Here is a 56,237-nt window from a genome sequence, read left to right on the forward strand (position 1 = left end):
ATCGCGGCCTCGCCGGAGCCATTCAGCCAGATGGCGTCGGTCAGATCGGGTGCTCCGAGCTCGCGATTGCCCTTGGCATCTGCGCCATGGCAGGCCGCGCAGTTGTCCGCGAAGATGACCGCACCCTGCGCAATATTGCTTTGGTCGGCAGCCGTGCCGGTGAGGCTGGCGACGTAGCTGCTGACTTCTTGAATCTGTTTCCGGTCAAGGACATCCGCGAAGGCGGGCATCACGGAATCGCGCGTCTGGCTGTCACCGGCAAAGCGGATGCCATGGTTGATCGTTTGCTGGATCGCGTCCGCCTTGCCTCCCCATAACCAGTCATCGTCGTTCAGGTTCGGATATCCGGACGAGCCTTGGGCACCCGATCCATGGCATTGGACGCAGTTCACCTTGAACGCCGCGCCTCCCGCCGAGACTGCGATCGAGCGCAGTGTGTCATCGGCGAGGATGTCGTTGATCGTCTTGCCCTTGATCACCTCCACATAGCTGCTCCTTAAGGCGTCCGCGGCGGCCATGTCCTGGACGACCTCTGCGCGGCTCGAATAACCGAAGAGACCTTTGGTTGAGGAGGTAAGAAGGGGCCATGCGGGATAGACGATGGTATAGGCGAGTCCCCAGAAAATGGTCGCATAGAACGTCCAAACCCACCACCGCGGCATTGGATTGTTCAGCTCGCGTATTCCATCCCACTCGTGTCCGGTGGTCGAAACGCCGGAAATCTTGTCGATATGTTTGTCGCTCATGTCAGTCATCCTTCAGGGGGATGCGGGCAGCTTCCTCGCTCAGCACCTTGCTGCCGGGACGGAAGGCGAAGATCGAGGCGCCGATGAAAAACAGCAGCATTGCGAGAAGCCCCCAGCTATCCGCAAATGTCCGCATGATGTGATAGTCCATTGCGGCCCCCTACCGGTCAGCACCGGTTTCAACGTAGGTCTTGAAATCGACGAGCGTGCCGAGCATCTGGAGATAGGCGATCAGGGCGTCCATCTCGGTAAGCTGCTGCGGGTCGCCGTCGAAATCGCCGACCTTGGCCTTCGGGTACCGGGCTTCGAGCCCGGACGTATCGGCGTTCGGATCGGCCTGTGCCCTGAGGTCCGCCCCGGCATTGTCGATCATCTCCTGCGTGTAAGGCACGGCGACGGCTGCATTCGCCTTGAGATGCGAGGCCATATTCCCGACATCGAGCGGCGTCGTTTTCAGAAACGCGTAGCTCGGCATGATCGACTCCGGCACCACGGCGCGCGGCTCGATCAGGTGCTGGGCATGCCATTCGTTGGAATACCGGTCGCCGACACGCGCAAGGTCCGGCCCGGTTCGCTTGGAACCCCACTGGAACGGATGATCGTACATGGATTCCGCTGCCAGGCTGTAATGTCCGTAGCGCTCCACTTCGTCGCGGAAGGGCCGGATCATCTGGCTATGGCAGACATAGCAACCCTCGCGGACGTAGATGTTGCGGCCGGCGAGCTCCAGCGGCGAATAGGGCCGCATGCCTTCGGCTTTCTCGATCGTGTTCTGGAGGTAGAACAGCGGAGCAATCTCGACGATACCGCCGATCGTCACGACCAGAAGAGAACCGACGAGAAGCAGGGTTGCGTTGCGTTCGATAATCGCGTGTTTGTCCAACAATGACATGGAAGTCCCCCTATTCTGCAGGCTGCATGGCGGGAATCGCGCCGCCGATGGGCTCTTCATCGCGTTGATAACCGAGGATCGTCATTGCGACGTTCCATGCCATGATCAGCGCTCCCGCCAGGTAAAGCCCGCCGCCGAGCGCCCGGATCAGATAGTAGGGATGCAGCGCTGCAACGCTTTCGACGAAGGAGTAGACGAGGAAGCCTTGCTCATCATGCTCGCGCCACATCAATCCCTGCTGGATGCCAGCGACCCACATCACCGCCGCATAGATGACGATGCCGAGCGTTGCACACCAGAAATGCCAGCTTACCATCCGCATCGAATAGAGCCTTTCGCGGTTCCACAGCTTCGGCACCATGTAGTAAAGTGCCGCAAAGGCGATCAGGCCGTTCCAGCCGAGCGCGCCGGAATGGACGTGGCCGATGGTCCAGTCTGTGTAGTGAGACAGGGAGTTGACCGTTTTGATCGACATCATCGGCCCTTCGAAGGTCGACATGCCGTAGAAGGCGATTGCTGCGACCATCATACGGATGATCGGGTCGGTTCGCAGCTTGTCCCAGGCGCCCGACAGCGTCATCAGTCCGTTGATCATTCCGCCCCAGGACGGCATCCACAACATGATCGAGAACACCATGCCGAGCGTCTGCGCCCAGTCGGGAAGCGCGGTAAAATGCAGATGGTGCGGCCCCGCCCAGATATAGAGGAAGATCAACGCCCAGAAATGGATGATGGACAGGCGATAGGAATAGACAGGGCGGTTGGCCTGCTTGGGCACGAAATAATACATCATGCCGAGGAAGCCAGCCGTCAGGAAGAAGCCGACCGCGTTGTGACCATACCACCACTGCGTCAACGCATCCTGTACGCCCGAGAAGGCCGAGTAGCTTTTGGTGCCGAGAAGAGAGACCGGCATCGACAGGTTGTTGACGACGTGCAGCATTGCGACGGTGACGATGAAGGAAAGGTAGAACCAGTTCGCCACATAAATGTGTGGCTCCTCACGCTTCAGAATGGTGCCGAGAAAGACCACCAGATAGGCAACCCAGACAATGGTAAGCCAAAGGTCGACATACCATTCCGGCTCCGCATATTCCCGGCCCTCGGTTATCCCGAGCAGATAGCCGGTCGCCGCCATAACGATGAACAGCTGGTAGCCCCAGAAAACGAACCAGACGAGATCGCCGCCGAACAGGCGTGCCCTGGACGTCCGCTGCACCACATAGAAAGAGGTCGCCAGCAGTGCGTTGCCGCAGAAGGCGAAAATCACCCCCGAAGTGTGCAGCGGCCGCATCCGGCCGAAATTGAACCATGGTTCGATATTGAGTTCTGGATAGGCGAGTTGCAACGCAACAATGACGCCGACCAGCAAACCGACGACGGCCCATAACATTGTGGCGATGACGCCATAGCGAATCGGCTCATCCATGTAGGCGGACCGGTTGATGACCAGTGCCGGTTCGAAGGTCGTGCGGCGCAAAAGCACGACCACCGATATCAGCAATACGAAAAACAGAACCCACATGTGACTGGCAAAGGCCGCGTCATATGCAAATCCGGCAGCGAGCAGCACCAGGAATGTGGCGACGCCCAGCCCGATGATGGCGGAACCGTGCTTCATTGAATTTTCCCCAAAAGCATGTCTGGGGTCACATGTCTCGCATCCGAGAGGAAAATGCTTTGATCTATGTCAAGGTTGGTACCGCGGATGTCGGCCAATGCTTCTCAGGCGTCAAAGCGGGAGAGGCAAATGTCGATGAGAGGCGGGCGATACAGTCCTGGATGGCGGCAATACCGCGCACCTTTCCAGCCGCTTGGAAACGATCGGGCAATGTTCGGGCCCCTCCAGGAGATGCTCTTGATGCATGAGCGAAAGCTCACTTTGTGCAGCACGCTGGAGGACATCGCCGATTCGCTGCCGGAACAGGTCGAAAGGCTCACTTGCTTGACGGTCGCCAGCGCGCTCCTGCCGCTCCTCCACCATGCTCACCATCTGGAAGAAACGATCATTTTCCCCGCATATGATGCCTTGCCTGACGCCACCAAGGCTGCGGGAACCACGCAGCGCTTGCGGATCGAGCATGTCGAGGATGAGTGCTTTGCAGATGAACTGACCGAGATTCTGTTCAAGATCGGGCGCGAGGGTGAAGTTGCGAATGCCGAAATGTTCGGTTTCATGCTGCGCGGCTTTTTCGAAGGCACGCGCCGGCATATTGCTTTCGAGAGGGAGCATATAGCGCCGATCGTTCGGGCGGCGTTTGCTAAATCCCCGCACGAAATCTGAGGCGCTCGATATCTTCGACGGTTATACGCCGATTGTTCTCGATCTCGATGACCTTGTCCGCTTTGAGCTTCGTCAACTGCCGGCTGACAGTTTCAATGGTCAGACCGAGGAAATCCGCTATCTCAGCCCGGGTCAGGGGCAAATCAAAGACGGCCGAACCTGAGCGCGGGTCGAACTCCGGATCGATATAGGTAGCGATCAATATCAGGAAGCTTGCGACTTTTTCGCCGGCAGTCTTGCGGCCGAGCGTCACCATCCAGTCGCGCGCCTCATCCAGCTCCCGCAACGTCTGCTCGAGCAACCGGTGTTCGAGACCGGGCGACCTCTTCAGCATGCCCTCTATCGTGGCGCGCGGGAACGAGCAAAGCGAAACGTCGGTCGCCGCCTGGGCTGTCAGCGCGCTCTCCTCTCTGAAGGGACGGCCCACAAAATCGGGGGCGAATTGCAAGCCGACAATCTGTTCACGTCCATCCGAAAGCGTTTTCGTCAGCTTGACGACGCCGGAAAGGATGTTGGAGAAACCATCCACCGTTTCCGTGTCGCCGATCAATTCCGCACCGCTCGTCACATGATGCCTTGACGAGGTTTTGGAAAGAGCGACCAGTTGGTCCGGGTCAAGCGCACCGCAAACGCCCCGGTGCCTTGCCTCACAGGCCCGGCAGAGGACTGGAATGCCTGCGCTGTGGATATCAAGTCGTTCGATCATCAAATCACCATGTGAACCCTGATTGGGATTTGAGCGCAACGAAAGCGAAATACAATCGGCCAAAGTGTCGCTGCAGTTTGAGCGCTATGACAGTGTGGCGTCCTCCCGCGCCAGTAGTTCATGAAGTGTCACGGGAGGGTTTCCTGATTTGTCTAACCGGGCCTGCGAGGTTTTAGGGCAACTCGAGCCGCTTTCGGATCATTGACAAGAAAGCCGCTAATGCCGGCGTCAAGATAACTGCGCAGGCTACTCGCGTCGAACTCTCCGACCTCCCGGCCTGTCCCCCATCCCCCGAAGTCATCCACAACTCACAACCTCGGTCTCGCAGGGTCCTCGTACGCCTTTCTGTGATCATGCTTTCCCACAGTCGAAGAATGTTTCCGCCAAGGTCAAAGAACACCTCATCCTCAGTCTCTTCGCCATTCAAGAGTCCGAGGATTTCAGCGTCACCTAGACCACGAAGGATTCCAACCGCTTCCAGACTATGAAGGCCAAAGATCAGCCGGTGCTTGGAGAATAGATGCCTGTATTTATGAAGTTCCAGCAAGGCAAAATGGCTCTCATCCTTTACGTCGAACAGTATGGCGGTCGCTGGTGATATAACGGAAAACGCCTCCTCAAGGCTCGGTGCTGCGGGATATCCTCCTGCCAAGAACGCCGAAATCTCCGCAAAGGTCATATGCCGGATCAAACCAGAATATCCGGCGATCCGGAGATCAGGATCATGGCAGCAAACGAAAACGCCATCCGCTGACCGCCTGATATCGATCTCGATGATATCCGCGTCCGCTTCGATGGCACCCTGCCACGCCGCTGGGGAATTCTCACGATAAGCGGCCGAACAGCCGCGGTGTGCTATGATTGCTGCTGGCAAGGGTCACCCTGGTTAACCGTAAACGGAAGCTTGTCAAACCTGCATCATGCTAGCCATGCTTACCGACTCGATCGCCCCCTGCAGACACATCCGACCGCAATCTGGAGCCCCGCATGAAGTATAGGGTGATTTCTGTGAGTTCCGCTGGTCTCAAAACGGCGAAGAAACCATTCTGGCCCTAGTGCAGCGACAAAACGAAATGCTTGCGACACCCCAAGAGGCCCGGGTTGACGAAGCCCGACCGCAAGACTGCCACGACATTTCACCCGCGCTTCCCGCAAGTTTGCAACGTCATGGCAGGGATAGGTTCTAGTTTTTTGGAAGGTATTGCTCAACCGCACCCGGGAGCTTGCTCCACTCGGCATACCAGGTATCGAAGAGCCGAAGTTGGGCTTCGACATAGCCGCGCTGGCTGTCGGAGAGCGCGTCGGTCTGGTTGAAGTGGAGCGTGTATTCCTTGTCGCCCTTCAGCACCATCATGTGCTTGAAGTAGAGAACGAGATCCGGGCCCTCGTCAAAAGAGGAGAGGACGGCAAGCGCCGATTCCAGCTCCAGCGCGCGCCGGCGGGCATCCGGATCACCGGCGGCAGCGGCCTGCGACAGGTTGCACATGTGGATGACTTCCCTGGGCAGCACGCAGCCAATCCCGGTGATCGCGCCTGTTGCACCGCAATTTACAAAACCGTGGAAGACGGCAGTGTCGACGCCGATCATCAGCGTCACGTCATCGTCGCGGCTGGTGATGTTTTCAGCGGCATAGCGCATGTCGGCCGCGCCGCCGAACTCCTTGAAGCCGACGAGGTTCGGATGCTCTGCGCGCAGCGCAAAGAACAGGTCGGCGCGGGTGGCAAAGCCGTAGTACGGGCTGTTGTAGATCACCGCCGGCAGGTTGGGTGCCGCCGACAGGATCGCCTTGAAATGCGCCTTCTGCGCGGAGATCACCGAACCACGCGACAAGACGCGCGGGATCACCATGAGGCCCTGTGCCCCGACCTGCTGAGCGTGCGCGGCGTGCGCGACGGCGGAGGCAGTGTTGATGGCGCCGGTGCCAACGATGACCGGAATGCCGGCCTTGACCAGGCGTTCTACGCCCTCCATCCGCTGTTCGTCTTTCAAGAGCGGCCAGTCACCCATCGAGCCGCAATAGACAACGGCAGACATGCCGGTGGCAATCAACTCGCGACCCTTGCGTACAAGCGCGTCGAAATCTGGAGTGCGGTCTTGCCTGCAGGGCGTCATCAGCGCGGGAATGACTCCGGAGAAAATCTTAGCTTTCACGTCAGCCTCCTTTCGGGCCTGGGCAGGAGGCGGAGTAACGAAAACGGCCTCCCATGAGGGAAGTCTATATCATCTTGCATATTACTTGTCGACAAGAAAAATATATTTTCGTCACAGTGTCATGTCGAACGGGTCCTTGCGACTGAAAAGTCTAACGATCTGCGAGACGATCTGCTCCGCATGAATCCTGCTCAGACGGTCAGCACGATCGCTGTCACGTGCTTCGATCGCGGCGATAATTTCCGCATGTTCCTCGACGAAACGCTGCGGGAACTCGTCCTCGTAGGACTTGTAATACAGGCTGAGAATGCGCCGGCCGTCGTCGAGCAAACGGCGAAACAAGTTTGTAAAATACGGGTTGCGCCCCGCCTCTGCGATCGCCGCGTGGAACGCTGCATTCGTGGCTATCATTGCCAATGTGTCTCTGGTCTTCACCGCTTCGGCATAATCTTCGTGAAACCCGCGAATGATCGCAAGGTCCTGCGGTTGACGCTTCTGTGCCGCCAGCCTCGTGGTCGCGCGGTACATCAAAACAAGCGCATCGAAGAATGGGTTAAGATTGAGAAAGTCGATGTTGGACACGATGGTCGATCGGTTTGGCAATGTCTCGACGAGGCCTTCGCCGGCAAGTCGCACCAACGCTTCGCGTATCGGCGTACGAGACATCTTGAAGCGCTCTGCGAGTTGCACCTCGTCGATCATGCTGCCGGGAGCGAGCTTCAAGTCAAGAATCTCGTCACGCAGCAGATCGTAAACCATCTTTACACCAGAACCGCGCTTGCGTTCGGGTGCCGGAACTGGATCTGTATCGCTCATTCTTAAATAACCCCTGTGTCGACTTGTTGAATATATACCCAGATTGGATCCTTCAACTGGTCGTGCCTACCGAGGCAAACTGGCCGCTTTTCAACCAAGGCACGCGCGTACGCACATCTTCAGCCTCGGAGAAGATCAGTGCTGCCGGCCCCAGCCCGGGTAGGATCATGTCAACAGGACGAGGGAACATTTCGGCGCCTTCATGATGGCGGCGTGCAGGTGCTGCCCGATCTTTGCTGGTGCTCGATCTGCGAGCGGGTCTTTCCGACCCGCACCCGGGCCGTGATGACGAACTCGGGCAAGTATGCGCGCTGTGGGCCAGATGGTCGCGCGTTTTGGCAGTCTTGCCGATCGCTGGAGGCTTCCATCAACGGGCGGGTTGCCGCCCGAACGCCTCTGTGGCTCTCATCATATGTGAAAGGAAAGAGCTTTGGGCGTCGCTGACCGGCGCCAAACGGGTGCTCTGTCGGCTCGCACGCTGGCGCCGGTCACCCGTGAGATGCACGGAAGAACCCGCCACCCCAAAGGGTGACGGGTGCGAGTGATCGAGAAAAACGCAGAACAGATAAATTCCTCGAGGTAGGTCAAAAACGCACTAGCTTTAAGAACCGGGCCTGCCCCAAAGGCTCCGGACAAATCTAAATTAGCCAAAACTCATCAATAGTCGATCGCTAATCTTGGCGAGTTGACGTGTTGTCGATTGGGTGGATGACCGCCGGTTATACTCCGGCTGTGGGCCCTTGCGAAATGGAGCCCGCGTGGCTGTCGTCTATTGCGCCGAAAACACGCTGCCGCGCCCCGGAACGCATGCTTAAGGTTGTGTGACGCGCCTGCTCTGTCCCATAAACAGACGAAGGTTAAGCCTTTCGGCTGAGTGCGTTTGAGCGGTTTCGCATGAATTAGGAGGCGTCGACAAACAGCAAAACAGTGAGAAAATGGCCGGCGTTGATACTTCCCCAGTGGTTTCGCTAAGCGCAGGCAGCGGCAATGCACGGCCGCGGCGACTCCAGGCCTTTTGAAGACTTGCCGCATTGCAAGGAGAACGAGATGGCCGATCTCAGTGGAACGAAGAGCCAATTGACGATGCAGGCAATCAGCCAGCACGTTGCAGATCTGACAGCGATTGAGTGGCTCTCGCTTATTGCGCCGATCAACGACACGATCATGGGCACGCAGAGCAACGACGCTCTCAGCGCAGAGGCGGAAGGTGACGTTGTCTTCGGGCTTGATGGCGATGATGCCCTAAGCAGCGCGTTCAACCGAACGGCGCTAATTGGCGGCCGCGGTAATGACACCCTGACGACCAATGTCATCGTTCCTATGCAAGGTAGCGAACCTGTCCATGGGCTTGCTATCCAGCTCGGTGGCAAAGGCAACGATAGTCTGGATGCGACCGTAACCCTTCAGGGCGGAGTCGTAACGGTTCAGGACAGGGAATTAAGCGCAGAGATTCTACTTGATGGCGGCTGCGGGAACGACGTTATCAAAGCCGTGGCCAACGTGGCGCTGCCGATATTTGGAAAAGTAACGGCGACTACGAACATTCGCGGCGGTTCCGGTGATGACATCATTGACGCCGTCGCGGATACGCGCGGTGCCCTGGACCGCAACTTCGCCAAGAATTCCGTCCAGGGGGGCGGCGGCGACGACCATATCACCGCTCGCGCCGAAACGGAGTTCAGCGGATCTTTAGCCACAGCCATCAATGTTCTGAGCGGCGGGGACGGTGACGATGTTCTCGATGCCACAGCGAAAGGGGTGTCCAATTCCACCGAGTTGGTCTCGAATACCCTCAGGGGCGGACAAGGCGATGATCTCCTGCGCGCCTTGAATGTCACGGATTCCAACTCGCGAGCCCCGGTTGGCGTCAATGAACTGTGGGGCGGCACGGGCAATGACGTGCTGGAGGCAACCCATTCCACCGATGGCGAGAACACCGTGACGGATGTCACCAACATTTTGAACGGTGGCAACGGATGTGACCGCCTCGAAGCGCAATCCACCGCCCTTGGCGGCTTTGTGCAAGCCCTCAACCAGTTGACGGGAGGCAATGAAAGGGATGTGCTGACGGCACGTATCGAGGCCGATGCCCATGGCGGACCTAGTTTTCTCGGGCTCAGCTTGTACGATATTGCCAACGTCTTGAATGGCGGAGCCGGCAACGATTTTCTAAAGGCCTTCCTGACGGTAACGGCCCTCCCCTTTACGGAAGACGATTCGCGAGCGGAGAACCATCTGGCCGGTGGTTCCGGCAATGACAAGCTGCTCGCGACCGTGGCCAGCGGCTCGGTCGGAACAAGTTTTCTGAACGGCGGCGCGGGGAATGATCAGCTCACGGTCGTCGGCGGAACGGGAAATATTCTCAATGGCGGAATCGGAGCTGATACGCTGATTGCCGGCACCGGCGACGACCACTTGATTGGAGGACAGGGTGCTGATCGCTACGTCTTTGCTCCGCAGACGGGGCACGACACCATCGATTTCGAGAGTGGCCTGGACATCATCGACCTGACGGCCTTCGCCGCGGAAAACATTCACGGTTTTGATCAACTGGATATCGAGGTGAGCGGCGGAAACAGCATCGTCCACTTTAGTGCTGAAGACGATCTCACGGTCGTCGGCGTGAACGATCTGCGCGCAAGCGATTTCTGGTTCGCGTGACCTTGAATGCAGGTCGCCGTGGTTCTGGGAAAACGACATGCATTGGAACAGCAGCCTAACCCGCATCGCATCAACCGTTTTGACGCGATGCGCGTCAGCGCGAAGCCAGGTGTGGCTTGTCCGCGTCGTGTTCGTAGAGCTGGTCCATGCTCAACGAGGCGACGGCGGCAAACGGCGCCTGGTTCGTCACGCGGCCGTCACCAAGGATGACGACTTCGTCGCAGAATGAAATCGTGCTGCGGTGGTGGCTGATCACGATCGTGGTTCGACGGCCGGCCCTCGACTTCAACGTGTCGACGATCGCCGCCTCCGACAGGCCATCCATGGCATTTGTCGCTTCATCGAGAATTAGGATCTCGGGATCCCGCACCAGGGCTCTTGCCAGTGCTATCCGCTGGCGCTGCCCGGCTGACAGGCTTGCACCTCTATAGCCGACGACAGTTTCATAACCATGGGGTAGTTTTTCAATAAATTCGTGCGCTTCGGCAAGCCTTGCGGCACGCTCCGCATCCGCTATCGAAGAATTTTGGCCATAGGTGATATTGTCCAGAATGGTGCCATCCACCAGCTCGAGATCCTGGCTGGCCAGGGCGATCTGGCTGCGCCATTGGGTGGGATCGATTCTGTCGAGCGGCGTGCCGTCCACCAGAATGTGACCCTGATCGGGCTCTACAAATCGACACAGAAGATTGACGATCGTCGTCTTTCCGGTGCCCGACCGGCCGATGATTGCCGTCGAGCAACCACGACGGATTTCAAAGGTCGCAGCGTGTAGGACCATGGGCCGTTCGTCGGAACCCGGGTATTTAAACGTTACCCGATCAAACTTGATCTGCTGGCGCAAACCGCGGGCCGGCTCGTCGCCTGTCGGTGGTGGCGGCTTGTCGGAAGAGTCCAACAGCCATCGCACCTCCTCCAGAGAGCCGCTCCACCCCTGTAATTGGCTCCATGCCAACTGCAGGGCGCGCATGTGCGGTTGCAACCGATAGAGCAGGACGACGAAGGCTACAATGACGGGAAAAGTTACTCCCAAGAGCCATGCACTGACGACCGCTGCGAGAAAGAGCGCCGAGTGCAGCACTTCGGTCAGCGGCGGCAGCACCCCTTGGCGGGTCTGGAGGACAAAGCCGGCCTTGCGAACTGCGTCCGAGGCGGATTCAAAGACTGCCTGTTCGCGCTGCTCCTGTCCGAACACGCGGATGAGCCGCCCGGCATGCACGAGGTGAAGCATCCTGGCGGCAAGTTCGCTGTTGAGGGAAGTGACATTGCGGCTCGGGGCTTTAAGGCTGGCCGACAAAATGGCGTGTGCCAACTGGACGAGCACGAGGCCAAGCGCGACGCACAGCGTCATCTGCCATGACAGGAGCAGGAGAAAGATGAGCAGGATAACTGCGGCCGATGCGTTCACAGTTGCCGCGAGCACAGTTTGCATCGCATCCGACGCCCGCCAGGATTCATTGGAAATGATGTTCAGCAACCGGCCGGGGCTCTGTTGCAGGAAGAATGGATATCCAATCCTCAGAAGCTGATCGGCAAGCGCGCTTCGTATGGCATGACTGGCTTTGCCATAGATGAGATTTGTCAGAACGGTGTTCGCAAAGGCCAGAACGTTCTTCAGCGTGATCAATGCAAGGACGGCTACGGAGATCACCATCAATCGCTGGCCATCGTCCAGCCCCGACCCCACCCGCTCGAAGATGGCAGGAAGTCCGCCCACGCCACCGTCACCCTTTTGCCCGGCAATGATGCTCAGCATCGGGATAATCAGACCAATGCCCGTGCCTTCGAGTATGGCGCTGCCCAGGCCGAGCACGACAACAACTGCAAGCAGGTGCCACTGCCGACCCAGTGTATGGCGCACGACCTGCAAACCCGGCAGGAGGAATGTCAACATGATCGATACCTCAGCGAATGAGCTGCCTGTTTGATTGCGTTAATTCGGGGTCGTGCGGCCGTCTGGTGATTGCAAGGCGTGCGAACTTGATGGCGCCAAGCAGATTCATGAACACGATCGGCCAATGCGATAGCGAAACCTCCGGATCGAACCGCGGGCCGCCCAGCAGTTCGTGGCACGCTGACCTCGTGGTCCAGAAAAAATGGCGAAGCAGCCACGGAGCCTTGACCAGGTGCTTCAGGCACAGCGCTCCGTTCCCCAGACTATAATCGCGGTGAAGCCTTTCGATTGCCTCGCGCGTATCTCGACCATGATGGTGAAGGACGGCCATGTCGGGGACATATTCGATCGGAATGCCAAGCTGAAAGGCGCGCACCAGGTAGTCCGTGTCCTCGGCCGACTTCAGTGGGCTGCCGGCCCCCAGCCGCTCGTCGAAATGACCGATTCGAAGCGCAACCTGACGATGCATAGTCATATTGCACCCCAATATAAAACCGCCCGGGTGGACATCTCGGGTAAAGCGCGCCCGCGTCCGCGCCCGCTTGATCGTGAACGGCAGGTCACGAGGGCAACCAAGCTCGACACGCCCACCGCGGATAATGCACCGTTCTCCGGCGGCGTAATGCCGCTCCAGATCCTGCAGGTAACCACGGTCGACTTCGCAATCGTCATCGACGAAAATCAGGATTTGGCCGCGTGACCGTTCTATTCCGACATTGCGGGCCGCGGCCAGGCCGGGGCGCGGTTCCATCACAAGCGTCATGGCAATACTCGCCGTTGCGGCGATACGCGCCAATCGTTGGGCAGTGTCGTCCGTCGAGGCGTTGTTGACCACCACAAGTTCGCTCGTCACAGCCGGCAGCGACTGACAGGCTGCCTCAATCGACCGGATGCAGGCCTCGAGTGCATCAGCCCGGTTGCGCGTACAGACTATGAAGCTTGCCCGCGGCCCACGGTTTTCGGCCGCCATGGTCTGGCTCGCAATCGCGCCGCCACGCTCTCCTACGGTTCCGACAGACTGTGCGACCATGCTATGCAACACCATTGTTCAGCAATACCATCTTGGCTGGAACGGACTGCATGTACCGCGCCAGCGCGTCCAATCGCCTGGTAACCCCCATTGAAAGGTGACCGCACCATGGCGCGTACGCGCCGGCGCGCAGGCCGTATCGCTCGCGCCGCCGAATGGACTGCCATTTGCCTGTCCGTGTCAGAAATTCGTGCGTCAGCCGCGGTTGCTCCTCATCGTTGATGAGTTGATAGAGGAAATAGAAAAAGCACAACATGCCATCCTCGTAGCTTGGGGACATCGCCGCCGGCAGCGCTTCGATTTTTCTTTGGAGGGACAGGATGAATTCGGCCGCGCGCCGAACAGTGTCCGGCGTCACGGCAACGCCGAGATCGTCAAGGACGTTCGGATCATCCATGAGAGCGTTCCGTTCGAGGTTCTCGGTGACGATTCTCAAATGGGTTCGGCGCATCAGCCGTTTGTGCTTGTTCGTGACGCTGCCTTCATGAATGCGGTATGCCACCAGGCTGTCATCGATCATGGCGGCGGGGAAGCGGGCGGTAATCCGTCGGAACAGATCGAAGTCTTCCGCGTGGACATAGCTTGCGTCGTACGCCAGCATGTCCTGCGGTATGACGTTCCTGTTATACATCACGGTCGAATGCATGAAGACGGTGAAGAACATCGACAATATGCCCCACTGCCCGGACTGATAGATCGGATTTGGCGTACCGCGGACCATTCGCGTACCGATCAGTCTGTCGATGCCAGTGCCGCTGATGGCGAGATCAGGCTGTTTGGTGAACAGGGAGACCTGACGCGAAAAGCGCGTTGGATAGGATATGTCATCGGCGTCCATCCTGGCGATGAGATTGCCCTTCGCCATGGCCAACCCTTCGTTCAAAGTCGCGATCAGACCGCGGTTCTCACGCGACACGATCGCGATACGATCGTCGGCGCTTTGGTAGCGGCGCAGGATCTCCAGAGAACTGTCGGTCGAGCCATCGTCGATTGCTATGACCTCGAGGCGGTCATGGTCCTGACGCAGGATGCTCTCCAGCGCCGCAGCGAGATAAGGTTCGCCGTTGTAGACGGGCAGCAGGACGGAGACCAATGGAACGGACATGCTTCAGCTCGCGTGTTATTGAAGATCGGAGGTCTGGAAAGCTTTGCCGCGATCGGCGGATTTGCATGCGGGCATCACAGACCGGGGGGCCATTCTGTCGCCACTCCACTCAACCGTATTGCCTGCATGCAGGAATGATCCAGCGCGGCTGTGGTCTGCTGTAGCGACGTAAGGGAAGTGCCGTTTGAGTCGATTGAGACGCGTTTCGAAAAGCGACCACGAAAGCGAGGCAAGAATCAGCGTGGCTGCGCCTGCAACCACGAAACGTCCGGGGCCTTGCTCCGAGACATTGACGGGAATCCAAGCTTGCGCCTTGACCACCAAGGAGAGCACGATTGGGTGGAAGAGGTAGACGCCATAGCTTATGCGCCCAAGGGCCGTAAGTGGGGTGAATTCCGCCGCGCGGCCGAAATATCCCCGAATACCCGCCGAACAACATCCCACCAGCATTGTAAGCGGCAGAAGAGGAAGAACCTCCGTGCCGATCCAGGCTGCCCAGTCGAGTGCGGGCGTCATCGTCGGTCTTGGCCACGCCAGGATGACAACGGCAGCAATAGAGGGCATCCAGCTTAGCTTCATCCATCTCGGCCACGACGCGCTTCTGGCTCGATAGGCAGCAAGGAGCGCGCCCGATGCGAGGGCGTCCATCGACGCTGTAGGCAGCAGGTCGCGCATGAGCGTCGGCGCGCCGGTCACGGGCCAACAGAGGCGATATGCCAACGAGCATGCTATGACGGCGATGCAAATCCGCTCAATCAACTGGCGGGGGGCGAGCAGGATCACCAGTGGCCAGAGAACATAGAACTGTTCCTCGATGCTCAGGCTCCAGGTGTGACAGAGAACCCATGGGCTCCACTCGTTCTCAATCGCATACCAGAAATTCGACAGATAGAGCGCGTGCCATGCAAGATTAGCTCGGGCACCCTCGAGATTGACGACCCAGATGAAGCCCAACATGGCGAAATACGGAGGGAATATCCGCAGAGCTCGCCGGATATAAAACGATTTCAATGCTGTCGACGGCTCGTAGCGTTCAGTGTCGCGCGCATCCAGAAGGAGCCGCGTTATCAGGAACCCACTGAGCACGAAGAACAGACGCACGCCGAGGTGACCCCACAGGTCCCCATTCTCGGCGAAAAAGTGCGCATACAGTACCATCGTGACGGCAATCGCTCTCAGCCCGTCCAACTGCCGGTCGCGTGTATTCGACATAGACACCCCTAGGCGATCAGCCTTTGTCTGCCACTTCTCCTTGGCGGCGTCCGCTCCCATTCCGTTTTTTGCCGCCGACAATGCAAACCGTCGCTGGCGTCCCTGTGGACACGACGTGTTAAGGCGGAGCCCGGACTGTAAGGGCAAATCCGGCCAAACTTTGACAGTGACAGCTTGTTTAGCAGATTGCCCGCGGGCAATGCCGCACGATGCGACGGACAACCGGCGCACAAGAGAACGCGGCCGTTGTTAAAGCGGTGGCGATCTACAATCTGTGAGCGCAGCTCCAAGCTGTCCAAGCGCCTGAAAACTCAAGGGGGAACAATTTCGATGGCTGCGTGTTCCGGAACATAGGGTACCTGAAAAGGAGGAAGCCATGAAAGTTCGCGAAGCTATGACGCGTGATGTTCGCATTGCAACCCCCGACCAGACAATCCAGGAGGCAGCGGCAATCATGGCCGAGATCGACGCCGGCATTGTTCCCGTTCGTGAAAACGATCGGCTGGTGGGCATGATCACCGATCGTGACATTGCCGTGCGCGCGGTGGCCAAGGGCTTGGGTCCGCAATCCAGAATCGCCGACGTAATGTCCCGCGAAGTCAAATACTGCTATGAGGACGACGATACGCACGACGTGCTGGAAAATCTTGGCGATCAGCAACTGCGGCGTCTTCCCGTGATCAATCGGGACAAACGGCTGGTCGGCATATTGTCGCTTGGCGATCTGGCAACTTCGGGCGCAAACGGGGCGACCGGAGAAGCTTTGGCAGGGATTTCCCAGCCTGGCGGCAGTCATTCGCAGACCGCGAGCGTCGGTGGATAATGGTCGTCCAAGGGTTGGGCGGCGCAAACCGATAGAAGGCCGGACGCGGGCGATTTCCGCTCGCGCCCGAAATGTGACCTTAGCTGGAGCTTAGAATATAACGCCGATTGGTGACAAGCGCCGGCCGGGCATTCATAGAGTAGAGTGCAGTGAACTTCTTGATATCGGCGGGGTCCACCTCGACGGGGTTCTTCGCCACCATCCAGTCAACAATTTCGCTGCACGGCGGTGTCGTCAGCGATCCCTCATAGGCCCAATAGCTGAGAGCCGACGGGAGCAACGCGCTCGGATCCACCCCCTCCAAGCCGGCTTCTTCACCGGCTTTTTGCGGGAAAGCGGCCGCCAGGCTTGCAAAGGTCTTATTGGCAACTCCGGGGACGAGGAAAACGCCAAATACACCAAGGGCGCCCGTTTCTGCGTGCTTGTGGACGAAATGCACCTCCATAGGGAAGGACTTTCCTTCGACCAGGTGTTCGCTTGGAGCGTGGAAATGATACTGCACGAGATCGTAGGTCCGGTCACCGCGGCGCAGCGTGCCGCCGGGCGCCGCTTTCACCTGGATCGTATGCCCATTGTTGAGGATCGTGCCGCCGCCCTTCCAGTCGATTGCAAGGTCTGGAATATCGGCCTTGACCGCGTCTCTGATGTCGAGCGGCGATTGCTGCGAACCGGCTGCGCAAGCGCTGTTGTCTTTGCTCAAGGAGCCCCAATGCTCGGGGCCCGCTTCGCCTTCGTAGCTCCAATGCACCCCTTCTGCGGCGTATGCGGTTTTGACGCAGAGCGGACATGCGGCAAGCAAGGCTAGGCCCCTGAGGAAGTCACGCCTTTCCATATGTATTCCCTTTCGATTGAACGGCGAGCATGAAGCGCTCGTAACGCCGGCATCTTTGGCATGGGCATCCCCTCTGTCAATTTGACCTAAAGCCCGAAGCGAGAAGATTGCGCGAACTGGATAGTCCGGTGCGCCTCGCGGGCCCCTTGGGGGCCTTTTTTATTTCGGTGCTGAAGTCCGGCGGCATGCTTCGCGCCGGCGGAGCAACCGGCCGATGGACATTAAACAATGCGGCCGCGGGCGACGACGGGCCAGACGGCTGAAATCTCGCCGTGCTCCACGACATTCACCGCGTCGACCATATTGGTGACCACGCAGGCATGATTGGGCACGATGCGGAGCTTGTCGCCGACCTCCAGATTGATCGGCCCGTCGCTGACGAGCCGGCCATGTTCTTCAGAGAGTTGGTCGATAGAAATGTCGTCGCGACCGAGTACGTGACCGTAACCCGAAAGGCCCAGAAGGTCGGAGGTTAGCGTCTTCGAGCCAGCATCGATGATGGCGCGGTTTTCGGCCGGCACCGACACGACAGTCGCGAGCACGGTCAGCGCGCAATCCTCCCACCCGCAGACACCGCGCGAGACGAGGGAACGGTCGTTGTAGACATAGGTGCCTGGGCGATATTCGGTCGTGACCGGAGCCTCGGCGGCCTGCATCATCGACGGTGTTCCGCCCGATGTGACAACAGGTACCTTCATGCCAGCCGCCTCGATGAAGGCTTTCGCGCGGGTCATGAAGGACTCGACTGCGGCTGCAGCACCGGTCGGGGGATAGGTCATCAGGCCGCCGAAGACGAGACCAGGGGCATTGGCGATCCGTCGCGCGAGTGCCGCCGCCGCCTCGGGAGTTGGCACGCCACAACGGTCCGCGCCGGTGTTGCACTCCACCAGGACAGCAAGCGGCGTCGGCTGGGAAGCGAACGCATGGGAGAGGCCGTCGATGACGGTTTCATTGTCAGCAACGACGCTGAGCGTCACCTTGCGGGCAAGCGATGCCAGATGCTCGAGCTTCTCGGTGCCAAGGATATTGTAGGTGATCAGCACGTCGCGAATTTCAGGGCTGCCGGCAACCATGGCTTCGGCTTCCGACACCTTCTGACAGGTGATGCCCACGGCCCCCGCCCTCAATTGCATCTCGGCCACGGCAGGCAGTTTATGCGTCTTGATATGCGGGCGAACCTTCAGCCCATGGGCGTCCGCATAGATCTGGAACCGCTCGATGTTGCGGCGGGCGGTGTCGAGATCGACAAGGACGGCCGGTGTGTTCACGGTCTGAAGCGTCGCGGCGGCCATGGTCATGGGGACCCTCTCAAGAAAATTTCCGATGAAAATTCAGGCGGAGGAAACCGCCGCATTGCCTGTTTGCGCAGATTCCTACCCGCCCAAGTCTTGACAATTTATGCATCCTGTCGCTGAATACGTCAATCCAGTAAAACAGACATATGTCCACAATACTGGACATCAGAAAATGACCGTTCATCAGGGGAACATCATGATCATCTCGCTCCGCGCCGGCGCGCTTTCGCTGGCTACCGCCTTCCTTCTTTCCGCAATGCCCGCCGCCGCGCAGCAGGCGACCAGCAAACTCGATGAGGTTCTGGCTCGCGGCCATCTTGTCCTCGGCACCGGCAGCACAAACGCGCCGTGGCACTTCAAGAGCGCCGAAGACAAGCTCCAGGGTTTCGACGTCGACATAGGCCGCATCGTCGCCAAGGCACTGTTCGGCGATCCCGACAAGATCGAATACGTCAACCAATCGTCCGACGCCCGAATTCCGAACATCACCACCGACAAGGTGGACCTGACCTGCCAGTTCATGACGGTGACCGGCGAACGTGCCCAGCAGATCGCCTTCACCATTCCCTACTACCGGGAAGGTGTCGGCCTGATGCTCAAGGCTGACGGCAAATATGCCGACTATGCGGCGCTGAAGGCTGCAGGGTCTTCCGTGACCATTTCGGTTCTGCAGAACGTCTATGCCGAGGACATGGTGCATGCGGCGCTGCCGGAGGCGACCGTCGACCAGTATGAATCCGTCGATCTGATCTATCAGGCGCTGGAATCCGGCCGTGCCGATGCGGCGGCCACCGACCAGTCCTCGCTTGCCTGGTACATGACCCAGAACCAGGGCCGCTACAAGGATGCCGGCTACGGCTGGAACCCGCAGACCTATGCCTGCGGCGTCAAGCGCGGCGACCAGGACTGGCTGAACTTCGTCAACACCGCGTTGCACGAGGCGATGACCGGCGTCGAGTTCGATTTCTATGCCAAATCCTTCAAAACCTGGTTTGGCAAAGATCTGGCACCGCCGCAGATCGGCTTCCCGGTCGAGTACAAATAAGGCCGAACGGCAGTCGTTGGGACGAAGGGTATTCGCCCTTCGTCCTTCCCCCACCCTCTACGGCAGGATGCCGCCATGGGTTATACGCTCAATTTCGCCGCCGTCTGGCGCAGCTTCGACCAGCTTCTCGAAGGCTTGCTGCTGAGCCTTGGTCTGGCTTTCGTTTCCATCCTGATCGGCGCCGCCATCGGCTTGCTGGTCGCCTTCGCGCTCATTGCCAAAAGCGGCTGGCTTCAGCAGCCGGCGGCAACCTACGTGACGATCATCCGCAACCTGCCGATTCTTGTGCTGGTGCTCTTTGCCTATTTTGCCCTGCCACAAATGGGCGTGCGGCTGGGCAAGATCGAGAGTTTCGTCGCCGTGCTGTCGATCTATTCCGGCGCGTATCTGGCCGAGGTGTTCCGCGCGGGTCTCATCTCCATTCCCAGAGGACTGACGGAGGCCGGCCTCGCCATCGGGCTGACGCCGATGCAGATTCGCGTGTCGATCATCGTGCCGCTTATGCTGCGCAACATCCTGCCTTCATTGTCCTCGACGGTGATTTCGCTGTTCAAGGATACGTCGCTGGCAGCGGCCATCGCGGTGCCGGAACTCACGTTCGAGGCGCGCAAGATCAATGTCGAGACCTTCCGGGTCATCGAGACGTGGATCGTCGCTTCGGGCCTCTACGTCGCCACCTGTTCCGTGCTTGCGGCGCTGATGCGCATGGTCGAGCGCCGGCTTGCCGTTCCGAGGTGATGACAATGACGGAAATCTCCGCCTTCTTCGATCAACTCTGGATCGCCCGCTTCGTTGTCCTCAAAGGGCTGGGCGTCACCGTATCGATCTCGCTTCTCTCGATCATTGCCGGGTCGCTGCTCGGTGTTCTTGTCGGCCTGTCTCTTGTCTACGGCAACCGGCTGCTGCGGCTCGTGGTCCGGGCCTATACCGACTTCATCCGCGGCACGCCGGTGCTCGTGCTGGTTCTCGCCAGCTACTATGTGCTCTCCACGATCGGTATCGAACTGGGGCCGTTCCAGGCCGGAATCCTGGCGTTGGCGATCTTCTGCTCGTCGCATGTCGGTGAGATCGTCCGCGGCGGGCTGCAGGCTATTCCCAAGGGGCAGACCGAAGCTGCCAAGGCGATCGGGCTGACGTTCCGCCAGACATTCGCCTATGTTCTCTGGCCGCAGGCGCTGCGGCAATTCCTGCCCGCCTGGGTGAATACGGCCGCCGAGATGGTCAAGGCTTCGACCCTGCTCTCCGTCATTGGCGTCGCCGAACTGCTCTTGCGCACGCAGGAAATCATCTCGCGCAACTTCCTGAGCCTGCAGTTCTATTTCTTCGCCGGGCTTCTCTACTTCACCATCAATTACGGCATCGAGCGGTTCGGCAAATATGTCGAGCGCAAGACCGCCGTCCCGTCCTGAGGGCTCCCACGACATGAGCAAGGTACTTCTGGAAATACAGGGGCTGCGCAAGCAGTACGGCACCGTCGAGGTGCTGAAGGGCGTGGATTGCACCATGCAGGAAGGCGAAGTGATCTCAATCATCGGCTCATCAGGTTCCGGCAAGACGACGATGCTGCGCTGCATCAACATGCTGGAGGAATTCCAGGGCGGACGCATCCTGCTCGAGGGCGAAGACATCGGCTATGAACAGACCGGCACTCTCCGCAAGCGCAAAAGCGAGAAGGACATCGCCCGGCAGCGCGCGCTGACCGGCATGGCCTTTCAGCAGTTCAACCTCTTCCCGCATATGACCGCAGCGCATAACGTGATGCTCGGTCTCGTCAAGGTGAAAAAGCTTTCGCGCGACGAAGCGCGGGCCATCGCCGAAAAATGGCTGGACCGCGTTGGCCTTGCCTCCCGCGCCGATCACTATCCGGGCCAGCTTTCCGGCGGCCAGCAGCAACGCGTGGCGATCGCCCGGGCGATCGCAATGAACCCGCGGCTGATGCTGTTCGATGAGGTCACCTCGGCGCTGGACCCGGAGCTGGTGGGCGAAGTGCTCCAGGTCATCAAGGGATTGGCGGCGGACGGCATGAGCATGCTGCTCGTCACCCACGAGATGCGCTTTGCCTATGAAGTCTCCTCGCGGGTGATCTTCATGAATCAGGGCGTGATCTGCGAGGAAGGCGACCCGAAGGAGATGTTCCTGAGGCCGAAGACCGAGCGGCTCGCCGATTTCCTCAAGACATCCAGTTTCAACTGAACGGGATGAGAAAGGTGTGAAGTGGTTTTCCGCTCACATCCCGTTCCATCTCAAACAAAGACAAAGAGAGAATCCTCATGACTATTAAGCGTTATGGCGCCGGCGAAACGGGTGCCGGTGGTCAGCCCCTGCCCTTTGCCCGTGCGGTGGAAGCAAACGGTTGGCTGCATGTGTCTGGCCAGGTGCCGATGGAAAATGGCGAGATCGTGCCCGGCGGCATTGTAGCCGAGAGCCGGAGGGCCATTGAGAACCTGATCGCCATCCTGCATGAGGCGGGCTACGGCATCGAGGACGTTGTCCGCGTCGGCGTCTGGCTGGACGATCCGCGGGATTTCTGGAGCTTCAACGGCGTCTACGCCGAATATTTCGGCGTCAATCCTCCGGCCCGTGCCTGCGTGCAGTCGCGCATGATGGTCGATTGCAAGGTGGAAGTCGATTGCATCGCCTATCGGGCGGACAGGGCTTGAAATGCAGGGCGCGGCTTGCAAATGTCGCGCCCGTGAACTTTGAAGAGGACGGATCGAATGGCTGATGGCGCAGAAGACATCGTATCGCGGCGCACGCGGGGTCTTGATCGTGCCTTCGAGATTCTTGAATTCCTGCGCACGAAACGCCAGCCGATGCGGCCGAACGAGATTGCCGTCGAGATCGGCGCACCGCGTTCGTCCGTCTACGAACTGATCAACCTTCTCTTGCGCCACGGCATGCTGGACTATCAGGGCGGCGACGGTCGGGTGTTTCTGGGTCGCAAGCTCTATTTCCTGGGCACGGCCTATGCCGACCAGTTCGACCTGATGCGCGAATCCGAGGACACGCTCGTCCGGCTGGCGGAGGAAACGCGTGAGACCGCGCAGATGTGCCTGCTGGAAGGCAACAAATATACGGTTGCCATGATGCGCGAAGGTGTGCGCGCATTCCGCATTTCCTCCAATATCGGCGAGTTGGTGCCGATCCCGTGGACCGCTTCCGGCCGCCTGTTGGTGGCACATCTCACCGACGCGGAGATTATCGATCTCATTCCCACCAGCGACTTCATTCTGCCGAACGGCAAGCGGCTGGATCCGGCACAGTTCATCGCGGAAGTCCGGCAAGCTGCCCTCGACGGCTTTTTCACCTTCAACAGCGCGGTGGAGACCTTCACGCACTGCTTTGCGGTACCGGTGTATCAGGCCGATGGCCAATGCGTCGCCACGCTCTGCCTCGTGACCCCGAAGGAAGACGGGCTGCGCAATCGCCAGAGCTATCTCGACAGCCTTCTTGCCGCCGCGCATGAATTGTCCGAGCAACTCGGTTATGCCGCAGGCCGCAAGCGCGCCGGGTAGAGGCTACTCAAGCGCCTCGGGTCACCTCTCAATCCAACGCCAGGAGAAACGCCTCGAGCTCCGCCGGATCAATACCCACCAGATGCGCTTCGCCCGGATAGGCACCGGATTTGACGTCGGCGACATATTCGCAGAAGGCGGCGATGCGTTCCTGGTGCAGACGATCATATTCTGCCGCGAAGTTGCGGTAGATCTTGGCGTGACGCGGAACATGGCCACGGTTGGCGCCGAGCACGTCGTCGGCAAACAGATATTGCGCATCGCAACCACTGCCGGCGCCCATGGAAAGCATCAGCATCGCGGTGCGCTTGCTGACCGCGCTGGCGACGTCGCCCGGCACGACCTCGATTTCGGCGGCGAAGGCGCCTGCCTCTTCGAGCTCCTTGGTCTGGCGCCAGATCTCCAGCGCGCCAAGCGCCGTCTTGCCGACGGCGCGGAAACCACCGGTCCAGGTGGCCTTTGAAGGAACAAGACCGAGATGCCCGCAGACCGGAATGCCCTCGTCGCGCATGCGGCGCACCGTCTGGAGACTGGCCGCGCAATAGACGGCATCACCGCCGGCCTTCAGCGCCTGGAATGCCGCGCGGATATACTCTTCGGCGGTGACGAGATCACCATATTCGAGGCCGGGAAAGGCAAAGACCGAGGGGGCAGCCTCGCGGAAGGCTGGCCCCAGCAACGCAGGCGGCACGGAAACCAGGTCGACCCCCGCCCGCTCTGCGGCGTCGGCCTCATCCAGCGTTTCGACGCGCAGCATGCTGAGTTGGCGTTTGCCCTTCATTGACAGAAGGTCGACCACGGTCGGGCGGCGGTGTCTCATTGATCTCTCCCCATGTGGTCGGCGTCACGGCCGCCACCGACTGGTTCTATGGTTGTTTTAGAATGGAGGCGGTGGGCGGCGGCTGCAGGAAACGAGCATCTTCCGGAGCTTCAGGCGACAAGCAATGTCTTCAGCTTGGTTCCCGGCGAGGCAAGCGCCACCGGATCGGGACGCAAACGCGCCGCGATCATCCTTTCAGCAAGACGGATGTCGCGCGCGACGGCATTACCCGGGCCGATGCCGCTGGCTGCGATCAGGCGTCCATCGATGTCGAGGTGGAAGAGAATGAAGGCGCCCTCTGTGACATGCCTCCAAACGGCCTGCGTCGCCCCGTCGGCGATGCCGGCAATCTGCAGCGTGAGATCGTACTGATCGGACCAGAACCACGGCACGGCCGACACCGTCTCCTCTGCACCGAGCAGGTTGGCGGCGGCAAGCGTGCCCTGGTCCTGCGCATTGCGCCAGGCCTCCAGCCGCACGCGGCGGCCGCCATAATGCGGCAATGGAAAGGAGCAGCAATCGCCGGCGGCAAAGATATCCGGATCGGATGTTCGCAAGTGCGCATCGACGGCGATGCCGTTGTCGATCACAAGACCAGCATCGCGGGCAAGCTCGACATTCGGGACGGCGCCGATACCAACGACGATCAGATCAGCGGCAATCGTGCGGCCATCCTCCGTCAGGATGCGCGCGTGGTCAGGACCTTCCGACAATTGCTGGATCGCCACGCCGCAAAGAATTTCCACGCCCTCCGCCTTGTGCCGCGCGGCGATCACAGCAGACAGTTCGGCGGGCACACCGCGGCTGAGAATGCGTGGCAGGCCCTCAACCAGCGTAACCTTGGCGCCGAGCTTGCGGGCGGTTGCGGCAAGCTCCAGGCCGATGAAGCCGCCGCCGATGATGGCCAGATGCGCGCCCGGCTGCACGCCGGCGCGAATTGCAATGGCGTCGCCATGGGTGCGCAGCGTCCTGATACGATGATTGCGGCCTGAAAGCCCCGGAAAGGGCCGTGGCCGGGCGCCGGTCGTCAACAGCAGGCGGTCGTAGGAAAGCATTTGACCATCGGAAAGCCGTGCGGTCTTGCCGGCGCGGTCGATGCTCTCGACGGTGCGGCCGGTCAGAACCTCGATTCCGGCATCGGCATAGCGGGCTGCGTCCGAAACCAGTTTCGGTTCGAGGCCATTGAGCAGCGCCTCCTTCGACAGCGGCGGGCGCTCGTAAGGAAGATGCTCCTCTGCGCCGACCAGGGTGATCTGCCCGTCGAAGTTCCTTTCCCTCAACGCGAAGGCGGCGCGCGCACCGCACTCCCCTGCTCCGATGATGACGATGTGCGACATGATGGGGGTCCTTCTCACGCAACCGCGATGAAGACGCTGCCGCCTTCGACCTTGACCGGATAGGTCTTGAGGTCGACGCAAACGGGCGCGCCCTTGGCTTCGCCGGTCTTGTAGCTGAACCGGCCGTTGTGTTTCGGACATTCGATGATGTCGTCCATCACCAGCCCCTCAGCAAGATGGATTTTCTCATGTGTGCAGAGGCCATCGGTTGCAAAAAATTCGTCATCGGGGCTGCGATAGACTGCGAACGTCCTGCCCGCATGATCGAAGCGGATGACATCCTCTTCGTCGATCTCGTCCGTCGCGCAGACTTCCACCCAATTGCTCATGCTTTCCTCCAGTCGATAGTGTTCAGTGCACCGTTCTATTCGGCGGCGATCGGTTCGGCGTGCAGTTCTTCCCGGTAGGGCTTGGCCGTCGGCGGCAGTTCGCGTTTGAGAAAATAGTCCTCGTTCCTGATCTGGCGCAGGAAGGCCGGGATCATCTCGCGATAGCCTTCGATGATCGATTTGTTCGGTGCCGGCAGGTCGTGCTTGATCATCTCATGCAACTGCGGCAGCGCATGGAAGGGGACCATCGGGAACATGTGATGTTCAACGTGGTAATTCATGTTCCAGTAAACGAACCGGCTGAAGGGATTCATGTAGACGGTGCGGCTGTTCAGCCGATGATCGATGACATTGTCGGCAAGGCCGCCATGTTGCAAAAGGCCAGTCATCACATGGTGCCAGGCGCCATAGAGGCGCGGCAGACCGATCAGCATCAGCGGCCGGATCGAGCCCATGGCGATCGCAAGGGCGATTGTCGCGACATAGATCGCCAGCCAGATACGGGCGACGCGGATGGCACGCGGCTGCTCCTGCTCCGGGATGAAGGTCTTTTCCTCCGCACTGATCACACCGGCGGCGTTGCGGACCATGTCAATCGTCGCATGGAAGACATCGAGAATACCGAAGAAGTTAAGGCCCAGACGGAGGAGATCCGGCGGGCGCATGACGGCGATTTCCGGATCACGGCCGACAATAATGGTGTCGGTATGATGGCGCGTATGGCTCCAACGCCAGGTCACCGGATTGCGCATCATCATGAAGCAGGCGATCTCGTAGACGGCATCGTTCATCCAGCGTGTCTTGAAGGCCGTGCCGTGGCCGCATTCGTGCCAGCGGGAATCGGAGGCTGAACCATACATCACGCCATAGACAAGGAAGAACGGCACACACCACCAGGAACCCCACCAATAATTGCCGAGAGCGCCGCACACGACCATGCTGCCGAGCCAGAGGATGGTATCGCGAATGGCCGGTCCGTCCTCGCGCCTCATCAAGTCCTTCATCTGCTTGCGCGAAATGTCGGTGTGATACCACTCGGCGGCGGCAAGTCCGCTTTCGACGGCGGCCTGGGCATCGCGCCCCAGCAGACTGTAGTCGCGTTTCGTGGCAACCCTGTTCATCTCTATCCTCCCTGCGCATCTAATGCGGATGCGCCTTGTGCTGTGGTCATGAGGATAGGTTGACTTTCCCGGCAGCTCAATGCAGCCTTGATATATTCTATCAAAACACATCATAGCTGACTGGGCGGAATGATAGCTTGCATCAGGAGGAATACATGGCCGGACGACCAACCATTGCCGATCTTGCGAAGGCCGCCGGCGTCAGCGTCGCCACCGTGGACCGGGTGCTGAACGGCCGTCACCGGGTACGCGAGGAAACAGCCCGTCGGGTATATGATGCGGCCAAATCGATCGGCTACCATGCGGTCGGCCTGCTGCGGCAAAGGGTGTTCGAGGATCTTCCGCAATACCGATTGGGCTTCATCCTGCAGAAGCCCAATCAGTATTTCTACCAGTCCATGGCCCGCGAACTCGAGAACGCGGCCCTTTCGGCGCCTGGCGTTCGCATCACCCCGCAGATCGACTTCAACATGAGCGCGACGCCGACAGCCCTGGTGGAAAAGCTGAAGGCGGTTGCGGCGCGCTGCCAGGCCATCGCCCTGGTCAGCCCGGACTATCCGGCAGTTACCGCTGCCATCGAGGAGTTGAAGGAGAAGGGGACTCCGGTCTTCTCGCTGCTTTCCGACTTCGCAGCCGGCGTACGCGAGGGGTATGTTGGTCTCAATAATCGCACGGTCGGGCGCACCGCAGCCTGGATGGTCGCCAAGGCGGCGAAAAAGCCGGGCAAGGTTGCGACCTTCATCGGCAGCCACAGGTTTCACGGGCACGAACTGCGCGAAATCGGATTCCGCTCCTATTTCCGGGAGAATGCGCCGGACTTCGAAGTGCTCGACACGATGGTCAACCTTGATACGGAGGAGATCACCCATGAAGCGACGGTCAACCTCCTGCAGCGCCACCCGGACCTGATCGGCTTCTATGTCTGCGGAGGCGGGATGGAGGGTGCTATCTCGGCGCTGCGGGAAGAGAAAATGGTCGGCAAGCTGCTTGTGGTCGTCAATGAGTTGACGCCGGAGTCGCGGGCGGCACTCGCGGAGGATCTCGTCACCATGGCGATTGCCACCCCCGTCGCCCAACTCGCGCGCGAAGTGGTCGGCCTGATGGTCGGCGCCATCGATCGCGGCCTTGCCGCGGTTCCTGGCCAGACGTTTCTCCCCTTCGACATCTTCACCCCTGAGAACATCTGAGCGCTCTGGCGCCATATGATAGATTTTCATCATCCAGTGTTCGCATTCTTTCACAGATGCGAGAGAAGCGGCACGTTCCGCTTTGACTGATGGGCGATAAGCTGCTGATGCTGCAATCCCGATCCCGGGTGCGCCGCAGCGAAAAGCCATGCCGCGTCGCCGCCCTCCTCGTCGGGTGTCTTTACAGGAGGAACATTGCCCATGACGTCCGTCCCATTCGCTCTCAACCACATCACCGCGCCGGCGCTGCCGCTCAAGGACTTTTTCGCGTTGGCCGCATCGCTCGGCATTTCGGCGGTGGAAATCCGCAACGATCTCGCCGGCAAAGCGATCATCGACGGCACGCCGGCCCACGACGTCAAGGCGCTGGCCCAGACGCACGGGCTGACGATCATTTCGATCAACGCGCTGCAGCGGTTCAACGAATGGAACGAGGAGCGCGCCCGCGAGGCGCAGGACCTCGTCACTTACGCGCGCGATTGCGGCGCCAAGGCGCTTGTCCTCGTTCCCGTCAATGATGGCAGCGGTCAAGGGGACGGTGAGCGGCAGACCGATCTGCGCCAGGCGCTGACGGCGCTGAAGCCGATGTTGGATGAGGCGGGCATCGTTGGTCTCGTCGAACCGCTCGGCTTCGAGATCTGCTCGCTGCGCTCGAAAACCGAGGCGGCGGAAGGTATTCGGGCTGTGGGAGGTGAAGGGACGTTCCAACTCGTGCATGACACATTCCACCATCATCTCGCAGGGGAAGAAACATTCCATCCGGAATTGACTGGCCTTGTCCACATCTCGGGCGTCGTCGATCCCGCTGTCACTGTCAGCGCTATGCGCGACGCGCACCGCGTGCTGGTGGGTGCCGGCGACCGGCTCGACAATGCTGGCCAGATGAACAAATTGCGGAATGGCTGCTATTCCGGGCCCTTTTCCTTCGAGTCCTTCTCGTCGGAGGTGCATCAGTTGAGCAATGTCGAGGCCGCCTTGCGCGACAGCATGGCGTTCCTGGCGTCAAGGGCGTGAACCTGCAAGCGCATCACTTGCTTTTTTGCGTGAATATAGGACGTCGCGCACTTGACGGCCAACTAAATAATAGAATACATATTCCGTATTAGCAAACTTTCGGTTTGTTTATTCTGTTTTGATGGCCTGCCACGGGAGAGGTGGGCGACAAGAAACAGGCATCCCCGCTCCGCGGCGATGCCTCCGGCTTGTGGAGGGTGGTCGCCGGACACCGTTTTGTGGAGGAAATAGCATGAAGAAAATGATCATGGGCGCGGCTCTGGCTGTGATGATGTCATCGGCAGCGCATGCCGCCGAAACGGTCGGCGTTTCGATGGCGCTGTTCGACGACAACTTCCTGACGGTTCTGCGCAACGGTATGCAGGATTATGCCAAGACGCTCGAGGGCGTGACGCTGCAAGTCGAAGACGCTCAGAACGACGTTGCCAAGCAACAGAGCCAGATCCAGAACTTCATCGCCGCCGGCGTGGATGCGATCATCGTCAACCCGGTCGATACCGATGCGACCGCTGCCATGTCCAAGCTCGCCGCGGATGCCGGTGTTCCCCTCGTGTACGTCAACCGCGAGCCGAGCAACATCGACAGTCTTCCGGAAAAGCAGGCTTTCGTCGCTTCCAACGAGGCCGAATCCGGCACGCTGGAAACCCAGGAAGTCTGCAAGCTGCTCGGCGGCAAGGGCAAGGCTGTCGTGATGATGGGCGAGCTTTCCAACCAGGCGGCCCGCATGCGCACCAAGGATGTCCATGACGTGCTGGCGACCGACGCCTGCAAGGGTATCGAGATCGTTGAAGAGCAGACGGCAAACTGGTCGCGTACCCAGGGCGCCGACCTCGTAACCAATTGGCTTTCGGCCGGTCTGGAATTCGATGCCGTTATCGCCAACAACGACGAAATGGCCATCGGCGCGATCCAAGCTCTGAAGGCCGCCGGCCGCTCCATGGACAGCGTCGTCATCGGCGGTGTCGATGCGACGCAGGACGCACTCGCGGCCATGGCTGAAGGCGACCTCGACGTCACCGTGTTCCAGAACGCTGCCGGTCAGGGCCAGGGTTCGCTCGATGCGGCGCTCAAGCTTGCGCGTGGCGAAGCGGTCGACAAGAAGGTCTACATTCCCTTCGAGCTGGTCACCCCGGCCAATCTCAAGGACTACCAGGCCAAGAACTAAGCCAGTGATCCCGGAGCGCGGCGCGGCTGCGCTCCGGGTTGCCCGGTTTTTATGACGGACGACGCATGTTGCGTCCGATGAAACCATGCGAGAACCCTGGATGCTTCCGCGCGCGGGTTCTGGCCAATGAGGCGACAGGGAGGGTCATGGTATGGTTAGTCCGACGACTATGGCGGCGGTACGGGCGAGCGGGGCGATCCCGAACGCGGAGTATCTGCTTGCGGTTGAGGGCGTTCGCAAGGAGTTTCCGGGCGTGGTTGCGCTCGACGACGTGTCGTTCCGGCTGAAGCGCGGCACGGTGCATGCGCTGATGGGCGAGAACGGCGCCGGCAAGTCGACGCTGATGAAGATTCTGGCCGGCATCTACACGCCCGACAGGGGCGAGGTGAAGTTCAAGGGCGTCGACATCCAATTGAAATCGCCGCTCGATGCGCTGGAAAACGGCATCGCGATGATCCATCAGGAGCTCAACCTGATGCCGTTCATGACAGTGGCCGAGAACATCTGGATCCGCCGCGAGCCGAAGACCCGCCTCGGCTTTGTCGACCACCGCGAGATGAACCGGATGACGGCGGCGCTGTTTGCCCGGCTGAACATTGCCCTCGATCCGCAGGCCGAGGTGCGCGACCTGTCGATCGCCAACCGCCAGATGGTCGAGATCGCCAAGGCGGTGTCGTACCAGTCCGACGTGCTGATCATGGACGAGCCGACCTCGGCGCTGACCGAACGCGAGGTGGCGCATCTGTTCACCATCATCCGCGACCTGCGCCGCCAGGGCATCGGCATCGTCTACATCACCCACAAGATGAACGAGCTGTTCGAGATCGCCGACGAGTTCTCGGTGTTCCGCGACGGCAAGTATATCGGCACGCATGCCTCCAGCGACGTGACGCGCGACGACATCATCCGCATGATGGTCGGCCGCGAGATCACCCAGATGTTCCCGAAGGAGGAGGTGCCGATCGGCGATGTCGTGCTGTCGGTCAAGGACCTGACGCTTGACGGCGTCTTCCACGATGTCTCGTTCGAGGTGCGGGCGGGCGAGATCCTCGGGCTTGCCGGCCTGGTCGGCTCCGGCCGCTCGAACGTCGCCGAGGCATTGTTCGGCGTCACGCCGGCCAGTTCCGGCTCGATCGCCATCAATGGCCAGCCGGTCGCCATCACCTCGCCGACCGAGGCGATCGCCAACCGTATGGCGTTTTTGACCGAGGACCGCAAGGACACCGGCTGCCTGCTGATCCTCAACATCCTGGAGAACATGCAGATCGCCGTGCTGCAGGACCAGTTCGTCAGGCTGGGCTTTGTCGAGCAGCAGGCGCTGTCGGCGCAATGCGAGGAGATGGCCCGCAAGCTCAGGGTCAAGACGCCGAACCTGGCCGAGCGCATCGAGAACCTGTCCGGCGGCAACCAGCAGAAGGCGCTGATCGGCCGCTGGCTGTTGACCCGGCCGCGCATCCTGATCCTCGACGAGCCGACGCGCGGCATCGACGTCGGCGCCAAGGCGGAAATTCACCGGCTGGTGACGGAACTCGCCCGCGACGGCGTCGCCGTCATCATGATCTCGTCGGAGATGCCCGAGGTGCTCGGCATGAGCGACCGCATCATGGTCATGCACGAAGGCCGGGTCACCGGCTTCCTCGACCGGGCCGAGGCCAGCCAGATCAAGGTGATGGAACTGGCCGCGCGCTGACGGCGGGGCAATCAACCACAGGGAGGAGACAGCAATGGAGACCAACGTCGCGGCAGGGGCCAATCCCCCGCTTGCCAAATCCGCACGGCGCATCCCGCCGGAGTTCAACATTTTCCTGGTTCTGGTCGGCATTGCGCTGGTCTACGAGGTGCTCGGCTGGATCTTCGTCGGCCAGAGCTTCCTGATGAATTCGCAGCGGCTGACGATCATGATCCTGCAGGTGGCGGTGATCGGCATCATCGCCGTTGGCGTGACCCAGGTGATCATCACCGGCGGCATCGACCTGTCCTCCGGCTCTGTCGTCGGGATGACGGCGATGATCGCCGCCAGCGTCGCCCAGGCCTCGACCTGGCCGCGGGCGCTGTATCCGTCGCTGACCGACCTGCCGGCGATCGTGCCGATCGGGCTTGGCCTTTGCATCGGCTTGTTGGCCGGCTTCATCAACGGCCAGCTGATCGCCCGCACCAGGATCCCGCCGTTCATCGCCACGCTCGGCATGATGGTCTCGGCCCGCGGCCTGTCGAAGTGGTACACCAAGGGCCAGCCGGTGTCGGGCCTGACGGACCAGTTCAACTTCATCGGGACCGGCATCTGGCCGGTGGTCATCTTCCTCGTCGTCGCGCTGATCTTCCATATCGCCCTGCGCTATACACGCTACGGCAAGTTCACCTATGCGATCGGCGCCAACGTCCAGGCCGCCCGCGTCTCCGGCATCAATGTCGAGGTGCATCTGGTCAAGGTCTATGCGATCGCCGGCATGCTGGCGGGGCTTGCCGGCGTCGTGACGGCGGCCCGCGCCCAGACGGCGCAGGCCGGCATGGGCGTGATGTACGAACTCGACGCCATCGCCGCCACCGTCATCGGCGGCACCTCGCTCACCGGCGGCGTCGGCCGCATCACCGGAACCGTCATCGGAACCGTCATCCTCGGCGTCATGACATCCGGCTTCACCTTCCTGCGCGTCGACGCCTACTACCAGGAAATCGTCAAGGGCCTCATCATCATCGCTGCCGTCGTCGTCGACGTCTATCGCCAGAAGGGACGCAAAAAGGTGTGAGCGGGTGACTTTTCCTTGATCGCATCGCTTGCTTCTCCCCAGGTGACGCGATCAAGGCGGTGGGCAAGGCGGTGCGGCCTTTGCCCCAAATTACGCGGTGGCGGCAATCTTGCTGCTGCCGCGTCTTTTTATCCCAACGCCGGAAATGCCGTCGAGAGATTGCCTCTCAAACGACGTGGGGATGATCGAAAGTGATGTTAGCCTATCAAGCCGAAACCGGGGGCGGAGCAATCCGCCGCCGGTTTCGGTCAAACGCGCTCCAGGGCGAGGGCAATACCCTGCCCTACGCCGATGCACATGGTCGACAGCGAATAGCGACCGCCGCCTAGCTTGAGCTCGAGCGCCGCCGTTCCTGTAATCCGGGCGCCGGACATGCCGAGCGGGTGTCCGAGCGCGATGGCGCCGCCGTTTCGATTGACGCGAGGATCGTCGTCGCCAATACCGAGTTCGCGCAGGACCGCAAGACCCTGCGATGCGAAGGCTTCGTTGAGTTCGATAACATCGAAATCGCTGGCCTTAAGCCCCAGCCGCGCCATAAGCTTGCGTGACGCCGGCGCCGGGCCGATGCCCATGATGCGCGGCGGCACACCGGCGGCAGCGCCCCCCATGACGCGGGCGATCGGCGAGAGCCCGTGCTTTTTCGCACCAGCTTCCGAAGCGATGATGAGCGCGGCAGCGCCATCGTTGACGCCCGAGGCATTGCCCGCCGTAACCGAGCCGCCTTCGCGGAACGGCGCCTTGAGCTTGGCAAGCGTATCTATCGTGGTTGCGCGCGGGTGCTCGTCCCTGTCAACGACGATCGGATCGCCCTTGCGCTGCGGAATTGTGACGGGGGTAATCTCATGCCCCAGACGACCGCTCTCCTGCGCGGCAGCCGCCTTGTTCTGCGAGCGGACGGCAAACGCGTCCTGGTCCGCGCGGCTGATCTTGAAATCCTCGGCGACGTTCTCACCGGTCTCCGGCATGGAATCGACGCCGTATTGCTTCTTCATCAGCGGGTTGACGAAGCGCCAACCAATCGTCGTGTCATGGATTTCGGCTGAACGGGAAAAGGCGCTTTCGGCCTTGGGCAGGACGAAGGGCGCACGCGACATGCTCTCGACGCCGCCGGCGATCATCAGGTCCGCTTCGCCGGATCGTATGGCGCGGGCTGCGGCGATCACCGCATCCATGCCCGAGCCGCAGAGCCGGTTGATCGTCGTGCCCGAGACCCCGGACGGCAGCCCCGCCAGAAGCAGCGACATCCGCGCGACATTGCGGTTGTCTTCGCCCGCCTGATTGGCGCAGCCAAAGATCACGTCGTCGACGGCCTGCCAGTCGACGGAAGCGTTTCGCTGCATCAGCGCTTTCAGCGGAACCGCCCCGAGGTCGTCGGCACGCACGAGGGAAAGCGAACCGCCGAACCGGCCGATCGGCGTGCGGATGTAATCGCAGATATAGGCCTCGGCCATCACGCCGCCTCCTTGTTGCCCTGATGGGCTTTTTTCGTGCGTGCATTGATGTCGCGCAACGTCGTCAGCTCGGTCTCGGTCGGCACGGGCGTGTCGATCACCGTCTCGGCGAACCTGATCGGCCAGCCGCAATTGTCGATGATCTCTTCGCGTGTGGCGCCCTGGTGTATCGACATGACGGTCAATTCCTTGGTGGCGGGATCCGGCTCAAGGACGCAGAGATCGGTGATGACGCGCGTCGGTCCCTTCGTCTTCAAGCCAAGCCGCTCGCGGTGATTGCCGCCTTCGCCGTGGCCCATGGAGGTGATGAAAGGCAGCCTGTCGACGAAGCCGCGCTTGGAAAGCGCCATGGTGATGAAGATCTGGCCGCAATTGCTGGCAATTTCCGGCGCGCCACCGCCGCCAGGCAGGCGGACCTTCGGGCGGTCATAAGGGCCGACGACGGTGGTGTTCAGATTGGCGAACCTGTCGATCTGGGCGCCGCCGAGGAAGCCGGTGGTGATGCGGCCGCCCTGCAGCCAGTAGCGAAACATTTCCGGCACCGAGACGGTGAAGAGTGCGGTATCGCACAACTCGCCGTCTCCGATCGACAGCGGCAGCACATCCGGCCGGGTGCCAACCGTGCCGCTTTCGTAGATCAATGTGATATCGGGCGCGTGGGTGAGGCGGGCGACGTTGCAGGCGGCAGATGGCGCGCCGATGCCGACGAAGCAGACGTCGTCATTGGTGAGCGCTCGGGCTGCCGCGATGGTCATCATTTCGGTCGGGGTAAAATCGCTCATCGTCCTCTCCTCACGCGGCTTTCTTCGCATGCTTGGCAAAGTCTCCCGGACCGGCCTTCATGATGTTTTCCTCGATCCATTTCTGGAAGGTGGCGCGATCACGGGCGATTTCGTCCCAGGCGATGTAAAAGGCGTTGGAACGTGGATAATAGCCCTGCGCATAGGACGGGAAGGCGCCGCCGGGCACCGCCACAACCGCCGTCACCGCCCAGGAGGGCAGGACGACGGAATTGGGTGATGGGGGGTTCAGTTCGTCGACGATCTCTTCCACCGTGACGATCGAGCGTCTGGCAGCGAGCACCGCTTCCTTCTGCACGCCGACGATACCCTCGAGCAGCACATTGCCCTTGCGATCGGCCCTCAGCGCGTGAATGATCGTCACATCGGGGTGGATGGCCGGAACGGCTGCCAGCACCTCGCCGGTGAAAGGGCATGTAACCTGCTTGATGTTCGGGTTGACCTTGGGCAGATCGGCGCCGATATAACCGCGCAGCATGGCAAACGGCAGGTTTGCCGCGCCGGCTTCATAGGCGTTGGCCATGGCGGCATGAGAGTGCTCCTCGATCTCCAGAGGGTGCGGCCAGTGGTTTTCGACGGCGTCGCGAAAGCGATGCAGCGAGCCGACGCCGGGATTTCCACCCCAGGAGAATTTCATGCCGCGCGCCGCGCCTGCGCCGATCAGCTGGTCATAAAGAATGTCCGGGGTCATGCGGATCAGGAACAGATCCTTTTTGCCCTGCCGGATCACCTCGTGCCCGGCGGCGTAAGGGATCAGGTGGGTAAACCCCTCCATGGCGACCGTATCGCCGTCTTTCACATTCTCGGAAATGGCTTGCGCCAGCGAAGTCAGTCTCGCCAAGGCATTCTCCTCCTCAATGGGGCGTGGGCAGGTGCAATAAGCGCTCAAATCTCCGCATCGTCAAATATTTTGTGCGTTATTTGACATTTGTTCGTATATCGCACATCATCGAGGAACTTTAGGGAGAGGACGATGCGAGAATCGGATTTCGTTAGTGGCTTTGCCCGCGGACTGAGAGTCATCGAGGCCTTCGGCGAGACGCGGCCGAGGCTCACCATCGCCGAAACGGCTAAACTCACCGATCTCGACCGGGCGACAGTGCGCCGCTGCCTGCTGACGCTCGCCGACCTCGGCTATGCCGACTACGACGGCAAGTTCTTTGCCCTGACGCCGAAGGTTCTACGGCTCGGCCACGCGTATCTGTCCGCCACGCCGCTGCCTCTGGTGATCCAGCCGTATCTCGACCAACTCTCGGAAAAGGCCGGGCAAAGTGCATCAGCTTCGGTCCTGGATGGAACGGAAGTCGTCTACATCGCGCGCGCCTCGCAAAAGCGCGTCATGTCGATCAATTTGTCGCCCGGTTCCCGTTTGCCGGCCTACTGTGCCTCGATGGGGCGGGTGCTGCTGGCGGCGCTGCCGGAGGCCGAGGCGCGCAACATTCTCGACCGCTCGGATCTCAAGGCCAATACGCCGCTGACCAAGACCGATCCGGAGGTGCTGATGGAAGAATTTCGCCGTGTTTGCGCCGCGGGTTACGCTGTGATCGACCAGGAACTGGAACTCGGTCTCTGTTCGATCGCCGTGCCGGTCGAAAACGATCGCGGTCGGGTGGTCGCCGCCATCAATATTGGCGCACCGGCCGCTCACGTGCCTGCAGCCGAGATGGCAGGGCGCTACCTGCCCCTGCTGATGGAAACCCGGAAAGCCTTGCGGCTTGTCCTGCAGTAGTCGCGGCAAGCCGGCACCCTACGGACGATGGGTCGCTTTTCCGGCATTCTGCTGACCGAGATGTGAGGCGCGCTCGCTAATGGATGCTTACAGAATGGCATGCCCTTCCCTGAATGAAACAGTAGATGGGTTTTCCGTATAGTATTCGCGCTTTCTGAGCAGCGCCGCGGTTGGCGCGACCCAATGCAATGTCACTATCGGCACCGCACAGCCGTTCGCTGTCGCTGTCCAAATCTTCGGGGACGCCCAATCGTGATTGGACTTATTGCCTCGTACGAGTCACGCTACTGCAGGAGAAGGGTCGAAGCATCAATCGTTCAATGGAGGGCGAAATGAAGCACCATGAATTCGATCAACTGCAAAATCTTGCCAGGATCAATCAGTATTACCCGCATCAGAGCATGCCGCGCGAAAAACGCATCCAACGGTGGGCAGAACTCCTCGAAGCGGATCCACAGCGGCTTCTCTCGACGCTGCACGAAACCGAATATCAGCCGCATGCGGTGCGTGCTGCATTACACTGCGACAACTCCGCGATTTCGGTTGCCTTCAACGATCCTGTCCTTCGCGCAGCCGGGATGAAAAACGACACTTATGGAGAAGCGAAACGGTTTTTCGAGCTGTCGGACAGGCAATTGCACAGAATCGTCTGCTACTGCCATTTCGGTGCGACGGTAAGCGCTGCAACGACCGCCAGCTATATCCGGGCAAGGCATATCGGCAGGCCACAGGGAATCTGGGCTCGCCTGCGTGATATATTCGTAGGATGAGTTAACAAACCGGCGTTGCCCCCTCGGTCTGCGAACTGTTGACGGCGTTAACCAGTCGTCCCGGCATCTCGTGGCACGGAGGTCACGCGCATGCTCACCAAGAGCGCCGTGGGGCTCACGACCTTGATCGGCTATGTTGCACGCTCTTTAAGGAGTCGTACGCGGCCACGCGGAAACGAGTGTTTGCCCGGAGCGTCGACGCGACCTGCGTTGACCCGCTATCCCGTCCAGCAGCGGCCGACTGCAGGCAAAGGACAGCGAACGCCAGACAGCGCCCCTGCAGAGCAGCGCATCCGATCGCTCTAAGGGGATCGCTGTTTTCCGGATAACGAGCGCGCATCGCCTTTAGCCGCAATACGCTTGCCGGCTGAATTGGCTTCTTTCTATTCGCTTTGACGCAAATTCCGAATTCGATCGAACAGAACGGCAAGCACGATGGCGCCGCCGATGAAAGTGCCTTGCCAGAAGGCATTGATGCCGAGCAGACCGAGGCTGTTGCGGATCACCTCGATCAAGGCTGCTCCGATCAGCGCGCCGAAGGCGGTCCCGACGCCACCGGCCAGATTAGCCCCCCCGATAACGGTAGCAGCTATGACTTGCAGTTCCATTCCGGAGCCGATATTCGTGGTGACGGCACCGAGCCAGCCCGTCTGGATAATGCCGGCAACCCCGGCCGACAGGGCAGAAATCATATAGACGACAACCTTTATCGCCTGCACGGGCACGCCCGTGAGCGTGGCGGCGTGCTCATTGCCGCCTATGGCGAAGACGTACCGGCCGAACCTTGTCCAGCGCAGCACGAAGCCGGTGAGAAGCGCCAGCACGATCATGTAGATCACCGGGTTTGCAATACCGAAGAACCAGGCGCCACCGCCCAGCGCCAGCAGCTTGTCGTGATCCGGTCCGAACTGGAAAACGACGGTGTTGTTGGAGGCAACCATCGCCAGGCTGCGCGCGATCGACAGCATGCCGAGTGTGACGACGAAGGGAGGGAAACCCAGATAGGCGATCAATACCCCGTTGAAGGCTCCGATCACCAGGGCGGTGCCGACCGACGCGGCTATCCCTGTCTCGATGCTGTAACCCGCATGCATGACGACCGCCAGCACCATGCTGCACAGGCAAAGCACCGATCCCACCGACAGGTCGATCCCGCCGGTGATAATCACGATCGTCATGCCGAGTGCAATGATGGCAACGAAGGTCACATTGCGGGTGATGTTGTAGAGGTTCTTCGTCGTGGCGAAGGAGTCGGTGGCGAAGGAGAGAAAAACACAGGCGAGGAGGACGGAGAGCAGGACCCAGAACGTCTGACTGCCAAGGATTGCAGCAAGCCAGTTCTGCTGCTTTTGTTTGATCGTCTGATCAAGGGTAATCGTCATGGGTCGACCTTCGTTTCCATCCGACACGGTGGGGCTTTTTCGATCACACCTGCTCTATCGCGCCCGTAATGAGCCCTGTCACTTCCTCAGGCGAACTTGCCGCGATCGGCTTGTCCGCGACCTTTCTGCCGCGCCGCATCACGATCACCCGGTCGGCAACCGAAAAGACGTCCGGCATGCGGTGACTGATCAACACGACCGCGATGCCCCGGTCGCGCAAATGGCGGATCAAGTTGAGTACCTCCGCCACCTGGCGCACCGAGATGGCAGCCGTTGGCTCATCCATGAGCACGATCTTAGCCTCGGAGAGCATCGTACGGGCGATGGCGACCGCCTGCCGCTGGCCACCCGACATCTGCTTGACGAGGTCGCGCGGGCGCGTCTCCGATTTCAATTCCTTGAAAATCTCGCCAGCGCGCCGGTACATTGCCTTGTAGTCCAGCACCTTCAGCGGCCCGACGCCACGGCGCAATTCGCGTCCGAGAAAGACATTCGCTGCCGCCGTCAGATTATTGCACAGGGCAAGATCCTGGTGAACGATCTCGATGCCGTGCTGGCGCGCTTCCACCGGGCGGTGAAGGGCAAGCTCCTGCCCGTCCATGTGCATGGTTCCATGACTTGGCCGGAAATTGCCGGCGATCATCTTCACCAGCGTGGACTTGCCTGCCCCGTTGTCGCCCATGAGGCCGACCACCTGTCCCGCCTCGAGCACGAACGAAACGTCATTGACAGCCTGGATGGCACCGAAATGTTTGGAAATATTGGTGAGTTCGAGAACAGCCACCAGCCTTCTAGCCTCCCCAGGCTCGCCGTCGCGGGGCTGCTACGAACCGTGCGTCCTGCAAGGTCGAGCCGCCCGCGTCTCGCTTTCCTCCCGGAAGAAGCGATACTATACATTACGCAAAACGCCGCGAAAGCGTCAATCAATTGTACGATATTGGCCGCACCATCACACCATATCCATTTGTAGTATAAATATCCTGTTGACGAGCGGCGCGCGCCGATATTAGCTGTTATTGGGAGGAGAGCATGCTTATCCTTGTCACGGGTGCTACGGGCAAGGTCGGGCGGCACTTCATAGCTGGGCTGCTTGACGATCCGCGCTTTTCGAATGCGCGCATACGTGCCCTTTGCCACAACCGGTTATGCGATGAGAGCGACCGGGTTGAAGTTGTGCGTGGGTCGATTTCCAACCGAGAAGTCGCGAACGCGGCTATCGCCGGCGTCACCCACGTCGTACACCTCGCCACTTGCAAGGAAACGCCCGCCGACGTTATGGACGTCACGGTCAAGGGGCTGTTCTGGCTTCTGGAGGCATTCCGGATCAGCACTACGGCCCGTCAGTTCATTCTTATCGGCGGCGATGCCGGAATCGGCCATTTTTACTATCGTCACGACAGCCCGATTACCGAAAGCGTGCCGCACCAGGCCTATCCGGGAAGCTACGCTCTCTCGAAAGTTCTGGAAGAGGTGATACTGGAACAGTTCGGCATCCAGTATGACATCAACGGCTGCTGTCTGCGCGCGCCGTGGATTATGGAAAAGGACGATTTCAAATATACGTTGTCCTTCGGCGACGACGTGTTCGGCGGCCCAGACTGGAAGACGCTTGTTCCTGAAGCCGACGCAAAGCGCTATGCTGCGGAGGGTACCGTGCCCCTGCTGCATGATGCTGACGGGCGACCGTTGAAGCGCAACTTCGTCCACGTCGAAGATCTCGTCAGCGCCATATTGGCCGCGATCGACAATCCGCGTGCGAAACGTCAACTCTTCAACATCTGCATGGACCGGCCGGTCGACTACGGCGAAGTTGCCAGCTACCTGGCCCGCACCCGCGGCCTCTCTTCGGTCCACATACCAAGTCAGTTCCATTCGAACTGGATGGACAACAGCAAGGCCAAGTACTTGCTGGATTGGCGGCCCCGCTACGATCTGGAATTGCTTATCGACTCGGCGTGGAAATACGAGCGCTCACAGAATGACCCTCGCATCGTCTGGTATCCGGGTTGATGTGTGTGGCGGACACGCCGTGTCCGTCTGTTTCAAGGGAGGAATTTATGAGGAAGATATTATTGCTTGGCGTCGCGTTTTTAGCCCTCGGCGCAGCCGAGGCTTTGGCCAAGAAGCAGCTCGTCATCGTCGTGAAAGGGCTCGACAACCCGTTCTTCGAAGCGATCAACCAGGGTTGCCAGAAGTGGAACAAGGAAAATCCCGACTCTGAATATGAATGCTTCTACACCGGTCCAGCATCGACCTCCGACGAGGCCGGCGAGGCGCAGATCGTCCAGGATATGCTCGGCAAAGCCGACACCGCAGCGATCGCCATCTCGCCGTCCAACGCAAAGCTGATCGCCCAGACGCTGAAGACCGCCAATCCGAGCGTGCCAGTGATGACACTTGATGCCGACCTTGCTGCCGAAGATTCGGCGTTGCGCAAGACCTATCTCGGCACCGACAACTATCTGATGGGCGCGCGCATCGGTGAATACATCAAGAAGGCCAAGCCGAACGGCGGCAAGATCTGCACGATTGAGGGCAATCCAGGCGCCGACAATATCCTGCGTCGCGCCCAAGGCATGCGTGACACACTGACCGGTCAGAAGGGGCTCACCGAACTGAAGGGCGAAGGCGGATGGACGGAAGTCGCCGGCTGCCCCGTCTTCACCAATGACGACGGCGCTAAGGGCGTCCAGGCGATGACTGATATTCTTGCCGCCAATCCGGATCTCGACGCGTTCGGTATCATGGGCGGCTGGCCGCTGTTCGGCGCACCGCAGGCCTATCGCGATCTGTTCAGGCCGATGGCCGACAAGATCGCCAGCAACGAGTTCGTCATTGGCGCCGCCGACACGATCGGCGACGAAGTGGCGATTGCGCGTGAAGGCCTGGTGACGGCACTTGTCGGCCAGCGCCCCTTCGAGATGGGCTACAAGGCGCCTTCGGTGATGCTGGATCTGATAGCCGGTAAACCGGTTGAAGATCCGGTATTCACGGGGCTTGATGAATGCACCAAGGACACGGTCGACACCTGCATTCAGAAGTGAACGAGCCGTTCGGGGCGCTCAACCGTGGGCGCTCCGAACGGCCATGGCCGCCCTGTGTCTGACGGTCCGGAGCGCTTTGTCGATATTTGCGACCTTCAAATCTCGGCCCAGGGCTTGCGAGGCCGACGCGCCGGACCAGGATCCTCGGCACCCAGCGCTCTCCGAGCGACATCGTCGTTACCGTGTCGAATACGGGCATGCCGCAGCGCGAAAGAAACTCTGAAACGGCCGTCCTTCTGGCGTGTATCCAGCGAAGGAAACGACCTGCATGCTCGGCACGAAGGGCGTGTAACAGCAATGGCATCCTCATCGTCATAGGCAACCTCTGCCGTCGCAAGCGCCCGCACAGCTATTTCTGGCAAAGCCGCCGGTCGCCGCGATAAGGCTGGTAGGTGCAATCAGACGCCCGGAAGGACCGGTAGTTGCGCGAGCATGCTCTGATATTGCAGGATTGAGCGGGCTTTTCTTCGCTTGTCATAAACCCCGCGTCCGCATCGGCGTCCGAATCTGGCTCGGCCACCGCGGCTTCCATGAAATTTCGCCAGATGCGCGCTGGAAGCGCGCCACCCGTGATCCCCTTCATCGATGTGTTGTCGTCGTTGCCCACCCAGACGCCAGCGACCAAGGGTTCCGTAAAGCCGACGAACCAGGCATCACGGTTGTCCTGACTGGTGCCTGTCTTGCCGGCCGCAAATGTGCCCAGATCAGCCTGACGTCCAGTCCCACGCTCTACGACCAACTGCAGCAAGGTGAGGAGGTCGGACTGATGCGGCGAAAGGTCAACCGAGGTCGCAACTTGGGGGCCCACTCGGAAGCCCTTCCGCTGGCCTGCCGCCCGGAAGTCGATAATTCCCCATGGTTCGACCGGTGCTTTTCCAAGCAGCACCGACGCATAGGCACCCGTCAGGTCGAGCAGGCTCACCTCGGATGCGCCGAGCGCCAAAGCTGGCGTCGTCGTCAGCGGAGCGTCGATGCCCAGCTCCTTTGCTGCATCGGCGACACTGTCCAGGCCAACCTCCTGGGCCAGTACGGCGGTGGCTGCATTCAGCGAGCGAGCAAATGCCTCAGCCAACGTAACCCAGCCGCGATAGTCACCTCCCGAATTTCGAGGGGCCCATCCGCCAATTTCGATCGGGGCGTCAAGGACCTGATCCGACAGGCTCAGCCCCTTCTTCAATGCCGCGTAATACACGAACAGCTTGAATGTGGAGCCCGGCTGGCGCATCGCCGTGACGGCGCGGTTGAACTGACTGGTCTTGTAGTCATATCCGCCGACCATTGCGACAACTGCACCGTCGGGCGTCATAGCGACCAGTGCAGCCTGCGACGCACCGAAGGCCTTCCCCTCTTCATCGAGGGCTTGCCTGACAACCTTTTCGGCAATCCGCTGCAGGCGCGGCACCAATGTCGTGCGCACTGTTGTTGCTCCGGGCGAAGAGCCTGCGATCTCCCCCGCCTCGACCGACACCCAATCGGCGAACCAACTGCCCGAGCGCGATGTTGGTGTCGTGGGGTGCAGTTCGGCGAATTCATCCCTGGCAGCGTTCGCATCTTGCGGCGTGAGCTTGCCATTGGTGACCATCGCGTCGAGCACGGTCGCCGTGCGTTGTCGAGCGCCTTCGAAATTGTCGATCGGGTTCAAATGGCTCGGGGCCTTCAGCAGACCTGCCAGCATCGCAGATTCCGGTAGATCGAGCGCACCGACATCCTTGTTGAAATAGATCCGCGCCGCTGCCGGCATGCCGGTCGCGCCAGAACCAAGGTAGACCGCATTGAGGTAGCGTGTCAGAATCTCTCTCTTGCCGAGCTTCCATTCCAGCCAGAACGCGATCACCACCTCCTGGATCTTGCGCTTCAATGTTCGGTCGCTTTCGAGATATTGCAGCTTGATCAACTGCTGCGTGATGGTGCTTCCGCCCTGGACGACCGATCCGGCCTCTACGTTTCTGAGCAGAGCGCGCGCAATCCCCTTCAGATCGATGCCGTAGTGATCCATGAACCGGCGGTCCTCGATTGAAAGCACGGCGTCTATGAGGTGCGAAGGGAATTGCTCGTAGCTCGCATAGAGCTCTTGATACGGCCCTTGCCGGACAAGCGGCCCGCCGTCCGACGTTTCCAGCACCATGACCGGCTTCAATGAGCCGTCGGCGATCTCCTGCCACGGTACATCCTTGAGGGCCCAAGTTAGAACGCCGGCTGCGATGAGGATGCTGGAGAACGGGATCAGCGCAGCCAGCACTTTCCACGATCGCAGTTTCTGCGTGCCGAGCTGCAGTTTGCCCGCCGTGCGAACAGTCGCCAGGGTAGCCACTGCGCTGCGCGAAAATGCTGCGACGGCAGCGGACGTTCTCCAAAGCCCCTCCTTGAAGGTGGGCCGTTCAGATTTTGCATACCTTTCCCGAACTATTTCGCTGCCCTTTCGGATTCGCAGGACACAGCGCCCCAAAAGGCTTCCGAGATCATGACGGAGGGCACACATCAGTTCTTGGACGGCTCGCCTGCTCCGTCCGAAAGCGCCGGCCGGGCTCTCGGTAGCTGCCTGGTCTCTCGTGCTCGCGACGGTAGCGCGATCGAGCGCCGTCATCCGTCTGGATCCGGTCGTTTGCCTTGAGGATTTTTCAGAGCTTGCCATTCTTTACCGGCTGATCATCTCCAGCGCGAAGCAATTTATCCTGCAGACAGGCAAACACTCATGAAGAGCATGCCTGGCTCCTTGGGGTTTACCGGCTCGCGCCCCAAAGATAGGCCGCGGCGGCGACGATGCCCACGGCGGCCAATGGCCGCTTCCTGACCAGAGTCCTGATATCGCCGAGGATAGTCCCCGCGTCTTTGGCGACTTCAGGGGCGAGCGCTGTCGGATCCGGGTTGACCCTCACCTGTTCGGCCATGTCTGCATCCGCACGGCCAGACGGGATGCTTGTGATTGTCGTCGACACCGGGTCAGAAGCTGGGAACGTAGCTTCCAATCCCTTGTCGAGTTCGCCTCTTGCGGTGCGATCTCGCTGCCTTGCGCGCTCCTGCTTCAAAGACTCCACCGCTGGCGACTTACTTGCATTGTCTGGCATGAGCTTGTCCTCCGATTGGTATCAATTAATCCCATCAGACGACGGAAGTTCCAGTCGCATGGCTTTGATTTTTTCGGAAACAGCCTCGCGGTCCGGAAGTCAGCCGAAGAGACCAGCTTGTTTGCGATCTCCCTTTTCAGGATGGGAAAAATCCCACGGCGGTTTTCCTTGAGACGCTGTGGTCCTGTTACCACAGATCGATATCATTGCCCAGATACATCACCTCATGGCTGAAGGCGAGATCAAATCGGCATTTCAGGCGGTAACAGACGCGCCGGCACCGGGCTGGCGCAGCTTCGTTCAACGGTCCGACTTTGGTCCCAGCTCGGTGTGGGCCGAAGGTCGGATGCCCAACGACATTGGTCGCACGGTGGAACGGACAAGCGCAATGTGGCGTTGTGCTCGGGCCAATAATCCAAAAGGAGCATGTCATGAACACCAAGCTTGTCGCCTTCGGCGTCGCATTTTTTGGGACGCTCGCAGCGTCTGCCTCCGCCCAGGAGGGCGCCACCACCGGCATGATCGGCGGTGCTGCAACGGGTGCCATTGTGGGCGGTCCGGTGGGTGCCGGCGTCGGCGCTGTCGTTGGCGCCGTTGCCGGGGGCGCGCTGGAGCGGCCGCCGGAAAAGGTCGTAACCTATGTGCAGCGGCAGCCCGTCCAGCAGTCTGTTGTCGTTCAGCAGCCTGTCGTCGTCGGCAAGCCGTTGCCTCGCGACGTCGTGCTGATGCCCATCGCCGAAGATCCGCGATACTCCTACACGATCGTCAACGATCAGCGCGTCATCGTCGATCCGAAGACCTACACCGTAGTGCAGGTCCTCCAGTAGCAGGAGCCGTTCCCTTGGGCAGCGGTTCGATGCCGCTGTCCTTCAACCCTTGTGCAATTACATCCAGGTCAGGAGAGAGATGATGTCCCACCACGAATCGGGAAAATCCGACTTGTCCGTTACCGGACTGCTTCTTTGCATCAGTGCGGCGATGGTGGCCATCAGCCTCCTGCTCGCCGCCGCCCACAGTATCGAGGAGACCACACAGACCGCAAAGGTGTTTGTGCCCGCCACACTCTCCCAATCCACCTTGCCGAAGTAGCCTTGGCCTGCGGCCGGCGTGAGTGGGAACGAAGCCATGAAAGAGGTCTTACTGCCCCTGACGAGAATCGCTTTGTTGCTGACGCCCTTTGTCGGAAGCCTCGCTGCGATTTCCTCCATTCTGCCGGAGCCAAAGCCGCACAACTTCCACAATATCAACACACCATCCCTCTGGACGGTCAACCCGGTCAAGGTTGATCGCAGCGCTCAGCAATTCGAGCGTGTGCCTCCCGTGAGCGTGCGCCCCCAGGAGGTCCGGCACGCACAAGCGGCCGCAGACGACGGCCGCAAGATGCAAGCAATGAATGCGGCAGGCCTCGACAAGGCTGCGGTTGACCGAACTTTGGTCACCGGAGCGGTCGAAGGGCCGACGGACGCCGACCGTCAGGCGGCCTTGGAATGGTGCCGCAATCGCTACAGGTCCTATCGCCCCGCCGACAACAGCTATCAGCCCTACCATGGACCACGCAGGCCTTGTCAGCCACCGTTCGTCGCGCGCTCGGACGCGAATGATGGGACGCCCCTGGCCGGGGAAGCGACTACATATGGCAACGATATGCACGCGCAATGGTGTGCGGCTCGGTACCGTTCCTATAACGCCCGTGACAACACCTATCACTCTTATGACGGCCGGCGGCGAACATGCCGATCGCCTAACATTTGATGGTCGCCAAACTCCTGGCTCGCGTGCTGAAGTCAAGCGACATCGGACCTTCTACCGTCACATCCACATTCGTCGAGGAGTCTTGCTTCATTTGAGTGCCGGTTTTCGCCGGCTGTTCTTCACCCTCCCGAAGACCGGATGGTTCTGCTGCCGTCAGACCAGCGGACCCACCCCACCGGTGCCTGTGCACTTCGACCATTGCTGCGATCATCACGCGCCAACAACGAGTTGCGCAAGTACGTGACAAACAGCCAAAGCACCAAAACGTTACCGGCGCGGTCGGCTTTGCATGGCCACGGCCTGCGGTTAGGTCTCGGCCAGGGGCGATACCGCGGGTCCGTTCAAGGCTGTACCGTCCACGGCAAAGTGCGAACCGTGACAAGTGCAATCCCAGCAGCGCTCGAGGGAATTCCAGTGCACTTGGCAACCCATGTGCGTACAAGACGCCGAACGCTTGTAGAGCGTACCGTCGTCGCCCCGGAAGGCGGCGATCTTGGCGAGGCCTTCGCGCACGATAGCCCCCTTTCCCGGTGCCAGCTTTTCGATTGAATCAATTTCACCGGGCGCGAGATATTCGGCAAAATTCTTGATCGCGGTCGCGTTCTCCGCAAGATAGTCTGCGAACGCCGCGGCGGTCTTGCGTGACGGCTGATAAAGTTCTTGCCATGGGCTCTTCCTCTGAAGAATGAGTTCGGCAATCAGGAGCGAGGCGACGACTCCATGGGTAATGCCTTCACCGGAATCGCCGGTCGCCACAAAGACGCGCTCATTGCCGGGATTGCGACCGATGAACCCCGCGTGATCAATCGTCTCCATCACTTGGCCGGACCACCGATGCGTCTCCATGCCCACATTCGGAACGAGCCGTTTGGTCCAGGCCGTCAAAGCTGTGAACCTGTCGTCGGCATCGTCGACGGCCCCCGTCTTGTGGTCTTCGCCACCGACGATCAGAAAGTCGCTCTCGTCCTTGCCCGGGTGAATGCGAAGGTAGTGGTAGGGGTCTTCCGTATCCCAATAGAGCGCGTCGGGCACAACACCACGCCCGACTTTGAAGGACATGGCGTAGGTGCGATATGGCGCCTGCTTGGTATGAAGGACGACCCGGTCATTGATTGGCGAGTTGGTCGCCACAACAGCCCACTTCGCGCTGACGACAAAGCCCGCGCTTGTTGATACGCGCACTCCGTCCCCAGTCTCCTCAATCTTTTCGGCGACTGTATCGCTAAAAAGCAGACCGGCGCGCGCCGAAATCCCTGCAGCCAGGCCGCGCAGATACTTGAGTGGATGGAATGTGGCCTGGTTTGCATAGCGCAAGGCAGGCGCGTCCGCGAACCCCGCAAAAGGCAGGCCGACGATTTTCTCGACGGTCACGCCAAGCTTCGTCCCGATGTCAAGTTCGCGATCAAGGTCCGTTTCTGGCCTCCCCGCCCCGGGGAACAGAAAGCCGTCAACGCGCCGGAAGTCGCAACCGATGCGTTCTACGTCCTGTATTGCTTCGATGCGATCGATCGCAGCAGAATGGCTCTGATAGTAAAGCCGCGCCAGTTCTGTACCCCGCAAATCGGCTAGTCTTGAAAAATAATCGTCGCACACGGAGGACAAGTGCGCGGTCGTGCGGGCGGTCATGCCGCTTCCGATCTTGCCACGGTCGAGCACCGCCACTTTTTGCCCGGCGATCGCCAGCTCGTAAGCAGTGGACATCCCCGCAATGCCGGAGCCGACCACGACGACATCAACAGTTTCGTCCTGCGCAAGCGGCGCGGTCTCCGGAGCGACTTTTATCGAAGCCCACAGTGAGGCGGTTCTTTCATCGCTCACATTCATAGCTGAGTTCTCCACAGCAATATTCGCTAAATTGCGAAAGGACCTCAAAAGTTCCCTGCGAGCTTTTGATGCCGCCAGCCAAGGTACTCCGATATAGCGAACTCGAGGCGGCGCGACCCCGCGGGTATAGGTATGCCGCCAGGATGGGACGTGATTGACGTTTCCACCGTGCTTCCGTAGCCCGCTCGGGAGAGTGTTGTCCGTCTTGCCCTCTCACGCTCGCCAGTTCCGTCGAGATTCAATGGCGACGGCTTACTCCGTTCCGGCCCGGCCCCCTAAATCCTCATGCTCCCCCAAATCGGGGAACCGGACGGCGAAGACTTCTTTGGCCGCAAACAGCCCGTTGAGCGCCGCAGGAAAGCCGGCATAAACCGCCATCTGCATGATGGTTTCGGTGATTTCGTCCTTGGTCAGCCCGACATTCAACCCCGCCTCGATATGGACTTTCAGTTGCGGGGTCGCGGTTCCCATCGCCGTCAGCGCCGCGATGGTCGCGATCTCACGGGCGCGCAGATCGAGGCCGGGACGGCTGTAAATGTCGCCAAACGAGAACTCGAACACGTAGTTTGCGAAGTCGGGGGCAATGTCAGCCAGAGCGGCAATGACTTTGTGGCCGGCTTCGCCGTCGATTTCAGCGAGCACCCGCTTGCCGCGTTCCAGCCGGCTTTCGCCGTCGTTGGGGGATTGATGCGTCATAGTCCTTCATCCTCTGTTCCTTGCCGGCATATCCGGCAATCTTGGTGTCGAGGACGAGAAGGCAGGCTTGCAGTTCGGCCACATGCGTACGGACACGCTCGCGGTGCTGTTCGAGCAATGCGCTGCGCTCCGCTTCCGTGTCGACGCCGCGCTCCCGCAAGGCCGCGTAGCGCAGCATTTCCCGAATAGGCATCCCGGTCGTTTTGAGACGATCGAGAAATTCTATCCAGATCAGGATTGATGCGTCGTAGTCACGTTGGCCCGATTGGTCCCTGTCGGCATGGGGAAGCAGCCCGATCCGCTCATAGTAACGGATAGTGTGGGCAGACAGTCCCGAACGCTTCGCCAGCTCGCCAATCTTCATCAACGCCCTCTTTCGTCACGACGCAGAGAAAGCTACGGGTTAGAGTGCGCTCTAAGTCAAGAGGAGTTTTTCGTGTCGCGGAAATGCTGACCTTTCGCCCAGAGCGCGCAAAGCTGAAATTGCTCGGTGACTTCTTCCGCATTCGAGATCAGGCATATGTGACCCTCTGGCTCAGGAGGCCGCCGGCAGGCCCGTCCGGCCTTATCTGCCGCTTCTGCGACGCTATGCGGAAAATGGCGTTATTCGCGCCATAGCCCTGTAGCTGCGTCGCTACAACGGCAGCCGTACCGTAACCAACCTCGACCGTTACATCATTTCGGGCCGTCTGATCGCCGAGCCGTCGTTGAACCGGCTCAGCCGGTAGGGTGAGATGTCTGTGATCGGGGTCTCGTTCATCACGATCTCGCTGACCAGGCGACCGGCACCCGGTCCAATGGCAAAGCCGTGTCCGCTGAACCCCGCCGCTATTACGTAACCGGGCAGTCGCTCCACTCTGGAAATAACGGGGACGAGATCCGGGGAAGTGTCAATGAGCCCTCCCCAGGCGCGCTCGACCCCAATTCCCTTGAGCGCTGGGTATTCGCGTTCAAGGTTCTTCATTGCGAGCTTGACGAGCTCCCCATCTGGCGCAGGATCCAGGATGCGGTTCTTTTCAAACGGCGAGATCTCATCATTCTCCCAGCTGCCGAAAGCATCAGGCCCATTCCAGAAGCTGCTGTTCAGACGATACTTCAGCTTCTTGCCGATCTTGCTGCGGTACATCTGATAGAATTTGATCGCGTATCGCATCCCCCGCGGCGTGATGTCGAGCGTCCCACGTCCCGGTACGGCAACCGTGTAGGCGCCGTCTGTCCGACGCCGCAACACGAAGTTTGACGCCGAGAGGCATCCCGCTTGAATGATTTCGGGCGCACGGGTGGTCTTGATCGCGGTTCCGGAAATGTTTGCGACGGGAAGCTCGATGCCATATCGATGAGAAAACCGGGAAGCCCACGCCCCGCCAGCGCAAACAACGGTGCCGGCTTTCACGAGCCCTCGCTCTGTCCACACGCCTGCCACCCGGCCGTTGACGATATCAAGGCCCCTAACGGCGCAGTTTTGATGGAGCGATACGCCGTTTTCCTTCGCGGCCTCCGCGATGGCAGGTACAGCAAGACTGGGCTCAGCTCGCCCATCCGTCGGAGACCAAACGCCGCCGACCCAGGAGGACGTGCCGCCCGAAGCTCGCTCATTGGCCTCGGAAGCACTGAGGATCTGGCTGTGAAATCCTTGAACGCGTGCAGCCTGGCCCCACTTTTCCCACCGGGCGACATCAGCCTCGTTCTTGGTGCAGTAAAGTATCCCGGTCCGGCGGAAGCCCAGATCGCGACCGATCTCGCTGCTCAGTTCCTCCCAGCGCCGCAGACTGTACATGGCTAGCGCAAGTTCATAAAGGTCTCGGTTCTGCTGGCGAACCCATCCCCAGTTGCGGCTTGACTGCTCGCCACCGACGATGCCTTTTTCGAGCAGGGCTACGGATACCCCTTTGCGCGCAAGCTCATAGGCCGTGCAGGTACCCACGATCCCCGCCCCGATGACGACGACGTCAGCCTGCGTTGGAAATGAGGCGCTATCACTTACTTTCTGTACCTGCACCGGCATAGTCACTATTCCTCTGGCATCGTGCTCCAGTCATGTCCGACAGGAACGATAAAAGCTTGACAGTTATTCGTCGCGCGCGCGTTTCTCAGCTGTGATCACCGCGGACATCGAGCGCATCGCGCAGCCCGTCGCCGATGAAGTTGAAGCTTGTTACAGCGATCGTTATGGCCGCGCCGGGAATGATCGCCAGCCAAGGCGCCGTCCCCAGATATTGCTGTGCGCCATTCAGCATATTGCCCCAACTGGGCAGCGGCGGCTGAATTCCATAGCCGAGGAAGCTGATATAGGCCTCCATCAGGATCGCCCGGGCTACGGTCAAGGTTGCAGCGACGATGATCGGACCCATGGCATTGGGAAGGATTTCGCGGAACATGATGTGCGTTGCGCTCAGTCCAAGCATGCGGCCGGCCAGCACGAATTCGCGCTCGCGTAGGGATCGGACTTCGGCCTCGACGATGCGAGCGACTTCCATCCAGCTCGTGGCGGCGATGACGACGGTAATCATGATCGGGCTTGGCTTCAGCGCAGCGGCAAGAGCAAGCACGAGGAAGATGGATGGGAAGGAAAGAAAGCCATCCACGGCACGCATCAGTACCGTGCCGACCAGGCCGCCTCGATATCCGGCCACCACGCCGACAAGGGTTCCGATCAACGTCGACAACAACATCGCCGAGAAACCGACCAGGAGCGAAATCCGCCCCGCCATGAACAACCGGGCGGCCAAGTCTCGTCCCAACGGGTCGGTGCCCAGAAAATGCTTGCCTGTCAGGGGCGGAGCGAAGCGGGCGCGCAGATCGATATAGAGTGAATCATACGGCAGCAAGTGGGGTCCCAGGACGCAGGCCAGCGTCAGGAGAGCGATCATCACCATGCCGATGAGGGCCAGATGGTGCTTCATGAAACGGTGCGCAGTTCGGCTGTTCCACCAGCGCTCCCGGGGTGAATTTGCGGCAATGGCGGTCATGATGGCTGACTCCTGATGAGCGTTCATGGCGCTTAACTCAGACGGATACGGGGATCTATGATGGCGACAACGATGTCGGCGGCGAGGTTGCTCACCACGACAAGGATCGCGGAGAACATGAGCAGTCCCATCACCACCGGGTAGTCACTGTAGCCGAGGCTGTCGAGGAACAGGCGCCCCATGCCCGGCCAGGTAAACACGGTTTCGGTGACCAAGGCGCCCGTCAGAACACTGGGAAGCTGCATCCCCAGGAGCGTGATCATCGGCAGGAGGGCATTGCCGATAACATGTTTCATTAGGATGCGGCGCTCACTTAGCCCTTTGGCCCGAGCTGTCTTGATGAATTCCTGATTGATAACGTCGAGAGTAGCCGTTCGCATGTAGCGGCTCCAGATGGCCACGTGCACCAGCGCGAGCACGATGCTCGGCAGAATAAGGTGGTGGAGATAGTTCAGAACGGATTCGTCGCCGATCGTGTACATGTTGCCGGCAGGCAGCCAGCCAAGTCTGAGCGAGAAGACGTAAATCCCGATGAGGCCAAACCAGAAAGTCGGGATCGAGAGGGCTACCATCGCACCGACCGTCGCCATGTAGTCGAAAACCGAATAGCGCTTTACGGCGCCGCGAACGCCGATCCACGTACCGATAGCAATGGCGATAACCGTGGAGGATCCCATCAGCAACAGCGTTGCCATCAGGTGCCGTCCAATCACCTCGAGAACCGGCGCTCCATCGCGGAATGAGTGGCCCCAGTCTCCTCTCAACAGGCGCCAGGCCCAGTCCAGATACTGCATCCACAGAGGGCGGTTCAGCCCCAACTGCTCCGCCAGTCGGTTCAAGTCATCCTGCGTCATGCTCGCATCGAGCCCAAATTGTGCCAGGGGGCCGCCTGGAATCAGGTTGAGGACCACGAAGCCGATGACGGAAACGATCAAGAGCAGTACGAGGCTCTGAGCGAACCGGTTAAATAGGAAGCTACGCATTCAGGCTCTCCCTGTGATAGCGCCAATAGAGGTCGCCGCCGCTAGGTGCGGCGGCGACGGCGGGAGGTTGACTCAGCTCTTCCAGCGCCAGCCGGCAGCATGCCAGGATGCCGTGCGCGTGTTAGAATTCGGTTCCCAGCCTTCAAGGCCCTCTTTCGTGCCGATCACGTAGGTGGCGGCAAACAGCGGAAGGAAGGGAAGGTCCTGACGCACGATTTCCTGGATGCGGTAGTAGATTTCACGACGCGCCTCCGGATCGAAGGTCTGCGCACCCTTCTTGAGCAGCGCATCCACTTCCGGGTTGGAATACTGGCCGACGTTCGATCCCTTACCGCCCTTCGCGGCAATTGCGCTGCTCGCAAGGCGGTTGGTCGCATCGGGGTCCGCGGCAATCAGATGCGTAACACCCGAGATCGCCGTGTCGAACTGTGACTTCAGCCAGAATTCACCAAACATGACGGCAGCCGGCAAGTTCGAGATCGTCATCTGGACGCCAATTTCCGCGAATGTCTGCTGCAGGAACTGCTGCACCTGCTCGCGGAGGTTGTTGCCCGATGTCGTCGAATTGTTGAACGCCAGCTTCACGCCGTTCTTCTCGCGGATCCCGTCCGACCCCGGTACCCAACCGGCGTCGTCGAGGAGCTTGCGTGCGGCATCGAGATTGAATTCCTGTGCCGGAAGGTTCGGATTGAAGTAGAATGACTCCTTCGGCATGAAGGTCTCGGTTGGTGTCACGACGCCGAAATAGACGGCGTCGATAATCGCAGTTCTATCCATTGCAGCATAGAGTGCCTGACGAACCGCAAGTTCCTTGAACTGGGGCCGCTCGAGATTGAGATAGAACGATTCTACAGAGGCACCGGGCACCAGGCTCACCACACGGCCCGGCAATTTGCTGGCCTCGTCGTAGTGGTCGGGCGTGATGTACGCCTGGTCTGTGAGGTCGATGTCGCCGCTCTTGAATTGGGTATAGAGCACCGTCTGGTCAGGAATGTATTTGAATACAACCCGTTCGACATACGGACCGTCGCCGAAATAATCGGGGTTTGCCGCCAGTTCGAGATGGTCGCCGGCCACACGCTGGCTCCACTTGAAGGCGCCGGTGCCAACGGGTGCCTGGTTGAAGGCTGCTGCGTTCGGATCAGCCTCATTCTCGAGAAGGTGCTTTGGCACGATGAAGGTTTCGGTGAGAAACGACAGGTAAGGAGCGAAAACCTGCTCCATGCGCCAGGTGATTTCAGTTGGCGAGACCACCGTGAGGTCACGCACAAGCGAATGGCCGCCCGTACGCCAGGCGCGGAATTTCGGATTGGTGATCAGTTCAAGGGTGAACTTCACGTCCTCAGCCGTAAACGGCTTGCCGTCATGCCAGCGAACATCGTCACGCAGTCGGACGCGCCAGTTCAGGCCATCCGCGGAGATGCCGCCGTTCTTCTGCGTGGGCACTTCTACCGCAAGATTGGGCTGAAGCACACCTTCCGGATCCATGCGAAAGAGGGCGTCGAAGAGCGAGAAGTGCACCGCATCGTCTACTTCGATATGTGCCATGAGTGGATTGAAGACGGTCGGCTCCTGCGAAAGCCCGACCACGACGCGACCCGCAGGTTTCTTGTCCGCGGCCCGGGCAATGTCAGGCTTGCCGATCAGGTTCGGGGCAGCAAAGCATGCAATGCCGCCGGCTGCCATCAGGCGCAGTGCATCGCGCCGAGAAATATTCGTTTTGGTCGTAGACTCTTTTGTCATTTTATTCCCTCTCTTTTGCTCATTAGGAAGCTACTGCCAGGAGTTAATTGAACTTTCTCAGCTCTCTCTGCGTCGTTCTCCCGGGATTGCAGCCACAAGTTCACGCGTGTAGTCGGATTGCGGTTTCAGGAAGATCTGAGACGGCGGGCCGCGCTCGACGACCCGGCCCTTCTGCATCACCGCAATTTCGTCGCAGATCTGGCTGGCGACACGAAGATCATGGGTAATGAAGACCATTGATACGCCGGTCTCGCGCTGGATTTGGTCAAGCAGCTTGAGGATCTGGGCCTGGATCGACACGTCGAGCGCGGAGACTGCTTCGTCGGCAATCAGTAGCTTGGGCTTGAACATCAGGGCCCGCGCGATGCCGATGCGCTGGCGCTGACCACCCGAGAATTCGTGCGGGTAGCGCCCGAAGGCGCCTGCATCGAGACCGACATGGGATAGCAACGCCCGAGCCTCTTCGCGCGCCTGTGCATAGGGCATGCCATGTGCGACAGGCCCTACGGTCAGTATTTGACCGATTGTGGATCGCGGATTTAGCGAGGCAAAAGGGTCCTGGAAGATCATCTGAATTCGAGGGCGCAGCGGCCGGAACTCGGATTCAGAGAGCTTGAGGATGTCCCTGCCCTCAAACAGGATCTGACCGCTGTCGCTGTCCTGAAGCTTGATCAGGAGCCGTCCCAACGACGATTTTCCGGAACCACTTTCACCGACGATGCCAAGGGTGCGGCCAGCAGCCAAGGTGAATGAGGCGTCCTGCACCGCAGGGACCACACGCTGGCTGCCGAACAGCGCGCTGCCGCTGCGATAAGTCTTGCACAAGCCATTGACAGTCAGGACGGTCTCGTCGTTCGCCTGCGCCTTCAGCTTTCTGTCTTCGCCCGTGAGGCGCGGTACAGCGGCGATCAGGCGCTGGGTGTAGGGGTGGCTGGGTGATTTGAGAACCTGATCGGCGGTGCCCTGCTCGACAATCCGCCCTTTCTCCATAACCACGACGCTGTCGGCAATTTCTGCCACGACGCCGAAGTCGTGGGTGATGAACATGACGCTCATATCCTTGCGACGCTGAATGTCACGGATGAGCTTCAGGATCTGCGCCTGCGTGGTTACGTCAAGGGCTGTCGTGGGTTCGTCTGCTATCAGCACGGTCGGCTCAAGGGCGAGTGCCATCGCGATCATGACGCGCTGGCGTTGACCACCGGAAAGCCGGAAGGGATACTGGTGGTACATCAATTCCGGATCCGGCAGGCCGACTTCAGTTAACAATTCGAGGGCGCGCTCACGGCGCGAGGCCTTGT

Annotated in this window: 55 protein-coding genes (2 of these 55 running past the window's edge); 22 read left to right on the forward strand and 33 right to left on the reverse strand. The window is 60.1% G+C overall.

Translation table 11 applies throughout. From position 1 onward, the window contains the following. The 4 genes in view from ccoP to ccoN are tightly spaced (at most 10 nt apart) and all read right to left on the reverse strand, a layout consistent with a single transcriptional unit that may run on beyond the window. Positions 1 to 746, reverse strand: the 5' portion of a protein-coding gene (gene ccoP / locus JNB71_RS21285; RefSeq protein ID WP_220373781.1) for a cytochrome-c oxidase, cbb3-type subunit III. It extends 118 nt beyond the left edge of the window; only the first 746 of its 864 coding nucleotides appear in the window; it begins with the start codon at positions 744 to 746; its stop codon lies beyond the left edge, outside the window. 1 nt (position 747) lies between these two features. Beyond that, entirely contained in the window at positions 748 to 897 is a 150-nt protein-coding gene (locus JNB71_RS21290) for a cbb3-type cytochrome c oxidase subunit 3 (RefSeq protein WP_220373782.1), read from the reverse strand. 9 nt (positions 898 to 906) lie between these two features. Beyond that, positions 907 to 1,638, reverse strand: coding sequence for a cytochrome-c oxidase, cbb3-type subunit II (gene ccoO / locus JNB71_RS21295; RefSeq protein ID WP_220373783.1), 732 nt, complete (start codon positions 1,636 to 1,638; stop codon positions 907 to 909). Between the two features lie 10 nt (positions 1,639 to 1,648). Then, complete coding sequence (gene ccoN / locus JNB71_RS21300) at positions 1,649 to 3,259, reverse strand: cytochrome-c oxidase, cbb3-type subunit I (protein ID WP_220373784.1); 1,611 nt, start codon at positions 3,257 to 3,259, stop codon at positions 1,649 to 1,651. Between the two features lie 87 nt (positions 3,260 to 3,346). On the opposite strand from ccoN, the gene JNB71_RS21305 reads away from it, so the two are divergent. After that, positions 3,347 to 3,922: a hemerythrin domain-containing protein gene (locus JNB71_RS21305; protein ID WP_223215948.1), complete on the forward strand. Its 576-nt coding sequence runs from the start codon at positions 3,347 to 3,349 to the stop codon at positions 3,920 to 3,922. Here JNB71_RS21305 and JNB71_RS21310 read toward each other — a convergent pair. The 4 genes from JNB71_RS21310 to JNB71_RS21325 all read right to left on the reverse strand — a co-directional run bounded on the left by JNB71_RS21310 (position 3,900) and on the right by JNB71_RS21325 (position 7,596). Beyond that, positions 3,900 to 4,628: a Crp/Fnr family transcriptional regulator gene (locus tag JNB71_RS21310; protein ID WP_220373785.1), complete on the reverse strand. Its 729-nt coding sequence runs from the start codon at positions 4,626 to 4,628 to the stop codon at positions 3,900 to 3,902. The two genes, JNB71_RS21305 and JNB71_RS21310, sit on opposite strands and share 23 nt — an antisense overlap. Before the next feature lie 172 nt (positions 4,629 to 4,800). Beyond that, the gene (locus JNB71_RS21315; RefSeq protein WP_220373786.1) at positions 4,801 to 5,502 is read right to left on the reverse strand and encodes a glycerophosphodiester phosphodiesterase; all 702 of its coding nucleotides are present in this window, start codon (positions 5,500 to 5,502) and stop codon (positions 4,801 to 4,803) included. Positions 5,503 to 5,811: 309 nt separating this feature from the next. Continuing rightward, a complete protein-coding gene (locus tag JNB71_RS21320; protein ID WP_220373787.1) occupies positions 5,812 to 6,780 on the reverse strand; it encodes a dihydrodipicolinate synthase family protein in 969 nt (322 codons plus the stop codon). A 111-nt stretch (positions 6,781 to 6,891) separates the two neighbouring features. Continuing rightward, on the reverse strand, positions 6,892 to 7,596 hold the full coding sequence (locus JNB71_RS21325; protein WP_220373788.1) for a GntR family transcriptional regulator: 705 nt from the start codon (positions 7,594 to 7,596) through the stop codon (positions 6,892 to 6,894). A 138-nt stretch (positions 7,597 to 7,734) separates the two neighbouring features. On the opposite strand from JNB71_RS21325, the gene JNB71_RS21330 reads away from it, so the two are divergent. Together JNB71_RS21330 and JNB71_RS21335 are read left to right on the forward strand one after the other, a co-directional pair. Next, complete coding sequence (locus tag JNB71_RS21330; RefSeq protein ID WP_346657296.1) at positions 7,735 to 8,040, forward strand: aconitase X; 306 nt, start codon at positions 7,735 to 7,737, stop codon at positions 8,038 to 8,040. Positions 8,041 to 8,643: 603 nt separating this feature from the next. Continuing rightward, positions 8,644 to 10,257 (forward strand): calcium-binding protein, encoded by a 1,614-nt coding sequence (locus JNB71_RS21335; RefSeq protein ID WP_220373789.1) that lies wholly within the window; start codon positions 8,644 to 8,646, stop codon positions 10,255 to 10,257. A 94-nt stretch (positions 10,258 to 10,351) separates the two neighbouring features. Here the strand turns inward: JNB71_RS21335 and JNB71_RS21340 are convergent, their stop codons facing one another. The 4 genes from JNB71_RS21340 to JNB71_RS21355 form a co-directional block, all read right to left on the reverse strand. After that, positions 10,352 to 12,151: an ABC transporter ATP-binding protein gene (locus JNB71_RS21340; protein WP_220373790.1), complete on the reverse strand. Its 1,800-nt coding sequence runs from the start codon at positions 12,149 to 12,151 to the stop codon at positions 10,352 to 10,354. Between the two features lie 10 nt (positions 12,152 to 12,161). Then, the gene (locus JNB71_RS21345; RefSeq protein ID WP_220373791.1) at positions 12,162 to 13,121 is read right to left on the reverse strand and encodes a glycosyltransferase family 2 protein; all 960 of its coding nucleotides are present in this window, start codon (positions 13,119 to 13,121) and stop codon (positions 12,162 to 12,164) included. Between the two features lie 61 nt (positions 13,122 to 13,182). Next, a complete protein-coding gene (locus JNB71_RS21350; protein ID WP_220373792.1) occupies positions 13,183 to 14,286 on the reverse strand; it encodes a glycosyltransferase family 2 protein in 1,104 nt (367 codons plus the stop codon). A gap of 15 nt (positions 14,287 to 14,301) precedes the next feature. Then, positions 14,302 to 15,498 carry an acyltransferase family protein gene (locus JNB71_RS21355; protein WP_220373793.1) on the reverse strand — a complete coding sequence of 399 codons (1,197 nt, stop codon included), beginning with the start codon at positions 15,496 to 15,498 and terminating at the stop codon, positions 14,302 to 14,304. A 376-nt stretch (positions 15,499 to 15,874) separates the two neighbouring features. On the opposite strand from JNB71_RS21355, the gene JNB71_RS21360 reads away from it, so the two are divergent. Then, positions 15,875 to 16,321 (forward strand): CBS domain-containing protein, encoded by a 447-nt coding sequence (locus tag JNB71_RS21360; RefSeq protein ID WP_220373794.1) that lies wholly within the window; start codon positions 15,875 to 15,877, stop codon positions 16,319 to 16,321. Positions 16,322 to 16,400: 79 nt separating this feature from the next. Here the strand turns inward: JNB71_RS21360 and JNB71_RS21365 are convergent, their stop codons facing one another. Continuing rightward, positions 16,401 to 17,153: a carbonic anhydrase gene (locus JNB71_RS21365; protein ID WP_220373795.1), complete on the reverse strand. Its 753-nt coding sequence runs from the start codon at positions 17,151 to 17,153 to the stop codon at positions 16,401 to 16,403. 221 nt (positions 17,154 to 17,374) lie between these two features. Beyond that, positions 17,375 to 18,451 carry a D-TA family PLP-dependent enzyme gene (locus tag JNB71_RS21370; protein ID WP_220373796.1) on the reverse strand — a complete coding sequence of 359 codons (1,077 nt, stop codon included), beginning with the start codon at positions 18,449 to 18,451 and terminating at the stop codon, positions 17,375 to 17,377. Between the two features lie 193 nt (positions 18,452 to 18,644). Between JNB71_RS21370 and JNB71_RS21375 the strand changes: the two genes are divergently transcribed. The 6 genes from JNB71_RS21375 to JNB71_RS21400 all read left to right on the forward strand — a co-directional run bounded on the left by JNB71_RS21375 (position 18,645) and on the right by JNB71_RS21400 (position 23,008). Continuing rightward, positions 18,645 to 19,493 carry a transporter substrate-binding domain-containing protein gene (locus JNB71_RS21375; RefSeq protein ID WP_220373797.1) on the forward strand — a complete coding sequence of 283 codons (849 nt, stop codon included), beginning with the start codon at positions 18,645 to 18,647 and terminating at the stop codon, positions 19,491 to 19,493. A 75-nt stretch (positions 19,494 to 19,568) separates the two neighbouring features. Beyond that, positions 19,569 to 20,231: an amino acid ABC transporter permease gene (locus JNB71_RS21380; protein ID WP_220373798.1), complete on the forward strand. Its 663-nt coding sequence runs from the start codon at positions 19,569 to 19,571 to the stop codon at positions 20,229 to 20,231. A 5-nt stretch (positions 20,232 to 20,236) separates the two neighbouring features. After that, the gene (locus JNB71_RS21385) at positions 20,237 to 20,902 is read left to right on the forward strand and encodes an amino acid ABC transporter permease (RefSeq protein WP_220373799.1); all 666 of its coding nucleotides are present in this window, start codon (positions 20,237 to 20,239) and stop codon (positions 20,900 to 20,902) included. 13 nt (positions 20,903 to 20,915) lie between these two features. Next, positions 20,916 to 21,686, forward strand: a complete 771-nt coding sequence (locus JNB71_RS21390) for an amino acid ABC transporter ATP-binding protein (protein ID WP_220373800.1) — start codon at positions 20,916 to 20,918, stop codon at positions 21,684 to 21,686. 77 nt (positions 21,687 to 21,763) lie between these two features. Next, positions 21,764 to 22,153: a RidA family protein gene (locus tag JNB71_RS21395; RefSeq protein WP_220373801.1), complete on the forward strand. Its 390-nt coding sequence runs from the start codon at positions 21,764 to 21,766 to the stop codon at positions 22,151 to 22,153. A 57-nt stretch (positions 22,154 to 22,210) separates the two neighbouring features. Further along, complete coding sequence (locus JNB71_RS21400; RefSeq protein WP_220373802.1) at positions 22,211 to 23,008, forward strand: IclR family transcriptional regulator; 798 nt, start codon at positions 22,211 to 22,213, stop codon at positions 23,006 to 23,008. Between the two features lie 28 nt (positions 23,009 to 23,036). On the opposite strand, the gene JNB71_RS21405 is transcribed toward JNB71_RS21400, so the two are convergent. The 4 genes from JNB71_RS21405 to JNB71_RS21420 all read right to left on the reverse strand — a co-directional run bounded on the left by JNB71_RS21405 (position 23,037) and on the right by JNB71_RS21420 (position 26,615). Beyond that, positions 23,037 to 23,828 carry a 3-methyl-2-oxobutanoate hydroxymethyltransferase gene (locus JNB71_RS21405; protein ID WP_220373803.1) on the reverse strand — a complete coding sequence of 264 codons (792 nt, stop codon included), beginning with the start codon at positions 23,826 to 23,828 and terminating at the stop codon, positions 23,037 to 23,039. 110 nt (positions 23,829 to 23,938) lie between these two features. Next, the gene (locus JNB71_RS21410) at positions 23,939 to 25,165 is read right to left on the reverse strand and encodes an NAD(P)/FAD-dependent oxidoreductase (protein ID WP_220373804.1); all 1,227 of its coding nucleotides are present in this window, start codon (positions 25,163 to 25,165) and stop codon (positions 23,939 to 23,941) included. 14 nt (positions 25,166 to 25,179) lie between these two features. Continuing rightward, positions 25,180 to 25,494: a MocE family 2Fe-2S type ferredoxin gene (locus JNB71_RS21415; RefSeq protein ID WP_220373805.1), complete on the reverse strand. Its 315-nt coding sequence runs from the start codon at positions 25,492 to 25,494 to the stop codon at positions 25,180 to 25,182. A 35-nt stretch (positions 25,495 to 25,529) separates the two neighbouring features. Beyond that, a complete protein-coding gene (locus JNB71_RS21420) occupies positions 25,530 to 26,615 on the reverse strand; it encodes a fatty acid desaturase family protein (protein ID WP_220373806.1) in 1,086 nt (361 codons plus the stop codon). Between the two features lie 155 nt (positions 26,616 to 26,770). Here JNB71_RS21420 and JNB71_RS21425 point away from each other — a divergent pair, with 155 nt between their 5' ends. The 5 genes from JNB71_RS21425 to JNB71_RS21445 all read left to right on the forward strand — a co-directional run bounded on the left by JNB71_RS21425 (position 26,771) and on the right by JNB71_RS21445 (position 32,728). Beyond that, positions 26,771 to 27,802, forward strand: a complete 1,032-nt coding sequence (locus JNB71_RS21425; protein ID WP_220373807.1) for a LacI family DNA-binding transcriptional regulator — start codon at positions 26,771 to 26,773, stop codon at positions 27,800 to 27,802. A 201-nt stretch (positions 27,803 to 28,003) separates the two neighbouring features. Next, entirely contained in the window at positions 28,004 to 28,816 is an 813-nt protein-coding gene (locus JNB71_RS21430) for a TIM barrel protein (protein WP_220373808.1), read from the forward strand. 232 nt (positions 28,817 to 29,048) lie between these two features. Next, positions 29,049 to 29,981: a sugar ABC transporter substrate-binding protein gene (locus tag JNB71_RS21435; RefSeq protein WP_220373809.1), complete on the forward strand. Its 933-nt coding sequence runs from the start codon at positions 29,049 to 29,051 to the stop codon at positions 29,979 to 29,981. 151 nt (positions 29,982 to 30,132) lie between these two features. Beyond that, positions 30,133 to 31,671, forward strand: coding sequence for a sugar ABC transporter ATP-binding protein (locus JNB71_RS21440; protein ID WP_220373810.1), 1,539 nt, complete (start codon positions 30,133 to 30,135; stop codon positions 31,669 to 31,671). A gap of 34 nt (positions 31,672 to 31,705) precedes the next feature. Next, complete coding sequence (locus JNB71_RS21445) at positions 31,706 to 32,728, forward strand: ABC transporter permease (RefSeq protein ID WP_220373811.1); 1,023 nt, start codon at positions 31,706 to 31,708, stop codon at positions 32,726 to 32,728. A 248-nt stretch (positions 32,729 to 32,976) separates the two neighbouring features. Here the strand turns inward: JNB71_RS21445 and pcaF are convergent, their stop codons facing one another. Genes pcaF through JNB71_RS21460 form a run of 3 tightly spaced genes read right to left on the reverse strand, consistent with a single transcriptional unit; the run spans position 32,977 to position 35,820 of the window. Then, positions 32,977 to 34,179 carry a 3-oxoadipyl-CoA thiolase gene (gene pcaF / locus JNB71_RS21450; protein WP_220373812.1) on the reverse strand — a complete coding sequence of 401 codons (1,203 nt, stop codon included), beginning with the start codon at positions 34,177 to 34,179 and terminating at the stop codon, positions 32,977 to 32,979. After that, positions 34,179 to 34,961 (reverse strand): CoA-transferase subunit beta, encoded by a 783-nt coding sequence (locus JNB71_RS21455; protein ID WP_220373813.1) that lies wholly within the window; start codon positions 34,959 to 34,961, stop codon positions 34,179 to 34,181. The genes pcaF and JNB71_RS21455 overlap by 1 nt, the downstream gene beginning before the upstream one ends. A 10-nt stretch (positions 34,962 to 34,971) precedes the next feature. Continuing rightward, a complete protein-coding gene (locus JNB71_RS21460; protein WP_220373814.1) occupies positions 34,972 to 35,820 on the reverse strand; it encodes a CoA transferase subunit A in 849 nt (282 codons plus the stop codon). Positions 35,821 to 35,952: 132 nt separating this feature from the next. On the opposite strand from JNB71_RS21460, the gene JNB71_RS21465 reads away from it, so the two are divergent. Both JNB71_RS21465 and JNB71_RS21470 read left to right on the forward strand, forming a co-directional pair. Beyond that, a complete protein-coding gene (locus JNB71_RS21465; RefSeq protein WP_220373815.1) occupies positions 35,953 to 36,708 on the forward strand; it encodes an IclR family transcriptional regulator in 756 nt (251 codons plus the stop codon). 332 nt (positions 36,709 to 37,040) lie between these two features. Next, positions 37,041 to 37,478, forward strand: a complete 438-nt coding sequence (locus tag JNB71_RS21470) for a hypothetical protein (protein ID WP_220373816.1) — start codon at positions 37,041 to 37,043, stop codon at positions 37,476 to 37,478. A gap of 383 nt (positions 37,479 to 37,861) precedes the next feature. Here JNB71_RS21470 and JNB71_RS21475 read toward each other — a convergent pair whose 3' ends face one another. Both JNB71_RS21475 and JNB71_RS21480 read right to left on the reverse strand, forming a co-directional pair. Continuing rightward, positions 37,862 to 38,860, reverse strand: a complete 999-nt coding sequence (locus JNB71_RS21475; RefSeq protein WP_220373817.1) for an ABC transporter permease — start codon at positions 38,858 to 38,860, stop codon at positions 37,862 to 37,864. Positions 38,861 to 38,903: 43 nt separating this feature from the next. Next, on the reverse strand, positions 38,904 to 39,647 hold the full coding sequence (locus JNB71_RS21480) for an ATP-binding cassette domain-containing protein (protein WP_112846084.1): 744 nt from the start codon (positions 39,645 to 39,647) through the stop codon (positions 38,904 to 38,906). A gap of 242 nt (positions 39,648 to 39,889) precedes the next feature. On the opposite strand from JNB71_RS21480, the gene JNB71_RS21485 reads away from it, so the two are divergent. Together JNB71_RS21485 and JNB71_RS21490 are read left to right on the forward strand one after the other, a co-directional pair. After that, entirely contained in the window at positions 39,890 to 40,870 is a 981-nt protein-coding gene (locus JNB71_RS21485; protein WP_220373818.1) for an NAD-dependent epimerase/dehydratase family protein, read from the forward strand. A gap of 47 nt (positions 40,871 to 40,917) precedes the next feature. Continuing rightward, on the forward strand, positions 40,918 to 41,904 hold the full coding sequence (locus JNB71_RS21490) for a sugar-binding protein (RefSeq protein ID WP_220373819.1): 987 nt from the start codon (positions 40,918 to 40,920) through the stop codon (positions 41,902 to 41,904). A 349-nt stretch (positions 41,905 to 42,253) separates the two neighbouring features. On the opposite strand, the gene JNB71_RS21495 is transcribed toward JNB71_RS21490, so the two are convergent. Both JNB71_RS21495 and JNB71_RS21500 read right to left on the reverse strand, forming a co-directional pair. Beyond that, positions 42,254 to 44,536 (reverse strand): PBP1A family penicillin-binding protein, encoded by a 2,283-nt coding sequence (locus JNB71_RS21495; RefSeq protein ID WP_220373820.1) that lies wholly within the window; start codon positions 44,534 to 44,536, stop codon positions 42,254 to 42,256. An 88-nt stretch (positions 44,537 to 44,624) separates the two neighbouring features. After that, positions 44,625 to 44,969, reverse strand: coding sequence for a hypothetical protein (locus JNB71_RS21500; RefSeq protein ID WP_220373821.1), 345 nt, complete (start codon positions 44,967 to 44,969; stop codon positions 44,625 to 44,627). Between the two features lie 431 nt (positions 44,970 to 45,400). Between JNB71_RS21500 and JNB71_RS21505 the strand changes: the two genes are divergently transcribed. From JNB71_RS21505 to JNB71_RS21515, 3 genes are all read left to right on the forward strand, one after another. After that, positions 45,401 to 45,796, forward strand: coding sequence for a DUF1236 domain-containing protein (locus JNB71_RS21505; protein WP_220373822.1), 396 nt, complete (start codon positions 45,401 to 45,403; stop codon positions 45,794 to 45,796). 82 nt (positions 45,797 to 45,878) lie between these two features. Continuing rightward, on the forward strand, positions 45,879 to 46,058 hold the full coding sequence (locus JNB71_RS21510; protein ID WP_220373823.1) for a hypothetical protein: 180 nt from the start codon (positions 45,879 to 45,881) through the stop codon (positions 46,056 to 46,058). A gap of 36 nt (positions 46,059 to 46,094) precedes the next feature. Then, positions 46,095 to 46,721 (forward strand): BA14K family protein, encoded by a 627-nt coding sequence (locus tag JNB71_RS21515; protein ID WP_220373953.1) that lies wholly within the window; start codon positions 46,095 to 46,097, stop codon positions 46,719 to 46,721. A 306-nt stretch (positions 46,722 to 47,027) separates the two neighbouring features. Here the strand turns inward: JNB71_RS21515 and JNB71_RS21520 are convergent, their stop codons facing one another. The 8 genes from JNB71_RS21520 to JNB71_RS21555 all read right to left on the reverse strand — a co-directional run. Then, complete coding sequence (locus JNB71_RS21520) at positions 47,028 to 48,545, reverse strand: FAD-dependent oxidoreductase (protein WP_220373824.1); 1,518 nt, start codon at positions 48,543 to 48,545, stop codon at positions 47,028 to 47,030. Between the two features lie 252 nt (positions 48,546 to 48,797). Continuing rightward, on the reverse strand, positions 48,798 to 49,241 hold the full coding sequence (locus JNB71_RS21525; protein WP_220373825.1) for a carboxymuconolactone decarboxylase family protein: 444 nt from the start codon (positions 49,239 to 49,241) through the stop codon (positions 48,798 to 48,800). Next, complete coding sequence (locus JNB71_RS21530; RefSeq protein WP_220373826.1) at positions 49,177 to 49,605, reverse strand: MerR family transcriptional regulator; 429 nt, start codon at positions 49,603 to 49,605, stop codon at positions 49,177 to 49,179. Before JNB71_RS21530 ends, JNB71_RS21525 begins: the two co-directional genes overlap by 65 nt. A 306-nt stretch (positions 49,606 to 49,911) precedes the next feature. Further along, the gene (locus tag JNB71_RS21535) at positions 49,912 to 51,246 is read right to left on the reverse strand and encodes an NAD(P)/FAD-dependent oxidoreductase (protein WP_220373827.1); all 1,335 of its coding nucleotides are present in this window, start codon (positions 51,244 to 51,246) and stop codon (positions 49,912 to 49,914) included. 85 nt (positions 51,247 to 51,331) lie between these two features. Then, positions 51,332 to 52,210 carry an ABC transporter permease gene (locus JNB71_RS21540; protein WP_220373828.1) on the reverse strand — a complete coding sequence of 293 codons (879 nt, stop codon included), beginning with the start codon at positions 52,208 to 52,210 and terminating at the stop codon, positions 51,332 to 51,334. A gap of 32 nt (positions 52,211 to 52,242) precedes the next feature. Then, positions 52,243 to 53,193: an ABC transporter permease gene (locus tag JNB71_RS21545; RefSeq protein ID WP_220373829.1), complete on the reverse strand. Its 951-nt coding sequence runs from the start codon at positions 53,191 to 53,193 to the stop codon at positions 52,243 to 52,245. A gap of 72 nt (positions 53,194 to 53,265) precedes the next feature. Further along, entirely contained in the window at positions 53,266 to 54,936 is a 1,671-nt protein-coding gene (locus tag JNB71_RS21550) for a peptide ABC transporter substrate-binding protein (protein ID WP_220373830.1), read from the reverse strand. 57 nt (positions 54,937 to 54,993) lie between these two features. Next, a protein-coding gene (locus JNB71_RS21555; RefSeq protein WP_220373831.1) for an ABC transporter ATP-binding protein crosses the window boundary here: on the reverse strand, positions 54,994 to 56,237 show its 3' portion. It continues 400 nt past the right edge of the window; 1,244 of the gene's 1,644 nt are visible here — the last part of the coding sequence; its start codon lies off the right edge, out of view; its stop codon occupies positions 54,994 to 54,996.

The sequence above is a fragment of the Rhizobium herbae genome (assembly GCF_019511375.1).
Lineage (GTDB): Bacteria > Pseudomonadota > Alphaproteobacteria > Rhizobiales > Rhizobiaceae > Pararhizobium > Pararhizobium herbae_A.

Bases quoted from the DNA above. Each gene is read 5' to 3' on its own strand.
- JNB71_RS21290 (WP_220373782.1), bottom strand. From the start codon at position 897: ATGGACTATCACATCATGCGGACATTTGCGGATAGCTGGGGGCTTCTC.
- ccoO (WP_220373783.1), bottom strand. From the start codon at position 1,638: ATGTCATTGTTGGACAAACACGCGATTATCGAACGCAACGCAACCCTG.
- ccoN (WP_220373784.1), bottom strand. From the start codon at position 3,259: ATGAAGCACGGTTCCGCCATCATCGGGCTGGGCGTCGCCACATTCCTG.
- JNB71_RS21305 (WP_223215948.1), top strand. From the start codon at position 3,347: ATGTCGGCCAATGCTTCTCAGGCGTCAAAGCGGGAGAGGCAAATGTCG.
- JNB71_RS21310 (WP_220373785.1), bottom strand. From the start codon at position 4,628: ATGATCGAACGACTTGATATCCACAGCGCAGGCATTCCAGTCCTCTGC.
- JNB71_RS21325 (WP_220373788.1), bottom strand. From the start codon at position 7,596: ATGAGCGATACAGATCCAGTTCCGGCACCCGAACGCAAGCGCGGTTCT.
- JNB71_RS21335 (WP_220373789.1), top strand. From the start codon at position 8,644: ATGGCCGATCTCAGTGGAACGAAGAGCCAATTGACGATGCAGGCAATC.
- JNB71_RS21340 (WP_220373790.1), bottom strand. From the start codon at position 12,151: ATGTTGACATTCCTCCTGCCGGGTTTGCAGGTCGTGCGCCATACACTG.
- JNB71_RS21345 (WP_220373791.1), bottom strand. From the start codon at position 13,121: ATGGCGGCCGAAAACCGTGGGCCGCGGGCAAGCTTCATAGTCTGTACG.
- JNB71_RS21350 (WP_220373792.1), bottom strand. From the start codon at position 14,286: ATGTCCGTTCCATTGGTCTCCGTCCTGCTGCCCGTCTACAACGGCGAA.
- JNB71_RS21355 (WP_220373793.1), bottom strand. From the start codon at position 15,498: ATGTCGAATACACGCGACCGGCAGTTGGACGGGCTGAGAGCGATTGCC.
- JNB71_RS21360 (WP_220373794.1), top strand. From the start codon at position 15,875: ATGAAAGTTCGCGAAGCTATGACGCGTGATGTTCGCATTGCAACCCCC.
- JNB71_RS21365 (WP_220373795.1), bottom strand. From the start codon at position 17,153: ATGGAAAGGCGTGACTTCCTCAGGGGCCTAGCCTTGCTTGCCGCATGT.
- JNB71_RS21370 (WP_220373796.1), bottom strand. From the start codon at position 18,451: ATGACCATGGCCGCCGCGACGCTTCAGACCGTGAACACACCGGCCGTC.
- JNB71_RS21375 (WP_220373797.1), top strand. From the start codon at position 18,645: ATGATCATCTCGCTCCGCGCCGGCGCGCTTTCGCTGGCTACCGCCTTC.
- JNB71_RS21380 (WP_220373798.1), top strand. From the start codon at position 19,569: ATGGGTTATACGCTCAATTTCGCCGCCGTCTGGCGCAGCTTCGACCAG.
- JNB71_RS21385 (WP_220373799.1), top strand. From the start codon at position 20,237: ATGACGGAAATCTCCGCCTTCTTCGATCAACTCTGGATCGCCCGCTTC.
- JNB71_RS21390 (WP_220373800.1), top strand. From the start codon at position 20,916: ATGAGCAAGGTACTTCTGGAAATACAGGGGCTGCGCAAGCAGTACGGC.
- JNB71_RS21395 (WP_220373801.1), top strand. From the start codon at position 21,764: ATGACTATTAAGCGTTATGGCGCCGGCGAAACGGGTGCCGGTGGTCAG.
- JNB71_RS21400 (WP_220373802.1), top strand. From the start codon at position 22,211: ATGGCTGATGGCGCAGAAGACATCGTATCGCGGCGCACGCGGGGTCTT.
- JNB71_RS21405 (WP_220373803.1), bottom strand. From the start codon at position 23,828: ATGAGACACCGCCGCCCGACCGTGGTCGACCTTCTGTCAATGAAGGGC.
- JNB71_RS21410 (WP_220373804.1), bottom strand. From the start codon at position 25,165: ATGTCGCACATCGTCATCATCGGAGCAGGGGAGTGCGGTGCGCGCGCC.
- JNB71_RS21415 (WP_220373805.1), bottom strand. From the start codon at position 25,494: ATGAGCAATTGGGTGGAAGTCTGCGCGACGGACGAGATCGACGAAGAG.
- JNB71_RS21420 (WP_220373806.1), bottom strand. From the start codon at position 26,615: ATGAACAGGGTTGCCACGAAACGCGACTACAGTCTGCTGGGGCGCGAT.
- JNB71_RS21425 (WP_220373807.1), top strand. From the start codon at position 26,771: ATGGCCGGACGACCAACCATTGCCGATCTTGCGAAGGCCGCCGGCGTC.
- JNB71_RS21430 (WP_220373808.1), top strand. From the start codon at position 28,004: ATGACGTCCGTCCCATTCGCTCTCAACCACATCACCGCGCCGGCGCTG.
- JNB71_RS21435 (WP_220373809.1), top strand. From the start codon at position 29,049: ATGAAGAAAATGATCATGGGCGCGGCTCTGGCTGTGATGATGTCATCG.
- JNB71_RS21440 (WP_220373810.1), top strand. From the start codon at position 30,133: ATGGTTAGTCCGACGACTATGGCGGCGGTACGGGCGAGCGGGGCGATC.
- JNB71_RS21445 (WP_220373811.1), top strand. From the start codon at position 31,706: ATGGAGACCAACGTCGCGGCAGGGGCCAATCCCCCGCTTGCCAAATCC.
- pcaF (WP_220373812.1), bottom strand. From the start codon at position 34,179: ATGGCCGAGGCCTATATCTGCGATTACATCCGCACGCCGATCGGCCGG.
- JNB71_RS21455 (WP_220373813.1), bottom strand. From the start codon at position 34,961: ATGAGCGATTTTACCCCGACCGAAATGATGACCATCGCGGCAGCCCGA.
- JNB71_RS21465 (WP_220373815.1), top strand. From the start codon at position 35,953: ATGCGAGAATCGGATTTCGTTAGTGGCTTTGCCCGCGGACTGAGAGTC.
- JNB71_RS21470 (WP_220373816.1), top strand. From the start codon at position 37,041: ATGAAGCACCATGAATTCGATCAACTGCAAAATCTTGCCAGGATCAAT.
- JNB71_RS21475 (WP_220373817.1), bottom strand. From the start codon at position 38,860: ATGACGATTACCCTTGATCAGACGATCAAACAAAAGCAGCAGAACTGG.
- JNB71_RS21485 (WP_220373818.1), top strand. From the start codon at position 39,890: ATGCTTATCCTTGTCACGGGTGCTACGGGCAAGGTCGGGCGGCACTTC.
- JNB71_RS21490 (WP_220373819.1), top strand. From the start codon at position 40,918: ATGAGGAAGATATTATTGCTTGGCGTCGCGTTTTTAGCCCTCGGCGCA.
- JNB71_RS21495 (WP_220373820.1), bottom strand. From the start codon at position 44,536: ATGGCAAGCTCTGAAAAATCCTCAAGGCAAACGACCGGATCCAGACGG.
- JNB71_RS21500 (WP_220373821.1), bottom strand. From the start codon at position 44,969: ATGCCAGACAATGCAAGTAAGTCGCCAGCGGTGGAGTCTTTGAAGCAG.
- JNB71_RS21505 (WP_220373822.1), top strand. From the start codon at position 45,401: ATGAACACCAAGCTTGTCGCCTTCGGCGTCGCATTTTTTGGGACGCTC.
- JNB71_RS21510 (WP_220373823.1), top strand. From the start codon at position 45,879: ATGTCCCACCACGAATCGGGAAAATCCGACTTGTCCGTTACCGGACTG.
- JNB71_RS21515 (WP_220373953.1), top strand. From the start codon at position 46,095: ATGAAAGAGGTCTTACTGCCCCTGACGAGAATCGCTTTGTTGCTGACG.
- JNB71_RS21520 (WP_220373824.1), bottom strand. From the start codon at position 48,545: ATGAATGTGAGCGATGAAAGAACCGCCTCACTGTGGGCTTCGATAAAA.
- JNB71_RS21525 (WP_220373825.1), bottom strand. From the start codon at position 49,241: ATGACGCATCAATCCCCCAACGACGGCGAAAGCCGGCTGGAACGCGGC.
- JNB71_RS21530 (WP_220373826.1), bottom strand. From the start codon at position 49,605: ATGAAGATTGGCGAGCTGGCGAAGCGTTCGGGACTGTCTGCCCACACT.
- JNB71_RS21535 (WP_220373827.1), bottom strand. From the start codon at position 51,246: ATGCCGGTGCAGGTACAGAAAGTAAGTGATAGCGCCTCATTTCCAACG.
- JNB71_RS21540 (WP_220373828.1), bottom strand. From the start codon at position 52,210: ATGACCGCCATTGCCGCAAATTCACCCCGGGAGCGCTGGTGGAACAGC.
- JNB71_RS21545 (WP_220373829.1), bottom strand. From the start codon at position 53,193: ATGCGTAGCTTCCTATTTAACCGGTTCGCTCAGAGCCTCGTACTGCTC.
- JNB71_RS21550 (WP_220373830.1), bottom strand. From the start codon at position 54,936: ATGACAAAAGAGTCTACGACCAAAACGAATATTTCTCGGCGCGATGCA.